At 66.8% G+C, this 56,314-nt stretch carries 52 protein-coding genes and 4 tRNA genes; 32 read left to right on the top strand and 24 right to left on the bottom strand.

Going from position 1 to position 56,314, the window contains the following annotated elements; translation table 11 throughout:
* Positions 1-7 precede the first annotated feature (7 nt).
* A tRNA-Arg gene (locus BDO18943_RS33010) sits at positions 8-84 on the top strand.
* 61 nt (positions 85-145) lie between these two features.
* Positions 146-222 (top strand) — tRNA-Arg (locus BDO18943_RS33015).
* Between the two features lie 194 nt (positions 223-416).
* Here the strand turns inward: BDO18943_RS33015 and BDO18943_RS33020 are convergent.
* The 4 genes from BDO18943_RS33020 to BDO18943_RS33035 all read right to left on the bottom strand — a co-directional run bounded on the left by BDO18943_RS33020 (position 417) and on the right by BDO18943_RS33035 (position 4,803).
* Positions 417-2,783: a RelA/SpoT family protein gene (locus BDO18943_RS33020; protein ID WP_043181772.1), complete on the bottom strand. Its 2,367-nt coding sequence runs from the start codon at positions 2,781-2,783 to the stop codon at positions 417-419.
* 63 nt (positions 2,784-2,846) lie between these two features.
* On the bottom strand, positions 2,847-3,050 hold the full coding sequence (rpoZ, locus tag BDO18943_RS33025; RefSeq protein ID WP_006025620.1) for a DNA-directed RNA polymerase subunit omega: 204 nt from the start codon (positions 3,048-3,050) through the stop codon (positions 2,847-2,849).
* Between the two features lie 58 nt (positions 3,051-3,108).
* Positions 3,109-3,792 carry a guanylate kinase gene (gene gmk / locus BDO18943_RS33030; RefSeq protein ID WP_175025598.1) on the bottom strand — a complete coding sequence of 228 codons (684 nt, stop codon included), beginning with the start codon at positions 3,790-3,792 and terminating at the stop codon, positions 3,109-3,111.
* Between the two features lie 87 nt (positions 3,793-3,879).
* A complete protein-coding gene (locus tag BDO18943_RS33035) occupies positions 3,880-4,803 on the bottom strand; it encodes a YicC/YloC family endoribonuclease (protein WP_043181767.1) in 924 nt (307 codons plus the stop codon).
* Between the two features lie 173 nt (positions 4,804-4,976).
* Between BDO18943_RS33035 and rph the strand changes: the two genes are divergently transcribed.
* The 4 genes from rph to BDO18943_RS33055 all read left to right on the top strand — a co-directional run bounded on the left by rph (position 4,977) and on the right by BDO18943_RS33055 (position 7,717).
* Positions 4,977-5,708, top strand: a complete 732-nt coding sequence (gene rph / locus BDO18943_RS33040) for a ribonuclease PH (protein WP_043181765.1) — start codon at positions 4,977-4,979, stop codon at positions 5,706-5,708.
* Position 5,709: 1 nt separating this feature from the next.
* Positions 5,710-6,336 (top strand): RdgB/HAM1 family non-canonical purine NTP pyrophosphatase, encoded by a 627-nt coding sequence (rdgB, locus tag BDO18943_RS33045; RefSeq protein ID WP_175025599.1) that lies wholly within the window; start codon positions 5,710-5,712, stop codon positions 6,334-6,336.
* Positions 6,337-6,370: 34 nt separating this feature from the next.
* Positions 6,371-7,585, top strand: coding sequence for a radical SAM family heme chaperone HemW (hemW, locus tag BDO18943_RS33050; RefSeq protein ID WP_043181762.1), 1,215 nt, complete (start codon positions 6,371-6,373; stop codon positions 7,583-7,585).
* A gap of 44 nt (positions 7,586-7,629) precedes the next feature.
* Positions 7,630-7,717, top strand: a tRNA-Ser gene (locus BDO18943_RS33055).
* 140 nt (positions 7,718-7,857) lie between these two features.
* Here BDO18943_RS33055 and BDO18943_RS33060 read toward each other — a convergent pair.
* From BDO18943_RS33060 to BDO18943_RS33070, 3 genes are read right to left on the bottom strand one after another with little or no spacing between them, the layout of a single operon-like run.
* The gene (locus BDO18943_RS33060; protein ID WP_235996255.1) at positions 7,858-8,166 is read right to left on the bottom strand and encodes a PAAR domain-containing protein; all 309 of its coding nucleotides are present in this window, start codon (positions 8,164-8,166) and stop codon (positions 7,858-7,860) included.
* A gap of 11 nt (positions 8,167-8,177) precedes the next feature.
* On the bottom strand, positions 8,178-9,062 hold the full coding sequence (locus tag BDO18943_RS33065) for a hypothetical protein (protein ID WP_175025600.1): 885 nt from the start codon (positions 9,060-9,062) through the stop codon (positions 8,178-8,180).
* Positions 9,062-9,415: a DUF2515 family protein gene (locus BDO18943_RS33070; RefSeq protein ID WP_175025601.1), complete on the bottom strand. Its 354-nt coding sequence runs from the start codon at positions 9,413-9,415 to the stop codon at positions 9,062-9,064. Before BDO18943_RS33070 ends, BDO18943_RS33065 begins: the two co-directional genes overlap by 1 nt.
* 250 nt (positions 9,416-9,665) lie before the next feature.
* Here BDO18943_RS33070 and BDO18943_RS33075 point away from each other — a divergent pair, with 250 nt between their 5' ends.
* The 5 genes from BDO18943_RS33075 (at position 9,666) to BDO18943_RS33095 (ending at position 13,301) form a co-directional block, all read left to right on the top strand.
* Positions 9,666-10,061, top strand: a complete 396-nt coding sequence (locus BDO18943_RS33075) for a hypothetical protein (protein WP_043181759.1) — start codon at positions 9,666-9,668, stop codon at positions 10,059-10,061.
* A gap of 232 nt (positions 10,062-10,293) precedes the next feature.
* Positions 10,294-10,587 carry a hypothetical protein gene (locus BDO18943_RS33080; RefSeq protein ID WP_175025602.1) on the top strand — a complete coding sequence of 98 codons (294 nt, stop codon included), beginning with the start codon at positions 10,294-10,296 and terminating at the stop codon, positions 10,585-10,587.
* 334 nt (positions 10,588-10,921) lie between these two features.
* Complete coding sequence (locus tag BDO18943_RS33085) at positions 10,922-11,413, top strand: energy transducer TonB family protein (protein ID WP_175025603.1); 492 nt, start codon at positions 10,922-10,924, stop codon at positions 11,411-11,413.
* Positions 11,414-11,706: 293 nt separating this feature from the next.
* Positions 11,707-13,017, top strand: coding sequence for an MFS transporter (locus BDO18943_RS33090; protein WP_089450099.1), 1,311 nt, complete (start codon positions 11,707-11,709; stop codon positions 13,015-13,017).
* A 104-nt stretch (positions 13,018-13,121) separates the two neighbouring features.
* A complete protein-coding gene (locus BDO18943_RS33095; RefSeq protein WP_043181750.1) occupies positions 13,122-13,301 on the top strand; it encodes a hypothetical protein in 180 nt (59 codons plus the stop codon).
* A 15-nt stretch (positions 13,302-13,316) separates the two neighbouring features.
* On the opposite strand, the gene waaC is transcribed toward BDO18943_RS33095, so the two are convergent.
* Positions 13,317-14,312 carry a lipopolysaccharide heptosyltransferase I gene (gene waaC / locus BDO18943_RS33100; protein WP_175025624.1) on the bottom strand — a complete coding sequence of 332 codons (996 nt, stop codon included), beginning with the start codon at positions 14,310-14,312 and terminating at the stop codon, positions 13,317-13,319.
* Between the two features lie 178 nt (positions 14,313-14,490).
* Here waaC and BDO18943_RS33105 point away from each other — a divergent pair, with 178 nt between their 5' ends.
* Positions 14,491-16,050, top strand: a complete 1,560-nt coding sequence (locus BDO18943_RS33105) for a chloride channel protein (RefSeq protein ID WP_175025604.1) — start codon at positions 14,491-14,493, stop codon at positions 16,048-16,050.
* Positions 16,051-16,166: 116 nt separating this feature from the next.
* Here the strand turns inward: BDO18943_RS33105 and BDO18943_RS33110 are convergent, their stop codons facing one another.
* The 5 genes from BDO18943_RS33110 to BDO18943_RS33130 form a co-directional block, all read right to left on the bottom strand.
* Entirely contained in the window at positions 16,167-16,568 is a 402-nt protein-coding gene (locus BDO18943_RS33110; protein WP_089450097.1) for a YXWGXW repeat-containing protein, read from the bottom strand.
* Between the two features lie 160 nt (positions 16,569-16,728).
* A complete protein-coding gene (gene minE, locus BDO18943_RS33115; RefSeq protein WP_006486661.1) occupies positions 16,729-16,983 on the bottom strand; it encodes a cell division topological specificity factor MinE in 255 nt (84 codons plus the stop codon).
* Between the two features lie 12 nt (positions 16,984-16,995).
* Positions 16,996-17,811: a septum site-determining protein MinD gene (gene minD, locus BDO18943_RS33120; RefSeq protein ID WP_043181745.1), complete on the bottom strand. Its 816-nt coding sequence runs from the start codon at positions 17,809-17,811 to the stop codon at positions 16,996-16,998.
* Between the two features lie 59 nt (positions 17,812-17,870).
* Positions 17,871-18,644 (bottom strand): septum site-determining protein MinC, encoded by a 774-nt coding sequence (gene minC / locus BDO18943_RS33125; RefSeq protein ID WP_175025605.1) that lies wholly within the window; start codon positions 18,642-18,644, stop codon positions 17,871-17,873.
* A gap of 168 nt (positions 18,645-18,812) precedes the next feature.
* Positions 18,813-19,454, bottom strand: a complete 642-nt coding sequence (locus tag BDO18943_RS33130) for a GNAT family N-acetyltransferase (RefSeq protein ID WP_235996256.1) — start codon at positions 19,452-19,454, stop codon at positions 18,813-18,815.
* A gap of 541 nt (positions 19,455-19,995) precedes the next feature.
* Between BDO18943_RS33130 and BDO18943_RS33135 the strand changes: the two genes are divergently transcribed.
* Positions 19,996-21,156, top strand: a complete 1,161-nt coding sequence (locus BDO18943_RS33135) for an alkane 1-monooxygenase (RefSeq protein ID WP_175025607.1) — start codon at positions 19,996-19,998, stop codon at positions 21,154-21,156.
* Positions 21,157-21,259: 103 nt separating this feature from the next.
* Here the strand turns inward: BDO18943_RS33135 and BDO18943_RS33140 are convergent, their stop codons facing one another.
* The 3 genes from BDO18943_RS33140 to serS all read right to left on the bottom strand — a co-directional run bounded on the left by BDO18943_RS33140 (position 21,260) and on the right by serS (position 24,797).
* A complete protein-coding gene (locus BDO18943_RS33140) occupies positions 21,260-22,795 on the bottom strand; it encodes a methyl-accepting chemotaxis protein (RefSeq protein ID WP_175025608.1) in 1,536 nt (511 codons plus the stop codon).
* A 481-nt stretch (positions 22,796-23,276) separates the two neighbouring features.
* Positions 23,277-23,367, bottom strand: a tRNA-Ser gene (locus BDO18943_RS33145).
* A 128-nt stretch (positions 23,368-23,495) separates the two neighbouring features.
* Positions 23,496-24,797: a serine--tRNA ligase gene (serS, locus tag BDO18943_RS33150; protein WP_175025609.1), complete on the bottom strand. Its 1,302-nt coding sequence runs from the start codon at positions 24,795-24,797 to the stop codon at positions 23,496-23,498.
* 263 nt (positions 24,798-25,060) lie between these two features.
* On the opposite strand from serS, the gene BDO18943_RS33155 reads away from it, so the two are divergent.
* Positions 25,061-25,327, top strand: coding sequence for a DUF2164 domain-containing protein (locus BDO18943_RS33155; RefSeq protein ID WP_011351259.1), 267 nt, complete (start codon positions 25,061-25,063; stop codon positions 25,325-25,327).
* A gap of 43 nt (positions 25,328-25,370) precedes the next feature.
* Here the strand turns inward: BDO18943_RS33155 and BDO18943_RS33160 are convergent, their stop codons facing one another.
* The 3 genes from BDO18943_RS33160 to BDO18943_RS33170 all read right to left on the bottom strand — a co-directional run bounded on the left by BDO18943_RS33160 (position 25,371) and on the right by BDO18943_RS33170 (position 29,901).
* Positions 25,371-26,681, bottom strand: coding sequence for a replication-associated recombination protein A (locus tag BDO18943_RS33160; protein ID WP_043181735.1), 1,311 nt, complete (start codon positions 26,679-26,681; stop codon positions 25,371-25,373).
* Between the two features lie 174 nt (positions 26,682-26,855).
* Positions 26,856-27,545 carry an outer membrane lipoprotein chaperone LolA gene (lolA, locus tag BDO18943_RS33165; protein WP_043181732.1) on the bottom strand — a complete coding sequence of 230 codons (690 nt, stop codon included), beginning with the start codon at positions 27,543-27,545 and terminating at the stop codon, positions 26,856-26,858.
* A gap of 46 nt (positions 27,546-27,591) precedes the next feature.
* Positions 27,592-29,901 (bottom strand): DNA translocase FtsK, encoded by a 2,310-nt coding sequence (locus tag BDO18943_RS33170; protein WP_175025610.1) that lies wholly within the window; start codon positions 29,899-29,901, stop codon positions 27,592-27,594.
* 439 nt (positions 29,902-30,340) lie between these two features.
* On the opposite strand from BDO18943_RS33170, the gene trxB reads away from it, so the two are divergent.
* The 3 genes from trxB to BDO18943_RS33185 all read left to right on the top strand — a co-directional run bounded on the left by trxB (position 30,341) and on the right by BDO18943_RS33185 (position 32,830).
* Complete coding sequence (gene trxB / locus BDO18943_RS33175; protein WP_041492769.1) at positions 30,341-31,303, top strand: thioredoxin-disulfide reductase; 963 nt, start codon at positions 30,341-30,343, stop codon at positions 31,301-31,303.
* A 137-nt stretch (positions 31,304-31,440) separates the two neighbouring features.
* On the top strand, positions 31,441-32,220 hold the full coding sequence (locus BDO18943_RS33180) for a Smr/MutS family protein (RefSeq protein ID WP_175025611.1): 780 nt from the start codon (positions 31,441-31,443) through the stop codon (positions 32,218-32,220).
* On the top strand, positions 32,207-32,830 hold the full coding sequence (locus BDO18943_RS33185) for a trimeric intracellular cation channel family protein (RefSeq protein ID WP_043183085.1): 624 nt from the start codon (positions 32,207-32,209) through the stop codon (positions 32,828-32,830). The genes BDO18943_RS33180 and BDO18943_RS33185 overlap by 14 nt, the downstream gene beginning before the upstream one ends.
* 87 nt (positions 32,831-32,917) lie before the next feature.
* On the opposite strand, the gene BDO18943_RS33190 is transcribed toward BDO18943_RS33185, so the two are convergent.
* The 4 genes from BDO18943_RS33190 to BDO18943_RS33205 form a co-directional block, all read right to left on the bottom strand.
* Complete coding sequence (locus BDO18943_RS33190) at positions 32,918-34,036, bottom strand: ABC transporter ATP-binding protein (protein ID WP_046545128.1); 1,119 nt, start codon at positions 34,034-34,036, stop codon at positions 32,918-32,920.
* A 112-nt stretch (positions 34,037-34,148) separates the two neighbouring features.
* A complete protein-coding gene (locus BDO18943_RS33195) occupies positions 34,149-35,006 on the bottom strand; it encodes a carbohydrate ABC transporter permease (protein ID WP_043181722.1) in 858 nt (285 codons plus the stop codon).
* Entirely contained in the window at positions 34,996-35,934 is a 939-nt protein-coding gene (locus BDO18943_RS33200) for a carbohydrate ABC transporter permease (protein ID WP_043181720.1), read from the bottom strand. The genes BDO18943_RS33195 and BDO18943_RS33200 overlap by 11 nt, the downstream gene beginning before the upstream one ends.
* 138 nt (positions 35,935-36,072) lie before the next feature.
* Positions 36,073-37,320: an ABC transporter substrate-binding protein gene (locus BDO18943_RS33205; protein WP_043181719.1), complete on the bottom strand. Its 1,248-nt coding sequence runs from the start codon at positions 37,318-37,320 to the stop codon at positions 36,073-36,075.
* A 430-nt stretch (positions 37,321-37,750) separates the two neighbouring features.
* Here BDO18943_RS33205 and zwf point away from each other — a divergent pair, with 430 nt between their 5' ends.
* The 3 genes from zwf to BDO18943_RS33220 all read left to right on the top strand — a co-directional run bounded on the left by zwf (position 37,751) and on the right by BDO18943_RS33220 (position 41,895).
* Complete coding sequence (gene zwf / locus BDO18943_RS33210; RefSeq protein WP_174941423.1) at positions 37,751-39,220, top strand: glucose-6-phosphate dehydrogenase; 1,470 nt, start codon at positions 37,751-37,753, stop codon at positions 39,218-39,220.
* 88 nt (positions 39,221-39,308) lie between these two features.
* A complete protein-coding gene (pgl, locus tag BDO18943_RS33215) occupies positions 39,309-39,989 on the top strand; it encodes a 6-phosphogluconolactonase (RefSeq protein WP_175025612.1) in 681 nt (226 codons plus the stop codon).
* On the top strand, positions 39,967-41,895 hold the full coding sequence (locus tag BDO18943_RS33220; RefSeq protein WP_175025613.1) for a bifunctional transcriptional regulator/glucokinase: 1,929 nt from the start codon (positions 39,967-39,969) through the stop codon (positions 41,893-41,895). Before pgl ends, BDO18943_RS33220 begins: the two co-directional genes overlap by 23 nt.
* Positions 41,896-41,991: 96 nt before the next feature.
* Here the strand turns inward: BDO18943_RS33220 and BDO18943_RS33225 are convergent, their stop codons facing one another.
* Positions 41,992-43,209, bottom strand: coding sequence for a Bcr/CflA family multidrug efflux MFS transporter (locus BDO18943_RS33225; RefSeq protein WP_175025614.1), 1,218 nt, complete (start codon positions 43,207-43,209; stop codon positions 41,992-41,994).
* A 248-nt stretch (positions 43,210-43,457) separates the two neighbouring features.
* Here BDO18943_RS33225 and BDO18943_RS33230 point away from each other — a divergent pair, with 248 nt between their 5' ends.
* The 12 genes from BDO18943_RS33230 (at position 43,458) to BDO18943_RS33285 (ending at position 56,181) form a co-directional block, all read left to right on the top strand.
* Entirely contained in the window at positions 43,458-43,922 is a 465-nt protein-coding gene (locus BDO18943_RS33230; protein WP_089430736.1) for a hypothetical protein, read from the top strand.
* 176 nt (positions 43,923-44,098) lie between these two features.
* Complete coding sequence (hemL, locus tag BDO18943_RS33235) at positions 44,099-45,382, top strand: glutamate-1-semialdehyde 2,1-aminomutase (RefSeq protein ID WP_175025615.1); 1,284 nt, start codon at positions 44,099-44,101, stop codon at positions 45,380-45,382.
* Positions 45,383-45,397: 15 nt separating this feature from the next.
* Positions 45,398-46,519: a bifunctional diaminohydroxyphosphoribosylaminopyrimidine deaminase/5-amino-6-(5-phosphoribosylamino)uracil reductase RibD gene (ribD, locus tag BDO18943_RS33240; protein WP_175025616.1), complete on the top strand. Its 1,122-nt coding sequence runs from the start codon at positions 45,398-45,400 to the stop codon at positions 46,517-46,519.
* 14 nt (positions 46,520-46,533) lie between these two features.
* Complete coding sequence (locus BDO18943_RS33245; protein WP_175025617.1) at positions 46,534-47,169, top strand: riboflavin synthase; 636 nt, start codon at positions 46,534-46,536, stop codon at positions 47,167-47,169.
* A 462-nt stretch (positions 47,170-47,631) separates the two neighbouring features.
* A complete protein-coding gene (locus BDO18943_RS33250; protein ID WP_175025618.1) occupies positions 47,632-48,738 on the top strand; it encodes a hypothetical protein in 1,107 nt (368 codons plus the stop codon).
* Between the two features lie 9 nt (positions 48,739-48,747).
* Complete coding sequence (locus BDO18943_RS33255) at positions 48,748-49,887, top strand: hypothetical protein (RefSeq protein WP_175025619.1); 1,140 nt, start codon at positions 48,748-48,750, stop codon at positions 49,885-49,887.
* A 229-nt stretch (positions 49,888-50,116) separates the two neighbouring features.
* Positions 50,117-51,886 carry a S9 family peptidase gene (locus tag BDO18943_RS33260; RefSeq protein ID WP_175025620.1) on the top strand — a complete coding sequence of 590 codons (1,770 nt, stop codon included), beginning with the start codon at positions 50,117-50,119 and terminating at the stop codon, positions 51,884-51,886.
* Between the two features lie 168 nt (positions 51,887-52,054).
* Positions 52,055-52,573 (top strand): DUF1993 domain-containing protein, encoded by a 519-nt coding sequence (locus BDO18943_RS33265; protein WP_085039677.1) that lies wholly within the window; start codon positions 52,055-52,057, stop codon positions 52,571-52,573.
* A 192-nt stretch (positions 52,574-52,765) separates the two neighbouring features.
* Complete coding sequence (ribBA, locus tag BDO18943_RS33270) at positions 52,766-53,908, top strand: bifunctional 3,4-dihydroxy-2-butanone-4-phosphate synthase/GTP cyclohydrolase II (RefSeq protein WP_043181701.1); 1,143 nt, start codon at positions 52,766-52,768, stop codon at positions 53,906-53,908.
* Positions 53,909-53,961: 53 nt separating this feature from the next.
* Positions 53,962-54,477: a 6,7-dimethyl-8-ribityllumazine synthase gene (gene ribH, locus BDO18943_RS33275; protein ID WP_089450082.1), complete on the top strand. Its 516-nt coding sequence runs from the start codon at positions 53,962-53,964 to the stop codon at positions 54,475-54,477.
* Positions 54,474-54,911 carry a transcription antitermination factor NusB gene (gene nusB, locus BDO18943_RS33280; RefSeq protein ID WP_175025621.1) on the top strand — a complete coding sequence of 146 codons (438 nt, stop codon included), beginning with the start codon at positions 54,474-54,476 and terminating at the stop codon, positions 54,909-54,911. The genes ribH and nusB overlap by 4 nt, the downstream gene beginning before the upstream one ends.
* 73 nt (positions 54,912-54,984) lie before the next feature.
* Positions 54,985-56,181, top strand: coding sequence for a pyridoxal phosphate-dependent aminotransferase (locus BDO18943_RS33285; protein ID WP_175025622.1), 1,197 nt, complete (start codon positions 54,985-54,987; stop codon positions 56,179-56,181).
* Positions 56,182-56,314: the final 133 nt, after the last annotated feature.

Here is a 56,314-nt window from a genome sequence, read left to right on the forward strand (position 1 = left end):
TTTGCGTGCGGCTGTAGCTCAGTTGGATAGAGTACTTGGCTACGAACCAAGGGGTCGTGGGTTCGAATCCTGCCAGCCGCGCCACCTTTTTGGGGGCCTTCCCACCGTAGAAGGCTCCGACAGTTGAAGTAGTACCGCTTTGCGTGCGGCTGTAGCTCAGTTGGATAGAGTACTTGGCTACGAACCAAGGGGTCGTGGGTTCGAATCCTGCCAGCCGCGCCACCTTAAAAGGGCTTTCCTCCGGGAAAGCCCTTTTTCTTTTCTGCCTCCCCTTCTCCCTCCATGAGCGGCACGACACCGCCCATCCGATCGGCTTCTGAAAGATGCCATCAGTCAGGCTCGCGCCATCACACCGCAGGCACCAATGAAAACGGCGGCCCATGGCCGCCGTCGCATCGCTCGTCACGCAGGACGCGTCAGTAATCCTGCCGTTCGCGCTCGATGCGCATACCGCCGTCGTGACGCGCATGCGCGCCGTCGTCGGTCGAACGCTCGCGCATGATCCGCATCACGTCCGGATTGGTGCGCACGCGCCGCATCACGTTCGCGAGGTGCACGCGGTCGCTGACCTGAATCACGAAGCGCAGCACCGTCGATTCGTGCGTCAGATCCTCGTCCATCGCGATATGCACGATGTTCGCATCGGCCGACGTGATGTCTGCCGCCACGCGCGCAAAGATGCCCTTCGTGTTCTTCACGAGCGCCTTCACCGCGACGTCGAACAGGCGGCCCGGCTGCGGCGCCCATTCGACATCGATCCAGCGGCCCGGATCGCGGCGATGAATCCGCTGCGCCACGCGGCAATCGGTCGTATGAATCGCCATCCCCAGGCCGATGCCGATGTAGCCCATGATCGCGTCGCCCGGAATCGGCCGGCAGCATGCGGACAACTGCACCGACATCCCTTCGGTGCCGGTAATCACGACCGGCGGCGCATGGTGCGCGGGATGGCGCTCGGACTTCGGCAGATCGTCGTCCGCATCGCGGCCGCTCATCAGCACCTCGATGCGCTTGGCCATCACCGCGGCCACGCGACGGCCGAGGCCGATGTCCGCGAAGATTTCCTGACGGCTCTTGTTGCCCGTCCACTGTACGAGCTTCTCCCACACTTCCGGCGTGACGTCGGCGAGCGCGAGACCGTAGCCCTTCAAACTCTGGTCGACGAGACGCTCGCCGAGTTGCACCGACTCGTTCAGGCGCATAGTCTTCAGATAGTGACGGATCGCCGAACGCGCCTTGCCCGTGCGCACGAACCCGAGCCACGCGGGGTTCGGTTTCGAGTACGGCGCGGTGATCACCTCGACGATGTCGCCGCTCTTCAGCTCGGTGCGCAGCGGCAGCAGCTCGTTGTTGATCTTCACGGCCACGCACTGGTTGCCGAGATCGCTGTGGATCGAATACGCGAAATCGAGTGCCGTCGCGCCGCGCGGCAGCGCCATGATCTTCGACTTCGGCGTGAACACGTAGACCGCATCCGGGAACAGGTCGATCTTCACGTGCTCGAGGAATTCGCTCGAATCGCCGGCTTCGCTCTGGATGTCGAGCAGCGACTTCAGCCACTGGTGCGCGCGCTTCTGCACGTCGCTGAGATCCGCGCTGCCGTTCTTGTACAGCCAGTGCGCGGCCACGCCCGCCTCGGCGATCTCGTGCATCTTGCGCGTGCGCACCTGGAACTCGATCGGCGCGCCGAACGGGCCGACCAGCGTGGTGTGCAGCGACTGGTAGCCGTTGATCTTCGGGATCGCGATGTAGTCCTTGAACTTGCCAGGGACGGGCTTGTACAGCGCGTGCAGCGCGCCGATGCACGTGTAGCAGTCGAGCGGGCTGTCGACGACGACGCGAAAACCGTACACGTCGAGCACCTGCGAGAACGACAGCTGCTTGTCGCGCATCTTGCGGTAGACGCTGTAGATGGTCTTTTCGCGGCCGGTGATCTCGGCGTCGATCTTCGCGTCGGCCATCGCGCGCTGCGCGGCCTCGAGGATCTTGCTGATCACTTCGCGGCGGTTGCCGCGCGCGGCCTTCACGGCCTTCTCGAGCGTCGCGTAGCGATGCGGGTTGAAGTTCGCGAAGCTCATGTCCTGCAGCTCGCGATACGTATTGTTCAACCCGAGGCGGTGCGCGATCGGCGCGTAGATGTCGAGCGTTTCCCGCGCGACGCGGCGGCGCTTTTCCATCGGTACCGCGCCGAGCGTGCGCATGTTGTGCAGGCGGTCGGCGAGCTTGACGAGGATGACGCGCACGTCGCGTGCCATCGCGAGCAGCATCTTGCGGAAGTTTTCCGCCTGCGCTTCTTCGCGGCTGCGGAACTCCATCTTGTCGAGCTTCGACAGGCCGTCGACCAGTTCGGCGACCTTCGGGCCGAACCGTTCGGCCAGCTCGCTCTTGGTCACGCCCTGATCTTCCATCACGTCGTGCAGGAGCGCCGCCATGACAGCCTGCGCGTCGAGCTTCCAGCCGGCGCAGATTTCCGCGACGGCGACAGGATGGGTGATATAGGGTTCGCCGCTCTGGCGATATTGACCGAGGTGGGCTTCGTCGCTGAAGTGGAACGCCGCCTTGACCTCTTTGATTTCTTCCGGAGGAAGATACTCGGCAAGCGCGGCCGTCAGTTTCGCGATCGAAACGACGCCGTGCTTGCGAGGCTGCTCCGGTGTGGCGGTCGGCCCGAACAGATGCCGGAAGGACTGTTCGAGAACCGCGTCGATGTACTGGCGCGCAGGCGACTGGGCCGTGGCTTCGGTGGTCGAATCCGCGGAGGCGGACGATGGGGTGGTGCTCATATTCGCCTCCAGGTCGAGTCGTTGCGCGCGTGGATTACATGGCTGGAACGGGCCGGATGCGCGTTACACCGGCACCTTCTTCAGCATCTCGACGCCGACCTGGCCGGCAGCGATTTCGCGCAGCGCGACGACGGTCGGCTTGTCGCGGCTTTCGATCTTCGGCGTATGGCCTTGCGCGAGCTGCCGCGCGCGATAGGTGGCGGCGAGCGCCAGTTCGAAGCGGTTCGGGATTTGCTTCAGGCAGTCTTCGACGGTAATGCGAGCCATGTTGGTAATTCCTTCTGAATATAGTCCTTATTCTACCTTATGTCCCTCGTCCCCCGCGTCATTCCGCGTGGGGCAGATGGATGCCGAGCTCGATGAACAGCTCCGTGTGTCGCGCGTACTGCGAAGCAAAGCGCAGGCGCGTGGCCGCAACGATGCATTCGAGCTCGGCAAGCGCACGCTCGAAATTCTCGTTGATCACCACGTATTCCGCTTCAGACGCGTGCGCGATCTCGCTGCCAGCGGCAAGCAGGCGGCGCGTGATCACGTTCGGTTCGTCCTGGCCGCGCTTCTTCAGACGCTCTTCGAGCGCGTCGAGCGACGGCGGCAGGATGAAGATGCCGACCGCGTTGCGGAACTGCTTCTTCACCTGCAGCGCGCCCTGCCAGTCGATCTCGAGCAGCACGTCGTGGCCGTTCTTCATCTGCTCTTCGATCCAGACGCGCGACGTGCCGTAGTAGTTGCCGTGCACTTCCGCGCTCTCGAGGAATTCGTGCGTCGCGTGACGCGCGCGGAAATCCTCGACCGTCGTGAAGTGATAGTGCCGGCCGTCCTGCTCGCCCGGGCGCGGCTTGCGCGTCGTGTACGAGATCGACAGGCAGATGTCGTTGTCCTTCGACAGCAGCGCATTCACGAGCGTCGACTTGCCGGCACCCGACGGCGCGACGACCATGAACAGGTTGCCGGGATAGACGCCGCCGTGCAGCGAATGCGACGCGTGGGCGTCGTGGGTGGATTGGGTCATGTCAGCCTCCGCCAGGCCGCCCCAAGGAGGCTGACCGCCCCCTCGGGGGGCAGTGAACGTAGTGAGCGTGGGGGTTGTTTCATCTTTTTACTCCAGGTTTTGCACTTGCTCACGCATCTGCTCGATCAACAGCTTGAGCGCCATCGATGCGTCGGCCAGTTCCTTTGCCGCCGCTTTCGAGCCGAGCGTGTTTGCTTCTCGATTCAGTTCCTGCATCATGAAGTCGAGACGCTTGCCGACACGGCCGCCCTTCTCGATCACATGGCGCGTTTCGTTCAGGTGCGCGGTGAGCCGCGACAGCTCTTCCGCGATGTCGATCCGGATCCCGTACATCGTCACTTCCTGACGAATGCGCTCCGCGGCTTCCTCGCGCGTGACGATCGTCGAGCTGCCTTCGGGCGCCGCGATGCCGAGCGCCTCCTGCAGCCGTTCGACGATCTTCTGCTGGTGCTTCGCGATCAGCTCCGGCACGAGCGGCGTGATGCGCGCGACGATCGCTTCCATCTCGGTGACGTTCGACAGCAGCATCGTCGCCAGTTGCGCGCCTTCGCGCGAACGCACGACGACGAGCTCGCCGATCGCTTCCTTGCCGCACGCGAGCACCGCCTCGCGGATCGCGTCCGCCGACACGCCGCTCTCGGCGATCACGCCGGGCCAGCGCAGGATCTCGCCCGCGCGCAGGCGGCCGACGCCCGGGAACGTGTCGAGCACCGAGCGCTCGAGCTCGGCGAGCTGGCCGAGCGCCGACTGGTTCAGCGCGCCCGCGCCGATGCTCTGCTCGCCGCGCTGCAGGTTGATGCGGATGTCGACCTTGCCGCGCGACAGCTTGTTCATCAGCATTTCGCGCAGCGCGGGTTCGCACGCGCGCACGTCGTCCGGCATCCGGAAATTGAGGTCGAGGAAGCGCGAGTTCACGGTGCGCAGTTCGACCGACACGCTGGTGCCGCCGTTGCCGGTGGCCGTCGCGAGTTCGCGCGTTGCGCTCGCGTAGCCCGTCATGCTGTAGATCATGGTTCGTCTCGCCGTCTGGGTGCCCTCGCGGGCGGGGATATGTCGAGGCGCCCGGCGCATCGGAAAGCGCGGGGCGGGAAGCGCGCATTATCCCATTTTTGCGGACCACCCCGCCGGGCAAGCCCGCCGTTCAGCGCTAAAATCGGGGTTTCCTCCCGTTCCGCGAATCCCACATGACGTCCTCCGTTTCCCGCCCGAGCGGCCGCCGCGCCGACGAACTGCGCAAGGTCGCCCTCACTCGCCACTACACGAAACATGCCGAAGGCTCGGTACTGGTCGAATTCGGCGACACCAAGGTGCTCTGCACCGCCAGCGTGTCCGAACGCGTGCCCGACTTCCTGCGCGACCGCGGGCAAGGCTGGCTGACCGCCGAGTACGGGATGCTGCCCCGCGCGACGCACACACGCAGCGACCGCGAAGCCGCGCGCGGCAAGCAGACCGGCCGCACGCAGGAAATTCAGCGCCTGATCGGCCGCGCGCTGCGCGCGGTGTTCGACCTCGAGGCGCTCGGCCCGCGCACGATCCACATCGACTGCGACGTGATCCAGGCCGACGGCGGCACGCGCACGGCCAGCATCACCGGCGCGTTCGTCGCCGCACACGACGCCGTGTCGAAGCTGCTCGCGGCCGGCAAGCTCACGCGCTCGCCGATCACCGACCACGTCGCCGCGATCTCGGTCGGCGTGTACGAAGGCGCGCCGGTGCTCGACCTCGATTACGCGGAAGATTCGCAGTGCGACACCGACATGAACGTCGTGATGACGGGCGCCGGCGGCTTCGTCGAAGTCCAGGGCACGGCCGAAGGCGCGCCGTTCTCGCGCGCCGAGATGAACGCGCTGCTCGACCTCGCGCAAGGCGGGATCGCCGAGCTCGTGCAGCTCCAGAAAGACGTGCTGGGCGCCTGACATGCCGGACGATCACACCATCGCGCCGCTGTCGCGCATCGTTCTCGCGTCGAACAACGCCGGCAAGCTGCGCGAATTCACCGCGCTGTTCTCGACGGTCGGTATCGAGATCGTCCCGCAGGGCGACCTTGCGGTGCCCGAGGCGGAAGAGCCGTTCGGCACCTTCATCGAGAATGCGCTGACGAAAGCGCGCCACGCATCGCGGCTCACCGGGCTACCGGCGATCGCCGACGATTCGGGCCTGTGCGTGCGCGTGCTGCGCGGTGCGCCGGGCGTCTATTCGGCGCGCTACGCGCAGCGCGCGGGCCGCGACAAGGGTGACGCAGCGAACAACGCATATCTCGTCGAGCAGTTGCGTGGCGTCGACGACCGGCGCGCATACTACTGCTGCGTGCTCGCGCTCGTGCGCCATGCGGACGACCCCGAGCCGCTGTTCGCCGAAGGGCGCTGGGTGGGCGAGATCGTCGACACGCCGCGCGGCGAGCACGGATTCGGCTACGACCCGTATTTCTACCTGCCGTCGCTCGGCGCGACGGCTGCCGAACTCGAGCCGGCCGTAAAGAACACGCACAGCCATCGCGCGCTGGCGCTGAAGGCGCTGCTGGCGCGGCTCGCGGAGGAAGCATGAGCACGCCCGATACCCGTTCGCCCACGGAGGCAGCATGAGCCAGGCCGCGGAAACCGGCGCGCGCGTCGTCGCGACCTTCACGTCGCCCGGCCAGGTGCGGCTCACGTCGTTGCCGCCGCTCGCGCTGTACGTGCATTTCCCGTGGTGCGTGCGCAAGTGCCCGTACTGCGATTTCAACTCGCACGAGTGGAAGGGCGAACGGTTTCCGGAAACCGAGTATCTCGATGCGCTGCGCGCCGATCTCGAGCAGGCGCTGCCGCTCGTGTGGGGCCGGCAGGTGCATACGGTGTTCATCGGCGGCGGCACGCCGAGCCTGCTGTCGGCAGCCGGCCTCGACCGGATGCTGTCCGACGTGCGCGCGCTGCTGCCGCTCGACGCCGATGCCGAGATCACGCTCGAGGCGAATCCCGGCACGTTCGAGGCCGCGAAGTTCGCGCAGTTCCGCGCGAGCGGCGTGAATCGCCTGTCGGTCGGCATCCAGAGCTTCAACGAAACGCACCTGAAGGCGCTCGGCCGGATTCACGACACCACGCAGGCACGCGCCGCTGTCGAGATCGCCGCGAAGAACTTCGACAACTTCAACCTCGACCTGATGTTCGCGCTGCCGAACCAGACGCTCGACGAATGCCGTACCGACATCGAGACTGCGCTGTCGTACGCGCCGCCGCATCTGTCGCTGTATCACCTGACGCTCGAGCCGAATACGCTGTTCGCGAAGTTCCCGCCGGTCGTGCCGGACGACGACGCATCGGCCGACATGCAGGAATGGATCCACGCGCGCACGGCCGAGGCCGGTTACGGGCGCTACGAAGTGTCCGCGTATGCGAAGCCGAATCACCAGTGCAAGCACAACCTGAACTACTGGCGCTTCGGCGACTATCTCGGGATCGGTGCGGGCGCACACACGAAGCTGTCGTTCCCGAACCGGATCCTGCGGCAGGCACGCTACAAGCATCCGGCCACGTTCATCGAGCAGGCGATGGCCGGCACGGCCGTGCAGGAAGAGCGCGAAGTCGGTGCGCGCGACTTGCCGTTCGAGTTCATGCTGAACACGCTGCGGCTCGTCGAGGGCTTCCCCGTGCACAGCTTCGCCGAACGCACGGGCCTGCCGATGAGCACGATCGAGCCGGCACTGCAGGAAGCGGAACGGCGCGGGCTGATCGCGCGCGATTTCGCGCAGATCGCGCCGACGCCGCTCGGCCAGCGTTTCCTCAACGACCTGCAGGAATTGTTCCTGCGCGACGATTGAAGGAATGAACCTGGCGGCATTTCGGTTACAATGCCGCCTCGTGTGGAAGCGTGGCCGAGCGGTTTAAGGCACCGGTCTTGAAAACCGGCGACGGGAAACTGTCCGTGAGTTCGAATCTCACCGCTTCCGCCAGAGCTTCAAAGAAAACGGGCCGCTCGGCCCGTTTTTCATTTCCGACAGCGATCAGGCGCTCGCGGACATCCGCCTGCGCTGCTCACCGCGCATCGTCGACACGCTTCGTGTGCGTGGTCACGCGCAATCGACGGTGCCGCTCACGACTCGGCACTGCCGGGCTGGGCCAGCAGCACCACGCCGCACGTCGTCGTGTGCCCTTCCAGCGCAACCGGCGCACCGAAATCCAGACTGTTCGCACAACCCTCCGCGATCTCGAAGACATGAGGTGCGCAAATCGGACAGGTCACCTTGTCGCCTTTGCGCGCGATCGGACTCGCCTCGCGCCCCCATGTCGAAGAAGGGCTGCCGGAAATCACCCGCCCGCCATGACTGGTCGTGTCGCCCACCACGATCTGCGCCTTCCCGCCTACTGTTGCTCGCATCACCTGCATCACCTCGTCACGCATGGGCGGACACGTCACTTCAACGCCTGGATGGGCGGATCCTGATAGGCCGTGTCGATCGTATAGCCCTGCCCCTTCAGGGCAGCCTCGGTAGCGATGCGCTTCGCGTGGTACTTCTGCAGTTCCGCGGGCAACAGCGTCTTCCAGTTGCGAATTTTTTCGGCGTTCCCGGGGAAATACCCCAGCCCGTAGAACGCATACTCGTTCCTGATGCGAGCCGTCAGAAGATAGGTCGTCTTCCCGACAAAGCCGCCCATGTTCTTCTCCGACAGCGAAATCTCCAGATAGGCGCCATCTGCATAAAACACCCATCTCGGCATTTCCTTCACGGCGGCCTTCCACTCCTCGATCGTCGGTGTGTAACCGGAATCGAGGGAATAAATCGAATACGTCTTCATGTAGTCCCACGCCTGCTTGCCGGTCAGGCGCGGATTGCTGACGTCGATGTACCGGACCCAGCCGTTCGCGCGCAGATCCTGAAACAGTTTCGTCATGCGCGCCAATGCGGCCTCGTGCGTGTCGGCCTGCTCGGGGCTGACGCCAAAATTGATATTCCACGTGTAGATGCCGCCCGGCACATCCTTGTCCGCTGAACCCACCGCGGACAGCACGTTGTCCAGCACGAAGCCATGCGTCCCCTGCATGAACTTCACCGCGCCGAGATTGCCGCGCATCCAGTCATGCTGATAAAAGCTCGTACCTGACGGATGATTGTCGACGGACGCGCCCGGACCGTTGAGATCGGAGTCCTTGGGATCGCCGAGCCGGATCACGGTAAGTGATGAATTCATGCCGTTGCGGTTGTCGAGGGTTGGGCGGGCATTCCCATCGTGCGACGCGAGTACGACGCCAAGCAGGAGCGCCCCGAGGATCAGTACAAAGCAATGAGTCTTTTTCATCAGGTATCGGGTCTGTCGCCCCAGCTTTTGATCGTTCCGAGATAATCGAGCATGACTTGCTTCCTGGGCCCCTGCATCAACCCGTCGTACTTCGTTGCTGCCGTCTGGATCCAGCCCATGCGCTTCTGATAGTCCTCCAGAACCAGGCGGTCCGGCGCATCCGACCTGAATTCGACGCTGTCCGTCTTGTCATCGGACGTGAGCACGAGTTGAAGGCTGGGAACCAGCGCGCGAATGACCGGTGCCAGCGCAATCCCGGAACCGTCCGACAGGCCGTGCTGCATCGACTGGACCGAGTTGTTGATCGCCGTATCGTCCGAAGACGCCAGTTGCCGCACTGCACGCGAAGCCATCGCTCGAACTTCTTGTTTTCGTAGATCGGCCCCCTTGAAGCGCCCGCACGATATCCTGCGCACTCGTTCCATTCCCTTTATTGCTTCTTTTGCCGTCGTTTTTTCACCAGAGGGTGGCTGGCGCTCTCAGGCCGCGATTCTATAGTCAACTCGTCGACCACTCTCGTGGCCGTGCCCTCACTTCCGGACGCGCCTCGCCGGATGCCGTTACAATCCGGCGCTCCGATTCGCGAAACGGGAAACCCACGTCATGAAGCCCTTCATCGTCTCGTCGCTCGCCGCGCTGCTGGTTGCCGTCAGCACGCAGGCGACGGCCGACACCGCCTCCGGCAGCGACGCGCAAGCGTCGTGCGCGATCGCCTACGTGACCGGCGTCGGCGGCTCGCCGCGCGGCCTGAGCGAATACCTCGCGAGCCCGTCGCCGTACAACTACCTGAAGGACAACGACCTCCAGTGCAAGGTGGGCGACGACGGACGCACGTCGAACTGCACCGGCGTGACGTACCTCCGGAACGAACAGGTCAGCGTGTACGACGATTCCGATCCGGCGACGCTGACCGTCGTGGCACGCGTGGAACTCGACCACGGCCAGAAATATCCGGTGATCATCGTCGTGCAGCGCAAGGACGCCCGCTGCAAACAATGATGCAGCGCCGCACGCGACGCCATCCATCGAAACGGCACGTGCGGTCGCGCCGGGCCTCGTGCGCCCACTGAGCCGCGGGCACGGGCAGCCGCCCGTCGTCACGTGGCACCGCGCCGGCAGCCTCCCGGCCGGCCGCTCGATCACCTAGAATTCGATCAACACGGCGACACGACCGCCGCCGCGTACTCGATACCGCGCGCGCCACCCCTGCGTGCGGTACACGGAGATCGCCATGACCGAACTGTCGATACCGACGGAACCCGTCGATTACGAAGGCTTCGAGATCTATGTCGTGCCGGCCGCCGTGCCCGGCAGCGACACGCGCTACACCTACACCGGCTACGTATGCCATCCGGGCGCGAATCCTGCGTTGCCCGGCCACGCGGTGCCGTTCCACGCGGACGGCGAGGAAAGCTTCGCGAGCCTCGACGAAGCCGTCCACGAAGCCGTGCACATCGGCAAGAGCATCATCGACGGCACGCACCCCGACCTGTCGATCCTGTCACTCGTCACGCACGGCTTCTGAAGCGGACGGCACGCGTCGCTGAAGATTGCGCGGGCGTCGGCAGCGGTGTTGCCTGCGGCGATCGCTGCGCCCTGCCGGATCATCGCGCAATGTGTGCGTGCCACTCGCGCGCCGTGCCTTTCTTTCAACCTTGCAACACGCACGCCGGGATGCACACGTGCGGCAGCCGCGCGGGCGCGCTGTCACATGTCACGTCACATCGCGATGCACGGGCGCCCGCTCGCTCGTCATCAGCGATCGCATCATCCGGCATCGCCCGTTATGCGTTTCTCCCGATATCGGCTCGCGTCCGTGCGCCTATCATTTTTTTATAGTCACTTCTGGCTAGCCCCCCATGCGCCTCCTTCCCCGTCCACGCGTCGACCGGCTGCGTGCAGTTGCGCTGGCCGTCGTCGCGATGCTCGCGGCGTGCACGATCACGCCGCCTCCGTCGCTGCACTCCATCCTGACGATTCCGTCGATCACCCGCAGTGGCAGCCTCGACCAGTATCGTGTCGAAGTCGCGCAGCGTGTCGCCGAACGCAACCCGTCCGGCATGCTGCACGGCACGCCGCAGGCGATGCTCCGCTCGCTCGTCGTCGTGGCCTTCACCGTCGATGGCAGCGGCCGGCTCGTCAACGCGTCCGTCTATCGCAGCAACGGCGACAGCGAGGCGGAAGCGCTCGCGCTCGCGTCGCTGCGCCGCTCGGCACCGCTGCCGCCGCCACCGTCGCGGCTGCTCGACGGCAACGGCCGGCTCGAATTGATGGAAGGCTGGCTCTTCAACGACGACGGCCACTTCCAGTTGCAAAGCACCGCGTCGGCGCAGGCGCAATCGATCGACTGATCGGCTGCCGCCCCGCGATTGCCGGTGCGCGGCGGCGCTGGCTATAATTTTCCGCAATCGCGCGGCCATCACGCCGTGCGCGCGTTCGCGCGCCCCACCCGGCATGCGAGCCGACCACGCCGGCACCGGGCGGCGGCGACATACCCGTCTCCATCGTCGACCGGCGGGTGACGTCCGCGCCACGGCGCGCGTCCACGCCGCCACCGCATCATCCGCTCGGCTGCCGCCGGCAGGCGTCCGCCTGCCCGACCGCATGCTCAGCCGACCGCCCCAACGACAAAACGGAGACATCCATGTCCGCATCCCCCCCGACCGTTGCACACGCAACCGGTTCGGCCGGCGCCGTCAGCCACCGGCGCATCGTGTTCGCGAGCTTCATCGGCACCGCGATCGAGTTCTACGATTTCTACGTGTACGCAACGGCCGCCGCGCTCGTCATCGGCCCCGTCTTCTTCCCGCACGGCTCCGCAACCGCACAGGCGCTGTCCGCGTTCGTGACGTTCGGCATCGCGTTCATCGCACGCCCGATCGGCTCGTTCCTGTTCGGGCACTTCGGCGACCGCATCGGCCGCAAGTCGACGCTCGTCGCGTCGCTGCTCGTGATGGGTGTGTCGACCACAGCCATCGGCTTCGTGCCGGGCTACGACTCAATCGGCGCGCTCGCGCCGGTGCTGCTGTGCGTGCTGCGCTTCGGCCAGGGGATCGGCCTCGGCGGCGAATGGGGCGGCGCCGCGCTGCTCGCGACCGAGCACGCGCCGCAGGGCAAGCGCGGCTGGTTCGGGATGTTCCCGCAGCTCGGGCCGTCGGTCGGCTTCCTGATGTCGAACGGCCTGTTCTTCGCGCTCGCGCTATCGCTGTCGGACGAGCAGTTCCGCAGCTGGGGCTGGCGCATCCCGTTCCTGGTCAGCGCGGTGCTCGTCGCGCTCGGTCTGTACGTGCGGCTCAAGATCACCGAAACGCCCGCGTTCCAGGCTGCGCTCGATCGCAACGAGCGCGTGCGCGTGCCGGTCGCGACACTGATCACGCAACACTGGCAGCCGACGCTGCTCGGCGCGCTCGCGATGGTCGTCTGCTACACGCTGTTCTACATCTCGACGGTGTTCTCGCTGTCGTACGGCGTGTCGGCGCTGCATATTCCGCGCCAGAGTTTCCTCGGCCTGCTGTGCTTCGCGGTCGTGTTCATGGGGCTCGCGACACCGCTGTCCGCGTGGGCATCCGACCGCTTCGGCCGCAAGCCGGTGCTCGTCGTGGGCGCGATCGCCGCGCTGCTGTCGGGTTTCGCGATGGAGCCGCTGCTCGGCAGCGGCTCGATGCCGCTCGTCGCGCTGTTCCTGACGATCGAGCTGTTCCTGATGGGCGTGACGTTCGCGCCGATGGGTGCGCTGTTGCCGGAACTGTTCCCGACCAACGTCCGCTATACGGGCGCGGGCGTCGCGTACAACCTCGGCGGGATTCTCGGCGCGTCGATCGCGCCGTACATCGCGCAACTGCTGGCGGCGCGCGGCGGGCTGTCGTGGGTCGGCGGTTATGTGTCGGTTGCGGCGGCAATCAGCCTGATCGGCGTGCTGCTGATGCGCGAAACGCGCGACGCATCGCTCGTCTGAGACTCCGGGGCGACCCGGGTTGTGCGGTGACCGGCGCTGCCTATACTCGATCCTGGGTGCGCCGCTGCGCGCCCCCGGGATCCCGCCCCGAAGGAGCCCCCGCCATGAACATTCGCCTCGGTAATGCCGATCTCGTCCTGATCCTCGCGCTCGCGCTGGGTGGCGCGCTGCTGCTCGCGCTGCGCTTCCGGCCGAAGACGTGGCGCGGCCTCGTGTTCGAGGCACTGCTCGCGAATCTGGCGGCCATCGCCGCCGTGCTCACCATCGAAGCGATCCTGGCGTAAGCCCGCCGGCAACCGTCAGGCGGCGGCGTGCACCGGCAACACGTCGCAGACCGGCGCCACGGCATCGATGGCAGCGAGTGCATCGGCCAGGCTCGGCGGCGCGCCGGCGGCGCCGATCGACAGCGAATGCGGCGCGCCGCCGATACCGAAGTGGGCACGCGACGTGGCCACGAACATCATCACCGTCGGGCGCTGCAGCGCGTGCGCCAGGTGCACCAGCCCCGTGTCGACCCCGACGACCAGCGCAGCCCGGCTGATCGTCGCGGCGAGTTCGCCCAGCGACATGGCCGGCAGCACGACCGCACCAGGCGCGCGCGCGGCGATGTCCTGCGCATCGCCATGCTCGGCGGGCGAGCCCCACGGCAGCAGCACGCGCAAGCCACGCGCCATCATTCGGGTCGCGAGTTCGGCCCAATGATCGGCCGGCCATTTCTTGTCGGCATTCGACGTGGCGTGGAACATCAGCACGAACGGCGCGCCTTCCGTAACGATCGGCGGCAACGATACGTCTGGCGCAACGATCCCGTACGACGCAATGCCTTCGGGCGTGTAGCCAAGCGCCTCGCCGGCGCTGACACGCATGCCGTGCCACGCGTCGCAGGCCGGCTTCGGGCCGAAGCGATGCGAATACGCAAAGCGTGCACCTGTTTCGCCGAGATCCGGCGTACGGTAACCGACTCGACGCCGGGCACGTGCCAGCGCCGCAATGATCGCGCTCTTGTAGACGCCGTGCAGGTCGATCACCGCATCGTAGCGATGCCGGCGCAACGCGCCGATCGACGCCGAGATCGCCTTCAGGTCGCCGGTATTTCTCATCTTCTTGAAACGGCGCAGCGGCGCGCACAGCACGGCGCTGACGCCCGGATGCCAGCGCACGATCTCGGCACACGACTCGTCCACCGCCCAGTCGACCTCGACGCCCGGAAAGGCACGGTGGAGATCCGCAACGACGGGTAGCGTCTGGATGACATCGCCGAGCGACGTCACTTTCACGATCAGAATGCGTTTCACGTTTGCGGGGGAGTACATGGAGCGGTGCATTTCGGCATGCTAATAAGATCGGGGACGCTTTAGAATTACGGCTGAATTACATTTGTAACAAAGCGTTTGGATATGTCGAGAATTGTAGAGCTTATTGTCGCCCGGGTTCTTTTTTTATAATCGTGTCTTTGCCTTCCGGCCCGCGCCAATGCCACGCCCTGCCCTTCCCGCCCTGTTTCCCGCCCTCACCCGACGCTCGGTGAGAATCTGGCGCCAGTACGGCGTTTTCTGGCTCGGCGCGATCGTCGTCGGTCTCGCGGCCGTGCTTTACGCGCGCCTGATCGACTGGGGCTACGAGACCTTCCGCACGATGCGCGATCACGCCGCGTGGCTGCCGCTGCTGCTGACGCCAGCCATCGCCGCGTTGTCGGTATGGATCACGCGCCGCTTCTTCCGCGGCGCCGAGGGCAGCGGCATCCCGCAGGTGATCGCGACGCTGCACGCGCGCCCGAGCGCGTTCGGCTCCCGGCTGCTGACGCTGCGCATCCTGTTCGGCAAGGTGCTGGTCTCGTTCCTCGGCATCCTGGGCGGCTTCACGATCGGCCGCGAAGGGCCGACCGTGCAGGTCGGCGCGGCGCTGATGTTCAACCTGCGGCGCTTCTATCCGCGTTCGAACGCGCAGATCGAACGCCAGCTGGTACTGGCCGGCGCGGCGGCCGGGCTGTCGGCCGCGTTCAATACGCCGCTCGCCGGGATCGTGTTCGCGATCGAGGAGCTGACGCGCAGCTTCTCCGCGCGCGCCAGCGGCGTGCTGATCACCGCGATCATCCTCGCCGGCGTCGTCGCACTCGGCCTGAACGGCAACTACACGTATTTCGGCACGATCGATGCCGGCCCCCATTTCCCGAAACTGCTGGCGCTCGCCGTGCTGGTCACCGCGATCGTGACGGGAATCGCAGGCGGCCTGTTCTGCTGGCTGCTGCTCAACACGGGACGCTGGCTGCCCGCGCAGCTGCTGGGCCTGTATCGCGAGCGGCCGATCACGTTCGCCGCGCTGTGCGGCTTCGCGATCGCTGTCGTCGGCCTTGTATCGGGCGGCACGACCTTCGGCAGCGGCTATGCCGAAGCGCGCGGCCTGCTCGACGGCAGCCAGCATCTGTCGGTGTTCTACCCGTTCCTGAAGATGATATCGATGGTCGCGTCGTACCTGCCGGGCATCCCGGGCGGGATCTTCGCGCCGTCGCTGTCGATCGGCGCCGGGTTCGGCAACCTGCTGCACGTCGTGTTCAGCAACATGAGCCTGCCGATGCTGATCGCGCTCGCGATGGTCGGCTACATGGCGGCCGTCACGCAGTCGCCGATCACGTCGTTCGTGATCGTGATGGAGATGATCAACGGTCATGCACTCGTGATTTCGCTGATGGCCACTGCGTTGGTGTCGAGCCGCGTATCGCGCTTTTTCGCGCCGCCGCTCTACGAAACGCTCGCCCAGCGCTATCTCGCGCCGCCCGTCGCGGCCGCGGAACCGGCTGCGGCAGCCGCTGCCACCGCCGCGAGCGCGACGGTGGCAACCGGCGTCACCGAGCCGCAGGACGCGACCGCCGCGCCCGCCGATCCGCTCGACACGCTGCGCGACGAAGGCGGCGACGAGCCGTCCGCCGCCGCGCCGGCCGAACATGCAGCACATGCGCCGGCGCCGCACGAAGACGAGGCGGCTGCGGCCGGGACGAACGGCCCGGCGCAGCCCGGCCCGCGAGACGCTCAGTAGATCACGACGGGTGCCGGCCGGTAGTACACGGGCCGTGCCGGCACGACGATGCATCCGGCCAGCGTGATCGCGACGAGCGCGATGGCGATTGCGGTTCGTTTCATCGCTCGCCTCCATCATGCCCAGTGACCACGGGTCCAGAACCAGTTCGGACCGCGCTGGTCCCAATGGCCCGGCACCCATTGCATGCCGACGCGCTCGGCTTCCCAGTGGCCGCCGATCCACACGTAGCGGCCATGATCCCAGTGCCAGTGCCCGCGATCCCATACGTAGCCCACGCGCGTGGCCGGCACGACCTCGTAGCGCACCGGCGGCGGCGCATTCGGCGCGACCACGACGATTTCCTCGGTGCGCACGGCGACCGGCTCGGCGACGACCACGCGGCCCTGCGGCGCGATCACGGGCGTGCCGACGAGAATCTCGTCCGCACGTGCGGCAAGCGGCGCGACGACGGCTGACAGGCTCGCGGCAAGCAGTGCGAGCGAAACGATACGACGTTGAACGATAGAGACAGCCATCACAACCTCCTGGTTGAACAAGTTACGCGAGCGTATTCGTTCAATGCGGGAGGCGCGGTTACGGCCGACAGACGCCTTGTTACGGCGTGCCCGAAAGTGCAACAGGGCGTAAGACGCGCACGGCGGCGAGTGCCGCCGTGCGGAGGGATACCGGCAAGCGTCAGGCTTGCGGGATCTCGATCTTCACTTCGAGGACTTCGAGATCGTCCTGGCGCTCGAGGCTCACGCGGATGTCATCGTTCGAAATATGGACGTACTTCGAGATGACCGCGACCAGCTCCTTCTGCAGCGCCGGCAGGTAATCGGCCGGCGGCCGGCCGCCGACGCGCTCGTGCGCGATGATGAGCTGCAGGCGCTCCTTCGCGACCGATGCGGACTTCTTCTTCTCGCCGAGGAGAAACGAAAGGATGGACATGGTCGGCCTCCGTTACTTGCTGCCGAAGAGGCGCTGCAGCAGGCCCGGCTTCTGGTAGTCGGTGAAACGCAGCGGCTTGTCTTCGCCGAGGAAGCGCGCGACGACGTCCTTGTACGCTTCCGCCACGTCGGTGCCATCGATATGCACGGCCGGCAGGCCCTGGTTCGATGCATGCAGCACGGCTTCCGACTCGGGCACCACGCCGATCAGCTTGATGCGCAGGATCTCGCTGATGTCCTCGAGCGACAGCATCTCGCCTTCGCTGACGCGCTTCGGGCTGTAACGCGTGATCAGCAGGTGTTCCTTGATCGGATCCTTGCCTTCGGTCGCGCGCTTCGTCTTCGACGACAGGATGCCGAGAATGCGGTCCGAGTCGCGCACCGACGACACTTCCGGGTTCGTGACGATCAACGCTTCGTCCGCGAAGTACATCGCGTGCAGCGCGCCTGCCTCGATACCGGCCGGCGAATCGCAGACGATGTAGTCGAAGTCCATCGCGACAAGGTCGTTCAGCACCTTCTCGACGCCGTCACGCGTCAGCGCATCCTTGTCGCGGGTTTGCGACGCCGGCAGGATGAACAGGTTCTCGCACTTCTTGTCCTTGATCAGCGCCTGGTTCAGGTTCGCTTCGCCCTGGATCACGTTCACGAGGTCGTACACGACACGGCGCTCGCAGCCCATGATGAGATCGAGGTTGCGCAGGCCGACGTCGAAGTCGATCACGGCCGTCTTGTGGCCGCGCAGCGCGAGACCGGACGCAAAGCTCGCGCTCGTCGTCGTCTTGCCCACGCCGCCCTTGCCCGAGGTCACCACGATGATTTTTGCCATTTACCCAATACCCTGTGTTCGTCAATGAGAGCCGATCGATCCGGAGCGCACCGCGTGGATTACGTCAGGCGCAGCGGTTCGATCATCAGTTTTTCCTCTTCGAGCCGGATCTGCACCGATTTGCCCAGTACTTCGGCGGGCAGCGGGTTCTCGGTTGTTCGATAGATACCCGCGATCGAAATCAGTTCCGGCTCCAGACACGTGCAGAAAATGCGCGCGTCGTGATTGCCGTGCACGCCCGCGAGTGCGCGGCCACGCAACGGCGCGTAGATGTGGATGTTGCCTTCCGCGATGATCTCCGCACCGTGACTGACCGGCGCGAGCACCACGAGGTCTCCTTTCGCGTAAATCTGCTGCCCCGAACGCAACGGCCGGTCGATCACGAGCGTCTGGCCGCCCGCCTGCAACAACGTCGGCGCGGGCTCCTGCGCCAGTTCGGCTGCCCGAGCGGCGGCGGCTTCGACGACGGGCACCGGCGCCGGTTCCGCTTCGTCGGCGTGCTTTGCGGCCGGCGCGCGGCGATCGCGCGCCTCGAGCAACGGCAGGCCGGCTTCCCCCGCCCAGCCCTGCGTTGCCAGCGCGACGACACCCACCGGGCGCATCCGCACGTCGTTCAGCATCTGGCGGATGTCCGCCAGCGCCACGCGTTCGCCGTCAGCCAGGCGGCGGACGTCGATCGCGACGACATCGTCGGCGAAAAACTCGGGAGTCGCTTCGAAGCGCTTGACCAGTTCGGTACGCAACGCGTCGAGATCGGTCGTCTTCACGGTGAACAGCAACGTATCGACCGATCCGCTGCGCAGCTCGAAGAATGGCGATTTTTTAAGCGACATGGACACTCTGCAAAAATTTTTTGCGTATTTTACAGGCGTCCACGCGCGCGGCCATTATTTTTGGGGAGCCGGGTGGTGGTGGCCCGGGCGGGCGCACAACCGGCAGGCGGGCAGGCAGCGGGCGACCGGACCTTCATCGCGCCGTGCGGCCCGCGTTCTGACGTCGCGTCAGTGCTTCACCTGCGACACGTACAGCGATTTCATCGCGCCCGGCATCCGCGCAATCGGCGCGTGTTCGCCGGTGTTGCCGAAACCGGCGCGCTCGTAGAAGCGAATCGCATTGCGGTTCGCATCGGCAATCCATGCGTAGACATCCTGGGCGCCGCGCTCGGCGAGCCAGGCGGTGGCCGTCTCCAGCAGCAGCACGCCGCCGCGCAGATGACGCACGGCGTGCGCGACCCACAGCTCGCTGACGAACGCGCGCCGATCGGGCGTATTGTCGAAATACGCGCCGATCATGCCGGCCGGATGGCCTTCGGTATACAGCAGGAAAGTCGTCGATTCGTCGGACACGGCACGCTGCGCGGCAATCGCCGACGCTGCGTCCGCTTCGACGTTCAGCAATTCGGCCTCCGGCGCTTCGCCGGGCGCGTAGGGCTCGCGCAGCGATGCGGCGCGGAGTTCGCGATACACGCCGCCCTGGTCGGCAACGATACGACGAACGGTCAAGGTCGAACTCATGCAGGCACAGCCCCCTTCGGACAGCAAGCTATTAGCTTCAACCGAAAGCGGGGCATGAGTCAAATCGTTATTTTCAAATGGCAGCGCGAATTGAAAGGCGGCGGGGGCCGCCAGCTGTCTTGCGACCAGCCAATGTGCAGGTGCAGCATCGCCACGTCGATGCGTGCGTCAGGACGACAACCCTGACCGCTTCGTTCGACGCATGCCGCCAGTCGCCTTATGGCATGAGGCAGTCGCCTGCCGGAGCCTGCGTACTTCATCGCGGGCGCCGTAATGATCCGTAATACTTGTAACCCAGAAAGCAGGCGTCGCGGGTACTCGCCGCGTTCCGCATATTGCATCGCAACATTTGTTGTGAACCTGCAGCGTCGACACCCGAACGCGTCACGGTACCCGATCCGTCTGACAAATCTGCCGCCCGCGCGGGTCGATCCGGCGTTCCCCGCATGTTTCAATCAGCGTGCGCGGCCCCTTCCCTGCCTGCGCCGTATGCCCCCCCTCCGTTTGGAGCCACGCGCCTAGCGCTGGAGTTTGGCAAGCGTGCGCATGGGTCGTATAACAGGCAGAACCGGGTGACGATCCGGTAGAACCGCGCGTGCGTCGCGGACCAACGAGAATTCGAACAACCGGACAGGCGGCCGCCCCCGGGCCGGCCGGCAGGAGGGAGACAATGGCAATGACCGACGGATCGGCTTCGGGCTGGTCGGATGGCAAGCGTTACCTGTGGCTGCTCGGCGCGCTGACGATCACGCTGCCGATTCTCGCCGCCCAGCTCGCGCTGTCGACGGGCCTGCACGTGTTCTGGTGGTTCGGCCCGCTGTTCGCGTTCGGCGTGATTCCGATCCTCGACACGCTGATCGGCGACGATCGCGACAACCCGCCCGAGGCGGTCGTGCCGCACCTCGAACGGGAGCGCTACTACCGGCTGATCGTCTATCTCGCGACCTTCGTCGAATACGTCGCGTTCTTCGTGTGCGTCTGGATCGTCGGCACCCACGCGCTCGCATGGTACGACTACGTCGGCTTCGCGCTGTCGCTCGGCGCCGCGACGGGCATCTCGATCAATACCGCGCACGAGCTCGGGCACAAGACCAACCGCTTCGAGCGCTGGCTCGCGAAGATCACGCTCGCGCCGGTCGCCTACGGCCACTTCTACGTCGAGCACAACCGCGGCCACCACGTGCGTGTCGCGACGGCCGAGGACCCGGCGAGCGCGCGCTACGGCGAATCGTTCTGGGCGTTCCTGCCGCGCACCGTGACCGGCAGCATCCGCTCGGCGTGGCAGCTCGAGAAGGCCCGCCTCGAACGGCTCGGGCATTCGCCGTGGACCTGGCGCAACGAGGTGCTGCACGCATGGGCGATGACCGTCGTCGTGTGGGGCATCGCGATCGCGATGGCCGGCAAGGTCGTGATTCCGTTTCTCGTGATCCAGGCCGTCTACGGGGCGTCGCTGCTCGAAGTCGTGAACTACGTCGAGCACTACGGGCTCGGCCGCCGCAAGCTGCCGAGCGGCCGCTACGAACGCTGCACGCCGCAGCATTCGTGGAACAGCAATCACGTCGTCACCAACCTGTTCCTGTACCAGTTGCAGCGGCACGCCGACCATCACGCGAATCCGACACGCTCGTACCAGGCGCTGCGCCACTTCGACGATTCGCCGCAACTGCCGGCCGGCTACGCGACGATGATCCTGTTCGCGTACGTGCCGCCGCTCTGGTATCGCGTGATGAATCCGCGTGTCGTTGCGCACTACGGCGGCGACATGGCGCAATCGAACATCAAGCCGTCGATCCGCGCCCGGGTGCTCGCGCAATATCCGGCCGCGGCGTGATCGCGGGGGACGGGCCGGTGTTAGCCGGCGCCGGCGCGCGGCCCAAGGCCAACGCCACGCCGCCCCCCCGGTTCCGTTTCAGTCCGGCGCGACGGCGCCGCCGTCAGGCCATTTCCGGCAGCCTGAACACGGCCACCGCGTGCCGCAACGCGCTCGCCTGCTCGGCCAGCGCCTGCGTCGCGGCCGACGCCTGCTCGACGAGCGCCGCGTTGCGCTGTGTCGCTTCGTCCATCTGCGTCACCGCGATGTTCACCTGCTGGATGCCGCCGCTCTGCTCCTGCGACGCGGACGAAATCTCGCCGACGATCGTCGTGACACGCTGCACCGCGCCGACGATCTCGTGAATCGATTCGCCCGCACGGCCGATCAGCAACGCGCCCTCGTCGACCCGCCGCGTCGACTGCTCGATGAGCCCCTTGATCTCCTTCGCGGCGGCTGCGCTGCGCTGCGCAAGCGTCCGCACTTCCGCCGCGACTACCGCGAAGCCGCGCCCCTGTTCGCCCGCACGCGCGGCCTCGACCGCTGCGTTCAGCGCGAGGATGTTGGTCTGGAACGCGATGCCGTCGATCACCGCGATGATTTCGCCGACCTTCGCCGAGCTGTCGGCGATACCGTTCATCGTGCCGACGGCATCCGTCATCACGCCGCCGCCTGCCGCCGCGATGTTCGACGCGTCACGTGCCAGTTGCGCCGCGTGCTGCGCGTGCTCGGCCGACTGGCGGACGATGCCCGTGAGTTCGGTCATGCTGGCGGCCGTCTCCTCGAGCGACGCGGCCTGCGCCTCGGTACGCGCCGACAGGTCATGATTGCCCGACGCGATCTGGGCGCTCGCCGTCGCGACAGCTTCGGCGTGCGTACGCACCTCGAGCACGACGCCCGACAGGCTCGCCTGCATCGTCTGCAACGCGCGCAGCAGGTCCGCGATCTCGTCGCGGCCGGCCGCGTCGACGTCGCGCGTCAGGTCGCCTTCGGCGACGGCCTGCGCGCACGCCACCGCGCGGTCGAGCGGACGCAGGATCGCGCGGCTGAACAGGAACACGCCCACCATCGCGACACCGAGCACGACCAGCATCAGCACGAGGCTCGCAGTGGTGGCGTGCTGCGCGTCGCGGCTCGCCTGCGCCGATACGGCGGCACTCTCGTCGGCGATCGACTTCGCGGCCCGCTCCAGCAGCGCCGCGGGTTCGCGGTCGACGCCCGCCACAGCGGCATCGCCGGCCGACGGCTCGAATCCGGCAGCCTTGAACGCGTCGAACCCGCGCCGGTAGCCCTCGCCCATCGCCGTGTGCGCGCGCATGAACTGCTCGACGAGCGAGCGGCTCTCACCGGGCGGCAACTGGTGAACGAGCTGCGCGGCGAGCGTATCGACCGTCCGCTCGCGCGTCTGGAACGCCTGCCAGTACCGGTCGAGCTTGTCGGGCTGCTTGCCGCGCAGCAGCGTGTCCTTCCATTCCTGCACCTGCAGCTTGAATTGCACGAGCGTGGCCGACACGAGCCGTTCGTCGCCGACGTTCGTCTGCACGTCTTCGGCAAACGTATCGATCGACCGATTGAGAATGTGGATACCGTACAGCGCGCCACCGAACATCAGCAGCAGCGCGATAGCGAATGCGAGGGGAATCTTGTAGCTCAGCTTCATGGAACCTTGAATCGACGGGGAACGATGTGGTCCGGCACGGGCGCCGGCCGCCGCCTCGTGTTAACGGCGCCGGAAGCGCGGGCTTAAAGCTGAAGAAAGTGGTGAAGACTGGATACGCACGACAAGACCGGCCAGTCCGATCAGGTCGGATGCGTCGCGCGGCCCGGCGGTCGCGGCCCTGCGCGGGCTCGCCACTCAGCGGCGCACGACGACGAACAACGCGGATGCGAGTACGAACAGCCCCATGCCCATCAGGACTTTCGACACACGGTTCGTCATGGGGACGCTGTGTGCGCCGTTCAGCGCGACTGTATCAATGACGCGGCAGGATCATGTACGCGGTGGGCGCCGCGGCATCAGCACGATCCGGATTGCCGACGGTCAAGCTGTTGACACTGCAACGGCTTGCGATACGACACACGCGCCGCGCGCCCAAAACGAAAAACCCCTTGATCCTTCCGGATCAAGGGGCTTCGTATTTTGGCGGAGAGGGTGGGATTCGAACCCACGGTACGGGGAAACCGTACGCCTGATTTCGAGTCAGGTACATTCGACCACTCTGCCACCTCTCCTTCCTTACTGCATTTCGCGGTTGGTCGTTTCCGCGAAAGAAAAGATTATAGAACGATCTCTTCGAAACCCACAAGCCCTTTTTGCAAAAAATCTTACGAGAGCACCAAGGGCTTGCAGGCGCGCGATCTTACGACGCCTTCACGGGCGCGTCGATGCGCTCGATGCCACCCGTGTACGGACGCAGCACTTCCGGCACCGTGACCGAGCCGTCCGCGTTCTGGTAGTTCTCCAGCACCGCGACGAGCGTACGGCCGACGGCGAGACCCGAACCGTTCAGCGTATGCACGAGCTCGGGCTTGCCCTGCGCGTTGCGGAAACGCGCCTGCATCCGTCGCGCCTGGAACGCTTCGGTGTTCGAGCAGCTCGAGATCTCGCGGTAGGTGTTCTGCGCAGGCAGCCACACCTCGAGATCGAACGTCTTCGCGGCCGAGAAGCCCATGTCGCCCGTGCACAACGTGATCACGCGGTACGGCAGGCCGAGCTTCTGCAGGATCGCTTCCGCATGACCGACCATCTCGTCGAGCGCCGCGTACGACGCTTCCGGCGCGACGACCTGCACCATCTCGACCTTGTCGAACTGGTGCTGGCGGATCATCCCGCGCGTGTCGCGGCCGTACGAACCGGCTTCCGAGCGGAAGCACGGGGAATGCGCGGTCAGCTTGATCGGCAGTGCGGATGCATCGACGATCGACTCGCGCACGGTGTTCGTCAACGAGATTTCCGACGTGGAGATCAGGTATTGCGTGACCTTGTTCTCCTCGCCGCCCTTCTCGACGCGAAACATGTCGTCCGCGAACTTCGGCAGCTGGCCCGTGCCGTACAGGATCTCGGGGTTCACGATGTACGGCGTATACGTTTCGGTATAGCCGTGCTGCAGCGTGTGCGTGTCGATCATGAACTGCGCAAGCGCGCGGTGCAGGCGCGCGATCGAGCCGCGCAGCATCGTGAAACGCGCGCCGGCGAGCTTCGCGCCGGTCTCGAAATCGAGGCCGAGCGGCGTGCCGACGTCGACGTGATCCTTCACCTCGAAATCGAACTGGCGCGGCGTGCCCCAGCGGCGCACTTCGACGTTGTCGGCTTCGTCCTTGCCGACCGGCACGCTTTCATGCGCGATATTCGGCATGCCCAGCATCAGGTCGGACAGGCGCGTCTGGATTTCGCCGAGCTTGGCTTCTCCCGCCTTCATTTCGTCACCGATCCCGCCGACCTCGGCCATCACGGCCGACGTGTCCTCGCCCTTCCCCTTCATCGCGCCGATCTGCTTCGACAGGCTGTTACGGCGCGCCTGGAGCTCTTCTGTGCGGGTCTGGATCGCGCGGCGCTCCGCTTCGAGGGCGGAGAACGCGGCGATGTCGAGGGTGTAGCCGCGATCGGCGAGGCGCTGGGCGACGCCGTCGAGGTCTTTGCGCAGCAACTGGATGTCGAGCATGGGAGGACTTGGAGAATCGTTGTGTAAGACGGGAATTCTAACGCACCGCGGGGCCGCCACGGCACTGGCCGGACGGACAATGCTGCAAACGGGCGATGACCGGGGTGCGACGGCCATGGCAGTATCGCATTGCCGGTCCGCCCGTCGGCACCCGCCGAATCGCGCGGCATCGACGCGCGGCGGATCGCGAAACATCCGTGTGCGCCTGCCGCAGTGCATCGAGCAAGGCACCCGCCACCCGTCACAGCTACTCAAGGAACCCGATGGCCATCGAACTGGACAAGGACGTACGCGACCGCGCGATCGCGTCGCTGCAACGCTATTTCACGGAAAACATGGACGAGCCGATCGGCAATATCCAGGCCGGCGCACTGCTGCACTTCTTCGTCGAGGAAATCGCACCCGCGATCTACAACCTCGCGATCGCCGATGCGCAGCAGAGCCTGCACGCCCGCGTCACCGAGCTCGACATCGAGTGCCATCAGGAGCCGTTCGGCTACTGGAAGAAGCAGCCGGCCCGCAAGCGCTGACACACTCGCGGCGGCGCCGGCCTCATCGGGCCGCGCGCGCCCGTCAGTCCTTCTTGCCGGCCTCGCGGTCGAGTTCGCGCAGCCACGCAAGCTTGTCGGCGATCTTCGATTCGAGCCCGCGCGGCACCGGCTTGTACCAGCGCGGCTCGCGTATCCCGTCCGGCAGGTACGTCTCGCCGGCCGCATACGCATTCGGCTCGTCGTGCGCGTAACGGTAGGCATGACCGTAGCCGAGTTCCTTCATCAGCTTGGTCGGCGCGTTGCGCAGATGCACGGGCACCTCGCGCGACTTGTCCTGCTTCACGAACGCCATCGCCTGGTTGAACGCGTTGTAGCCCGCATTGCTCTTCGCTGCGCACGCGAGATAGATCACCGCCTGCCCGAGCGCGAGTTCACCTTCCGGCGAGCCGAGCCGCTCGTAGGTTTCGGCCGCGTCGTTCGCCATCTGCAGCGCACGCGGATCGGCGAGGCCGATGTCTTCCCACGCCATCCGCACGATCCGCCGCGCGAGGTATTTCGGATCCGCGCCGCCGTCGATCATCCGGCAGAACCAGTACAGCGCACCGTCCGGGCTCGAACCGCGCACCGACTTGTGCAGCGCCGAAATCTGATCGTAGAAGTTGTCGCCGCCCTTGTCGAAGCGCCGTGCGTTCAGCGTCATCGCGCTGCTGACGAACTCGGCATCGATCGTCGCGACGCCGGCCGACGTGGCGGCTGTCTGCGCCTGCTCGAGCAGGTTCAGGAAGCGCCGCGCATCGCCGTCCGCATAGCCGACCAGCGTATCGATCGCCTTGTCGTCGAACGCAAGGCCGTCGAGCGCGATTTCCTGTGCGCGCTTCAGCAACTGGCGCATCTCATCGTCGTTCAGCGACTTCAGCACGTACACCTGCGCACGCGACAGCAGTGCCGAATTGACCTCGAAGCTCGGGTTCTCGGTCGTCGCGCCGATGAAGGTCACGAGCCCCGACTCGACGAACGGCAGCAACGCGTCCTGCTGCCCCTTGTTGAAGCGGTGGATTTCGTCGACGAACAGGATCGTGTGGCGGCCGGTGCGGTTCAGCGTGTCCTTCGCCTGCTCCATCGACTCGCGGATGTCCTTCACGCCGCCGAGCACCGCCGACAGCGCGATGAACTCGCAGTCGAACGCGAGCGCGGTGAGCCGCGCGAGCGTCGTCTTGCCGACGCCGGGCGGCCCCCACAGGATCATCGAATGCGGCTTGCCCGATTCGAACGCGAGCCGCAGCGGCTTGCCTTCGCCCAGCAAATGCGTCTGGCCGATCACCTCGGCGAGCGTCTTCGGCCGCAGCGACTCGGCGAGCGGCCGGCGCGGCTCGACTTGAAACAGGTCGGACATGAACCCTCGCTCCACTTCAAACGGTAGCGGCCGAACGCGGCCGCCGGACCCGACATTATGACAGCCGCGCGAAAGCCCCGCCGCACCCGGTGCCGCCTGGTGCCCGCGCCCAGAAACGAAACGGGCCTGCCGTCGCCGGCAGGCCCGTTGCGGGAGCGTGGCGCGCGGCGCCGGTCAGCCGGTAATCACGTCCGCGCCCTTCGGCACGACGAACTTGAACGTATCGCCCTTCAGCGGCGGATTGGTCTGGATGTTCGTAAACGTCAGCAGCGTGACGTTGCCGAACACGTCGTGCAACTCCATCGCGGCGAGCGTGCCGTTCTTGAAGCCGATGCCGATCCGCTGGAACTGCGTGTCCTGCGCCTTCGGCAGCATCTCGAGCCACTCGATGCCGCCCTTCTCGCCGGCATCGCGCAGCGTGTAGTTCTTCTCGAGATCGTTGCTGCCGAACAGGATCGCGGCCGGGCTCGCGCCCAGCGCGCCGTTCAGCTTGCGCTCGGTGACCTGGTTCAGGTCGCGGTCGTACACGTAGAGCTTCTCGCCGTCGGCCTGCAGCACCTGCTGGTACGGCTTCTGGTACGTCCAGATGAACTTGCCCGGGCGCGCGAACACGAACGTGCCGCTCGAATTGTCGGTGGGCTTCGGCACGGCCTGCACGGCGCTCGCGCCCTTCGACGGTGCCTTGACGATCTGCTGCGTGAAGTCGCCCTTCGCCGAACGCACCTGCGACACGAACGCCTTCAGTTGCTCGGTGCCGCCCGCGAACGCGTGCGTCGCCGCGAGCATCAGCGATGCGCCGGCGAGCGCCGCGCCGAGCCAGCGCCGCGTCGAACGAAGGGACATTGCGAACGAATGTTGCTGCATATTGCGGTTTTCTCCCTGGGTGGCCGGCGCTGCGAGCGCCGCGGACTCATTCCGCGTCGCGCGCCGGCACAAGAATTTCGCGGTTGCCGCTCGACGACATCGCCGACACGAGCCCCGACTGCTCCATCTGCTCGAGCAGCCGCGCCGCGCGGTTATAGCCGATCCGCAGGTGGCGCTGCACGAGCGAGATCGACGCGCGGCGGTTCTTGATGACGATCTCGACCGCCTGGTCGTACAGCGGATCAGACTCGTCGCCGCCTTCGCCGGTTCCCGCGCCGGCCGAGCCCTCGTCGCCGTCGGCGGTGCCGCCTTCGAGCAGGCCCTCGACGTAGTTCGGCTCGCCCTGCTCCTTGAGCTTCTCGACGACGCGATGCACTTCGTCGTCCGCGACGAACGCGCCGTGCACCCGCACCGGCAGCCCGGTGCCCGGCGCCAGGTACAGCATGTCGCCCATCCCGAGCAGCGATTCGGCGCCCATCTGGTCGAGAATCGTGCGCGAGTCGATCTTCGACGACACCTGGAACGCGATCCGGGTCGGCACGTTGGCCTTGATGAGGCCGGTGATCACGTCGACCGACGGACGCTGCGTGGCAAGGATCAGGTGGATACCGGCCGCACGCGCCTTCTGCGCGATCCGCGCGATCAGTTCCTCGACCTTCTTGCCGACGACCATCATCAGGTCGGCCAGCTCGTCGATCACGACGACGATGTTCGGCAGGCGGCCAAGCGGCTCCGGATCTTCCGGCGTCAGGCTGAACGGATTCGGCAGCTTCTCTTCGCGCTTCGCGGCCTCGTCGATCTTGTTGTTGTAGCCGGCCAGGTTGCGCACGCCTAGCTTGCTCATCAGCTTGTAGCGGCGCTCCATCTCCGCGACCGTCCAGTTCAGCGCGTGGCCGGCCTGGCGCATGTCGGTGACGACCGGGCACAGCAGGTGCGGAATGCCTTCGTAGACACTCATTTCGAGCATCTTCGGATCGATCAGGATCAGGCGCACCTGGTCGGCGGTCGCTTTATACAGCAGCGACAGGATCATCGCGTTGATCCCGACCGACTTGCCCGAACCGGTCGTGCCGGCGACCAGCAGGTGAGGCATCTTCCCGAGATCGGCGCACACCGGCTTGCCGCCGATGTCCTTGCCGAGGCTCAGCGTCAGCGCCGACGACGCGGCCGCATAGACTTCGGAGCCGATGATCTCGGACAGGTGCACCGTCTGGCGGCGCTGGTTCGGCAGTTCGAGCGCCATGTAGTTCTTGCCGGGGATCGTCTCGACGACGCGGATCGACACGAGCGACAGCGAACGCGCGAGATCCTTCGCGAGGTTGACGATCTGGCTGCCCTTCACGCCGGTGGCCGGCTCGATCTCGTAGCGCGTGACGACCGGGCCCGGATATGCTGCGACGACGCTCGCCTCGACGCCGAAGTCCTTCAGCTTCTTCTCGATCAGGCGCGACGTGAATTCGAGCGTATCGGCGGAAATCGCCTCCTGCGCCTTCGGCGCGGGATCGAGCAGCGACACCGCCGGCAGCGTCGAATCGCCCGGCAGGTCGGTGAAGAGCGGCACCTGGCGCTCGCGCTCGACGCGCTCGGACTTCACCGGCGTGACGACCGGCGGCACGATCGTCACGGGCTCGTGATCCTCGATGCGCACGCGCTCCTCCTCGACCTTGCCCTCGCGGCGCACGGCCGCGGCCTCGCCGAGCTTGCGGTCGCGCTCGGCCTCGCGGCGCAGCTTCGCGACGTTGACGGCGGACAGGATCGCGCCGCCGACGCGCTCGGCGACCGACAGCCACGAGAAGCGGAAATACAGCGACAGGCCGATCGCCAGCGCGATCAGCAGCAGCAGCGTGCCGCCCGTGAAGCCGAACGCATGCGACATCGCACCCGCGACGGCCTCGCCGACGACACCGCCCGGCGCGCGCGGCAGCTGCACCTTCAGCGACCACATGCGCAGCGCCTCGATGCCGTCGCACGCCAGCACGACGAGCACGAACGCGAGGATTTCGGTGAGCCAGCCAATCGGCCGCTCGGGTTCGTCCGCGACCGCCTCGTGGCGCGTGATGCGGCGATAGTTGACGGCGATGCGCCGCGCGAGCGGCACGATCAGCCAGTAGGCCGACAGGCCGAACAGCAGCAGGATGATGTCGGCCGTCCACGCGCCGACGCGGCCGGCCCAGTTCGAGATGTGGTCCACCTGGGCGGCGTGCGTCCAGCTCGGATCGCGCCGGCTGTAGCTCAGCAGGGCCATCACCAGAAATGCGCAGAGCGCGACCTGGAGAATCCAGCGGATCTCCGTGAGGAGCTTCGACATCCGGTGCGGCAACGCCTGTGCCTGGGCGGAATAAGGAGCTTTTGCCATGAATCCGTATAAAGAGGACGGGCCGTGCGCCCGCCTGTCGTTCGATCCCGCTTATTGTAAACGCTGCACCGGGCCGCCAAGTGTAAATGACGGTTACATAAGAGGGCCGGGGCACGGCCGGCCCCGCGGACGCGCTCCGCAGCGGCCCTTCCCCCCCAGTCCGGCCAGGCGTCGGGCGCCGCTTCTGCGCAGCCCCGAACCAGCGCCCCGCCCTGCCGCACCCGTGCGGCAACGCGTCGCCGCGCGCCCCGCCCGCCCCGCGTGCGCGGCCGTTGCGCCGCCCGACACTATCGCCGCGATTGAAACTCTCGTTCGGCAACGCAGCAACGGGGCCTTTATAATGCGCGTCTGATACCCATCTATGACGGCATCCCGGTCAACCCGGATCGTACGGCGAGCCCCACCCCGCCCGCCGCGGCCGCCTTTTACGGATTCGCACATGTCCACGCCCAAACACGCCAAAGTCCTGATTCTCGGTTCCGGCCCCGCCGGCTACACGGCTGCCGTCTACGCAGCACGCGCCAACCTGTCCCCGGTGCTGATCACCGGCATCGCGCAGGGCGGCCAGCTGATGACCACGACCGACGTCGAAAACTGGCCGGCTGACGCGAAAGGCGTGCAGGGTCCGGAGCTGATGGCGCGCTTCCTCGAGCACGCCGAGCGCTTCAACACCGAAATCATCTTCGACCATATCCACACCGCGAAGCTGCACGAGCAGCCGATCCGCCTGATCGGCGACTCGGGCGAATACACGTGCGACTCGCTGATCATCGCAACCGGCGCGTCCGCGCAGTATCTCGGCCTGCCGTCCGAAGAATTGTTCATGGGCAAGGGCGTGTCGGCCTGCGCGACCTGCGACGGCTTCTTCTATCGCGGCCAGGAAGTCGCCGTGATCGGCGGCGGCAACACGGCCGTCGAGGAAGCGCTCTACCTGACGGGCATCGCGAAGAAGGTCACGGTGATCCACCGCCGCGACAAGTTCCGCGCGGAACCGATCCTGATCGACCGCCTGCTGGAGAAGGAAAAGGAAGGCGCCGTCGTGATCAAGTGGGATCACGTGCTCGACGAAGTGACGGGCGAAGATTCGGGCGTCACGGGCCTGCGCATCAAGAACGTGAAGACCGGCGCGACGGAAGATCTCGCCGTGCAGGGCGTGTTCGTCGCGATCGGCCACAAGCCGAACACGGACCTGTTCCAGGGCCAGCTCGAGATGAAGGACGGCTACATCCTGACGAAGAGCGGCCTGCACGGTAACGCGACGTCGACGAGCGTCGCGGGCGTGTTCGCCGCGGGCGACGTGCAGGACAACGTGTACCGCCAGGCGATCACCAGCGCCGGCACGGGCTGCATGGCCGCGCTCGACGCGCAGCGCTACCTCGAAAGCCTGCACGACAAGAAGTAAGCCGCGAGACCTGCCGCGCCGGGCGCTACAATGGCGTCCGCTGCCGCGAAGCGGGTCTGGCCGGACAAGCCGCTGCCGCCGTGCAGCGGCTTTTTTTTGCCCGCGCGCCCGAACGCGCCTGCCCTGCGTACCGAATCATGGCGAAGAACCAGCCCCATCCGAGCGATCCCGCGAAGCGGCAGATCGCCGCCCGTCCCGCGAACCCCGCGCCCGCCGCGCCGGCGCCCGCACCCGATCCCGCCACGTTGCGCGGCCAGGGGCTCGCGGGCCTCGGCGCGCTGCGCAAGTCGCTGCAAGGCGAAGCCGATCGCCGCGACCGCGAGCGCATCGAATCGGCGAAGGCCGAGCGCAAGGCGGAAGCCGACGCGAACCTGTTCCGCAACGAGATCGGCGCGATCCAGCCGCTCAATGCGCCGCCGCGCGCGGCGGCCGGCCGCACGCCGCCGGACCCGGTGCCGAAGCAGACGCAGCGCGACGAGGAAGCCGTGCTGAACGCGACGTTGTCCGACGAATTCGATCCCGAGACGCTGCTCGACAGCGACGACTCGCTGTACTACCACCGCCCCGGCATCAGCCGCGACGTGGTACGCAAGCTGCGCAGCGGCGCGTGGATCGTGCAGGCGCAGATCGACCTGCACGGGATGCGGCGCGACGAGGCGCGCGATGCACTCGCCGAATTCATCCGCGAAGCCGGCAAGAAGGGGCTGCGCTGCCTGCGCGTGATCCACGGCAAGGGGCTCGGCTCGATCGGCAAGGAACCCGTGCTGAAAGGCAAGGTGCGCGCGTGGCTCGTGCAGAAGGAAGAAGTGATCGCGTTCTGCGAGGCGCGCGGCAACGATGGCGGCGCCGGCGCGGTGCTGGTGCTGCTGCAGCCGTTCGCGGCGCCGGGCGACCGGGGGCCGCGTGCCGCATCCTAGGCTGACGCTCGCGATCGCGATACTGGAGGCGATCGCCACGCTGGCCTTTGCGATCTCGGGTTTCATCGAGGCGCGCAAGAACCGTCTCGACTCGGTCGGCACGTTCGTGGTGGCGCTCGCCACCGCGTTCGGCGGCGGCACGCTGCGCGACATCCTGCTCGAGCGCCGGCCGTTCTACTGGGTCGTGCACGACGACTACGTGATCGTGATCTTCGTGCTCGCATTGTTCGCGCCGTTCGTGCTGCGGATGCTGTCGCGGCTGTCGGCCGAGCGATTGCTGCTCGTCGCCGATGCGATCGGGCTCGGGATCTTCAGCATTTCGGGCACGGCGATCGCACTCGATGCCGAGATGCCGCGTTTCATCGCGGTGATGATGGGCGTGATCACGGGCGTGGTCGGCGGGATCATCCGCGACGTGCTGTGCAACGACATCCCGCTGATCCTGCGCGATTCGCGGCCGTACGCGACCTGCGCGTTCGTCGGCTGCTGGTTCTACCTGCTGCTCGTGTGGCTGCAGTTCGATTCCGTCTACAGCGTGCTGCTCGCGACCGGCTTCATCCTCGTCGCGCGGCTCGCGACGTTCAAGTTCGACGTACGGCTGCCGCACTGACTGTCGCCGCAACATCGACTGTCGCGCCGAAACAAAGGGGCCGTCCGAAGACGGCCCCTTTTTGCTTCATTCAGCGCTCTCGCGACATCACGCGATCCGCTCTTCCGACGCCGGATCGAACAGCACCGCCTTCGACACGTCGAACAGCAGCGACAACGTCTGGTCAGGCTGCGGGTTCGCGGCCGGATGCACGCGGCTCACGATGCGCTTGCCGTTCACCTGCGCGAACACGTGCGTATCCGGCCCGGTCGGTTCGGTCACGTCGACACGCACGTCGAACGGCTGCAGGTGCGACGCGTCGCCGTTGTGCGCGTGGCGCACGTCGGTGATGCGCTCCGGACGCAGGCCGAGGATCACCTCGCGGCCGACGTGCGACTTCAGCTTCGCCGCGTCGAACGGCAGGTTCAGCGCGCCGCGCTTGACGCCCGTGTCGACTTCGAGCGCGATCCCGCTGCCCTGCTCGACCAGCTTGCCGTTGATGAAGTTCATCGGCGGCGCGCCGATGAAACCCGCGACGAACAGGTTCGACGGCGAGTCGTAGATCTCCTGCGGCGCGCCGAACTGCTGGACCACGCCGTCCTTCATCACCGCGATCCGGTCGCCGAGCGTCATCGCCTCGATCTGGTCGTGCGTCACGTAGACGATCGTCGTGCCGAGGCGCTGGTGCAGCAGCTTGATTTCCGCGCGCATCTCGATGCGCAGCTTCGCGTCGAGGTTCGACAACGGCTCGTCGAACAGGAACAGCGACGGATCGCGCGCGAGCGCACGGCCCATCGCGACGCGCTGGCGCTGGCCGCCCGACAGTTGACCCGGCTTGCGGTCGAGCAGGTGCTGGATCTGCAGCATCTGCGACACGCGGTCGACGATCTGCTGCTGCTCGCTCTTCGGCACCTTGCGGATGTTCAGGCCGAACGAGATGTTCTCGCGCACCGTCATCGACGGATACAGCGCGTACGACTGGAACACCATCGCGATGTCGCGATCCTTCGGCGACAGGTCGTTGACGACCTTGCCGTCGATGCAGATCTCGCCGCTCGTCACGGTCTCGAGCCCGGCGATCATGTTGAGCAGCGTCGACTTCCCGCAGCCCGACCCGCCGACCAGGATCAGGAACTGTCCGTCCTCGATCTCGATGTCGACACCCTTCAGGACCGGCACCCCGTTCGGGTAGGTCTTGTACACGTCACGGATGGAAAGGCTTGCCATGCTGTGAATCCTCTGTCTCGTCTCGCGCGGCGCACTCGGGCGCCGCGTCGGGTTCGTTTCGATGCGCCGCGCGCGAGGCGCGGCCGGTTCGTCGTATCGGATGAAGCCGCGCTTACCCCTTCACCGCGCCCGCCGTCAGCCCGCGCACGAAGTATCGGCCGGCGACGATGTAGACGAGCAGCGTCGGCAGCGCGGCGATGATCGCGCCGGCCATGTCGACGTTGTATTCCTTCACGCCCGTCGACGTGTTGACGAGGTTGTTCAGCGCAACCGTGATCGGCATCGAATCGACGCCGGAGAACACGATCCCGAACAGGAAGTCGTTCCAGATCTGCGTGAACTGCCAGATCAGGCACACCATGAAGATCGGCAGCGACACCGGCAGCAGGATCTTCGTGAAGATCGTGAAGAAGCCCGCGCCGTCGATGCGCGCGGCCTTCACGAGCTCGGCCGGCACGCTCACGTAGAAGTTGCGGAAGAACATCGTCGTGAACGCGATGCCGTACACGACGTGCACGAACACGAGGCCGGGAATCGTGTTGGCGAGGCCGAGCATCCCCTGCAGGCGCGCCATCGGCAGCAGGATTACCTGGAACGGGATGAAGCAGCCGACCAGCATCATCGTGAACAGCGCGTCGGCGCCGCGAAAGCGCCAGTGCGTGAGCACGTAGCCGTTGAACGCGCCGATCAGCGACGAGATCAGCACGGCCGGGATCACCATCTGCAGCGAGTTCAGGAAGAACGGCTTCATGCCGTCGCAGCGCACGCCGGTACAGGCGCCGCTCCAGGCCTTCACCCACGGATCGATGGTCCACGTGGTGGGCGGCGTCAGCAGGTTGCCGGTGCGCAGCTGGTCGAGATCCTTGAACGACGTCGACAGCATCACGTAGATCGGGAACAGGAAATACAGCGCGAACAGGATCAGTGCCGCATAGATCACTGCCCGGCTGATCGTCATCTTAGGCTGCATTGCGGGTGCTCCTCGATTCCATATACATCAGCGGCACCAGCACCGCGACCACGGTCGCGAGCATCATCACCGAGGACGCCGCGCCGAGCCCGAGCTGGCCGCGGTTGAACGAAAACGTGTACATGAACATGGCCGGCAGCGACGACGACGTGCCCGGGCCGCCCGCCGTCAGCGCGACGACCAGGTCGAAGGTCTTGATCGTGATGTGGCAGAGGATCAGCAGCACCGAGAAGAACACCGGGCGCATGCTCGGGATCACGATCTTGCGGTAGATGGTCGGCAGCGTCGCGCCGTCCACCTGCGCGGCCTTGAAGATCTCCGCATCGACACCGCGCAGCCCCGCGAGGAACAGCGCCATCACGAAGCCGGTCGATTGCCACACGGCCGCGATCACCACGCAGAAGATCGCCTTGTCCGGATCGTCGAGCCAGCCGAACGAGAAGCTCGTCCAGCCCCAGTCGTGCATCACCTTCTCGAGGCCGAGGCCCGGGTTCAGGATCCACTGCCACGCGGTGCCGGTGACGATGAACGACAGCGCCATCGGGTACAGGAAGACCGCGCGCAGCGCGCCTTCGTTGCGGATCCGCTGGTCGAGCAGAATCGCGAGGAACAGCCCGAGCGCGACGCAGACCACGATGAACGGAATCCCGAACCAGCCGAGGTTCGCGGCGGAGGTCCACCACACGTCGTTCTGGAACAGGTCCGAGTAACGGCCGAAGCCGTCGAATTCGTAGTTCGGCAACAGCCGCGAATTGGTCAGCGACAGATAGCCGGTAATCAGGATGAAGCCGTAGATGAACACCACGGCGATCGCGACGCTCGGCGCAAGCACGAGCTTCGGGATCCAGCGATCGGCGAAGGCCGACATCGGCGACGTACGCCGTGCGGCGGCAGCGCCGGATCCATTTCCGCTAAGAGGGGCAGCCACTTGATTCGACTCCTGGAACGAGGGCGACGCAGGCCGGGCCGGCGCCAGGTACGGCACGAGCCCGCGGGCGAGCCCGTTTGCTGCACATGCAAAAACGCCCGGCCGATGAAGCGCTTCCGGCCGGGCGCCTGTCGCGCGTTACTTGACCTTCGCGGCCTTCGCGAGCGCGGCGACCGCGCTCTTCGAATCCTGCTGCGAGTTCATGAACTTCGTCACGACGTCCGTGATCGCGCCGGCGGTCGCATCGCTCTGCGCCATCCCGTGCGCGAGCGACGGCACGAAGCCGCCCGACTTGATCGCGGTCTGCTCGTCGGCATACGACTTCTTCGCGCAGTCGTCGAACTTGTCCATCTTCACGCCGAGGCGTACCGGCACCGAACCCTTCAGCAGGCTGAACTGCTCCTGGAAGTCCGGCGTCATGATCGTCTTCGCGAGCGCGAGCTGGCCCGGCGTTGCCGCCTTGTCGCCCTTCTGCTGGAAGAACACGAACGAATCGACGTTGAACGTGTAAGCATTCGCCGTGCCCGGCACCGGTGCGCAGATGTAGTCCTTGCCCGACTTCTTGCCGGCGTTCTCGAACTCGCCCTTCGCCCAGTCGCCCATGAACTGCATGCCGGCCTTGCCGTTGATTACCATCGCGGTCGCGAGGTTCCAGTCGCGGCCGTTACGGCCGGTATCGAAGTAGCCCTGGATCTTGCGCACCGTGTCGAACACGGACAGCATCTGCGGCGAGGTCAGCGTCGCCTGGTCGAGGTCGACCAGCGCCTTCTTGTAGAACGCCGGGCCCTGCGACAGCACGACGTCTTCCCACAGCGTCAGGTCCTGCCACGGCTGGCCGCCCATCGCGACCGGCTGGATGCCCGCGGCCTTCAGCTTGTCGGCCACCGCGAAGAATTCAGGCCAGGTGGTCGGCACCTTCGCGCCGACCTTGTCGAGCGCGGCCTTGTTGATGTACAGCCAGTTCACGCGGTGCACCGAGAACGGCGCCGCGACGGTGTGGCCCTTGTACTTGATGATCTTGTCGATTTCCGGCGGCAGGTTCTGCTTCCAGTCGCCGGCCGCGGAATCGATGTTGACGAGCACGCCCTGGTCGGCCCAGTCCTGGATCAGCGGGCCCTTGATCTGCGCGGCCGACGGTGCGTCGCCGCTGATCACCTTGGTCTTCAGCGCGGTCATCGCCGCGGCACCCGCGCCGCCCGCGACCGCGAAGTCCTTCCACACGTAGCCCTGCTTCTGCACGTCGTCCTTCAGCACGCCGACGGCCTTCGACTCGCCGCCCGAGGTCCACCAGTGCAGCACCGTCACGTTTTCGGCTGCCTGCGCCGCCACGGCGCCAGCCATCAGACCTGCGGCGCAGAGCGCGCCCATGATCGAGCGAACTTTCATTACTTATCTCCTCCAGACTGAATCAACTCGTGAGGTTCCCCGACGGGGAACCGGCTTCTTGATAACGACGGGGAAATCGAGCCGCGGGACGCATGCAGCGTACGGGGCCGATGACCGGCCGGGCTCTTACAGAAAGCGTGAATCGAGATTCAACGGCGTGTCTCCTCTTTGTGTTTCTGGCCCGCCGCGATGCTGCGGCGCGAGCCCGGGGCCGACGTCGCGCTGACGATGCGCGCCGTCAATGTCCGATAACATTCGGCACAAGGCGTTCCCGAAGGCGAAGCTCGCGCAGTTCATCGACCGCACTTCTTTTTTTCTTCACCCAGGTGCTACCCCTTGCGGCGGATTGTAGTTAAACTACAATTCAGTGTCAAAAATATTTTTATCGCACTACGGATCGCTTCCCAGCACCCCAACCCGGCGGAGACACATGCATACCGATTCCAGCTTTACCTTCGTACTTTTCGGCGGCACCGGCGATCTGTCGATGCGCAAGATCCTGCCCGCGCTGTTCGAAGCGCACCGTGCGAACATGCTGGCGGAGAGCGGCCGGATCGTCGCTGTGGCGCGTCATGAATCGGATCGGGCGTCCTATCTCGAGTGGGTCGACACCCACGTGAAGCCGCACGCGGCCAAGGCCGCCGGCAAAGCGTTCGACGAAGCTGCGTGGAAGTCCTTCCTCGATCGCATCGAGTATGTGCACCTCGATCTCGGCCGCGCGGAAGACTACGTCGTGCTGCGCGACGCGGTGGCATCGCTGCCCGGCATCCGCGTGTTCTATCTTGCGACGGGCCCGTCGCTGTTCGTGCCGATCTGCAAGGCGCTCGCGTCGGTCGGCCTGAACGAAGGCTCGCGCATCGTGCTCGAGAAGCCGCTCGGCTACGACCTGAAGTCGTCGAACGCGATCAACGACGCGGTCGGCGAGATCTTCGCGGAAGGCCAGATCTACCGGATCGACCACTACCTCGGCAAGGAACCCGTGCAGAACCTGCTCGCGCTGCGCTTCGGCAATGCGCTGTTCGAGCCGTTGTGGCGCCGCGAATGGGTCGAGAGCATCCAGATCACGATCGCCGAGGAGCTCGGCGTCGAGGCGCGCGGCGATTTCTACGACAATACGGGCGCGCTGCGCGACATGGTGCAGAACCACCTGCTGCAGCTGCTGTCGATCGTCGCGATGGAACCGCCGCACTCGATGGATTCTGATTCGGTACGCGACGAGAAGCTGCGCGTGCTGCGCGCGCTGAAGCCGGTCGATCCGCGCGACATCGGCAAGGTGGCCGTGCGCGGCCAGTATCATGCGGGCGTGATCAAGGGCGCGCAGGTGCCGGCCTACGCGACCGAGCCGGGCGTGAAGCCCGACAGCCAGACCGAAACCTTCGTCGCGCTGAAGGTCGAGATCGAGAACTGGCGCTGGGCCGGCGTGCCGTTCTTCCTGCGCACCGGCAAGCGTCTTGCCGATCGCGTCGCGGAGATCGTCGTCAATTTCCGCCCGGTGCCGCACTCGGCGCTCGGGCCCACCGCGCTGCGTCCCGGCTCGAACCGCCTCGTGATCCGGCTGCAGCCGAACGAAACGATCCGCCTGTACTGCCTCGCGAAACAGCCGGGCGAAGGGATGAACCTCGCGAGCGTGCACCTCGACCTCGCGTTCGACCAGTTCTTCAAGGAAGGGCAGATGGAGGCGTACCAGCGCCTGCTGCTCGACGTGATCAACGGCCGGCTCGCCCTCTTCGTGCGCCGCGACGAACAGGAAGCCGCATGGCGCTGGGTCGAGCCTATCCTGAACGAATGGGCACGCACGCTGAAGCCGCCGAAGCCGTACGCGGCGGGCACGTGGGGGCCGGCCGCGGCGAGCGCGATGCTCGCGCAGCACGACACCTGCTGGCTCGAAGAAGAGAACTGATGCAAACCGTTGCCGCGCACGCCACCGTACGCGGCAACGTGCCCCACGATTCGTACGATTTGAACAGACAAAGCAGTCCGGAGGAGATGTGATCGAGATCCACGCTTTCGACACCCAGGAAGCGCAAAGCGACGCGCTCGCGCGCGCCGTCGGCGATGCGCTGCGCGCCGCGCTCGCCGGCCCCGCGCGCCCAACGCTCGCGGTGTCCGGCGGCACCAGCCCGCGCCCGTTCCTGCAAACGCTGTCGCACGCGGCGCTCGACTGGGCCGGCGTCGACGTGACGCTGGTCGACGACCGCTGGGTGCCGGAGGACGACGCAGCCAGCAACGCGCACCTCGTGCGCGATACGCTGCTGCAACACGCAGCGGCCCCTGCCCGCTTCCTGCCGCTCGTCGACACGCGCGCCGCGCTCGACGCGCACGTCGCCGCGCTGAACACGAACGCCGACTACCGCGTGCCGACCGTCGCGGTGCTCGGCATGGGCGAGGACGGCCACACCGCGTCGATCTTCGCCGATGCGCCCGAATGGGAGCACGCGATCACGACGTCCGAGCGTTTCGTCGCCGTCCATCCCGGCGCCGCGCCGCATGCGCGCGTGAGCTTCTCGCTCGATGCGCTCAAGCGCGTCGACCGGCTGTTCCTGCTGATCGCGGGCGAACGCAAGCGCGCGGTGCTCGACGCCGCAGCCGCATCGCTGCAGAAGAACGCGATTTCCCAACTGGCCAACGACAAGGGGACCCAGCTCGATGTCTACTGGTGCGCAAAGTAAGGCGGCCGTCGCGGGCCAGCATGCCGACGGCCCGCGCCTGCTCGCGGACGTCGGCGGCACCAACGCGCGCTTCGCGCTGGAAACCGGCCCGGGCGACATCACGCAGATCCGCGTGTATCCCGGCGCAGACTATCCGACGCTCACCGACGCGATCCGCAAATACCTGAAGGACGTGAAGATCAGCCGCGTGAATCACGCGGCGATCGCGATCGCCAATCCGGTCGACGGCGACCAGGTCACGATGACCAACCACGACTGGAGCTTCTCGATCGAGGCGACGCGCCGCGCGCTCGGCTTCGACACGCTGCTCGTCGTCAACGATTTCACCGCGCTCGCCATGGCGCTGCCGGGCCTGACCGACGCGCAGCGCGTGCAGATCGGCGGCGGCACGCGCCGCCAGAACAGCGTGATCGGGCTGCTTGGGCCCGGCACCGGGCTCGGCGTGTCGGGGCTGATTCCGGCCGACGACCGCTGGATCGCGCTCGGCAGCGAAGGCGGCCATGCGTCGTTCGCGCCGCAGGACGAGCGTGAGGATCTGGTGCTGCAGTACGCGCGCAAGAAGTTTCCGCACGTGTCGTTCGAACGCGTATGCGCGGGCCCCGGCATGGAGATCGTCTATCGCGCGCTCGCCGCGCGCGACAAGAAGCGCGTCGCCGCGACCGTCGACACGGTCGAGATCGTCGAGCGCGCGCATGCGGGCGACGCCCTCGCGCTCGAGACGGTCGAATGCTTCTGCGGCATTCTCGGCGCGTTCGCGGGCAGCGTCGCGCTGACGCTCGGCGCGCTCGGCGGCGTGTACATCGGCGGCGGCGTCGCGCTGAAGCTCGGCGAACTGTTCACGCGCTCGTCGTTCCGTGCGCGCTTCGAGGCGAAGGGCCGTTTCACGCACTACCTCGAAAACATCCCGACCTACCTGATCACCGCCGAATACCCGGCGTTCCTCGGCGTGTCGGCGATCCTCGCGGAGCAACTGTCGAACCGCTCGGGCGGCGCGTCGTCGGCCGTGTTCGAACGGATCCGCCAGATGCGCGACGCGCTGACGCCAGCCGAGCGCCGCGTGGCCGATCTCGCGCTGAACCATCCGCGCTCGATCATCAACGATCCGATCGTCGACATCGCGCGCAAGGCCGACGTGAGCCAGCCGACGGTGATCCGCTTCTGCCGCTCGCTCGGCTGCCAGGGGCTGTCCGACTTCAAGCTGAAGCTCGCCACCGGCCTCACCGGCACGATCCCGATGAGCCACAGCCAGGTGCATCTCGGCGACACGGCCACCGACTTCGGCGCGAAGGTGCTCGACAACACGGTGTCGGCGATCCTGCAGTTGCGCGAACACCTGAATTTCGAGCACGTCGAGAACGCGATCGAGATCCTGAACGGCGCACGGCGCATCGAGTTCTACGGGCTCGGCAACTCGAACATCGTCGCGCAGGACGCGCATTACAAGTTCTTCCGCTTCGGGATCCCGACGATCGCGTACGGCGACCTGTACATGCAGGCCGCGTCGGCCGCGCTGCTCGGCAAGGGCGACGTGATCGTCGCGGTGTCAAAGTCGGGACGCGCGCCCGAGCTGCTGCGCGTGCTCGACGTCGCGATGCAGGCAGGCGCGAAGGTGATCGCGATCACGTCGAGCAACACGCCGCTCGCGAAGCGCGCAACCGTCGCACTCGAAACCGACCACATCGAGATGCGCGAGTCGCAGCTGTCGATGATCTCGCGGATCCTGCATCTGCTGATGATCGACATCCTCGCGGTCGGCGTCGCGATCCGCCGTGCGTCGACGAACGGCGAACTGCCCGAGGCCGTCGCCCAGGCGAAGGCACGCGCGAGCGACGACGAAACGGCCGACGTGCTCGACTGGCTGAGCCACGGCGCGTCGCCGGCGGCGAAGGACGTCGCGCGGGACTGACGCGGCGCGGCGGCCGCCGCTCCCCGCGTTCGAAACAAAAACGCCACCGGCGCAGCGCGCACGGTGGCGTTTTTCATTCTGCCGTCAGGCCGCGGCTCAGGCGCCCGCCTTGACGGGCCGCCCGTGCCAGCGCAGCACGAGGTAGCGGCCAGCGAAACACAGCACGCCCGAGATGCCGATCGTCACGCCCATCGCGAACGGCGTGCCGTCGGCCAGTGCGCCGATCGCGACGCTCGCGATCGCGCCGAGCGCCAGCTGCATCGCGCCGAACACCGCCGCCGACGCGCCCGCGTTGTGCGGATAGCGATGCATGAGGTCGGTCGTGCAGTTCGCGGACAGGATCCCGACCACGCCGACGACGAAGAACAGGCACACGACGATCGACCACAGCCCGCCCCACCCCGTCAGCGCGACGAGCGCGACCGCGAGCGATGCGATGCAGCTCACGAGCGACGCGGCCGCGATGATGCGCAGCGAGCCGATGCGGCCGACGAGCCGTGTGTTCGCGAAGTTGCCGATCATGATGCCGACGACGTTCAGGCCGAACAGCAGCCCGTAGTGCTGCGGCGACACGTGGAAATACTCGATGTACACGAACGGTGTGGCGGTGATGTACGAGAACATCGACGCGAACGCCATGCCGCCGCACAGCATGTGCCCCCATGCAACGGGATCGGACAGGATGCGCCCGTACGACGCGAACGACGCGAGCACGGCCGCGCTCTTGCGCCGCTCCTTCGGCCAGGTTTCGGGTACGCGCAGGTACGCGGTCGCCGCGCACACCGCGCCGAACACGGCCAGCACGACGAACACGCCGCGCCAGCCCGAGAAACGCAGGATCTGCCCGCCGATCAGTGGCGCGAGCAACGGCCCGACCGCAGTGACGATCGCGACCATCGACAGCACCTTCGCCGCGTCGGTCGGCTCGTGCGCGTCGCGCGCGATCGCGCGCGACAGCACCGACGCCGCGCCGGCGCCAAGCGCCTGCAGGAAGCGCACGAGGATCAGCATGTCGATCGACGTCGACACGAAGCAGCCGATGCTCGCGAGCGTGAACAGCGCGATGCCGCCGAGCAGCACGGGGCGTCGGCCCCATGTGTCGGACAGCGGGCCGTACAGCAGCATGCCGACCGAGAAGCCTGCCATGAAGCTCGTCAGCGTGCGCTGTGCGGCGCCAGGGCTGACGGCGAAGCCGTCGGCGATCGACGGCAGGCTCGGCAGGTACATGTCGGTAGCGATCGGCCCGCAGGCGGCGAGCGCACCGAGCAACAGGATCAGCCGGGCATCGGGCCGGCGCCGGACGACGTGGGACATGGGTATCCGGAATGGAGCCCGCACGCATCGGGGCGCGCGTGGCGATGAAGACGGGAGGCCGCGCCGCGAACGGCGCGCTCAGGCCCATGATTGTACGCGCAACTTTTTTACGTGCCGCCGGTGCGCGTGCGCGGCCGGCCTGAAAGCAGCTGTGCGGTGCCCGCCGCGCAGGATCGCGAGCGGGGATTCGATTAAGCTTGCAGCTCCTTGCCTCTCTCGTCTGACCAATTCGACGCACGACCGAACCGATGACCGCTTTCCTGCTGATCTGGAGCCCCAAGAAATGGCCGTGGCCCGACCTGCCCGACGTCGCCGCGCGCGTGAAGGCCGGCGAGGCCGTGCATGACGTGTGGGGCTGCGGCTTCGCGCGCGGCATCCTGCCGGGCGACCGCGTGTTCCTGCACCGCGTCGCGAAGGAGCCCAAGGGCGTGTTCGGCTCCGGCTACGTGACGCGCGCACCGTACGAGGTGCCCGATGCGGCGACGAAACGCGGCTACCGGCTGTGCATCGACTTCGTATACGACTGGCTGGTCGACGCGCACCAGGACGTCGTGATCGCCCGCGACGCGCTGCGCGTCCATCCGTATTCGGTGCAGACCTGGGATGCGCAGAGCTCCGGCACGGTGATCAAGCCGATGGTCGAAGGCCCGCTCGAGAAGCGCTGGGCCGAGCTGACCGGCAAGCGCAAGCCGCCACCCTTGCCGGATCGATAACGGGGCCGAATCGCCCCCCCCTCCCTCCCGGCCCGAGCAATCCTTCACGTGCCGAAAGGCCGCAGACCGCGCCGCAGGCCCGCCGCGCGCGTCTCCGGTACAATCGGACGATCGTTCCGCCCAGGCGCCGCGGCCCGTGCACAGGCCCCCGCGCCCTTCTCTCGCAGGTTTCGCCCATGTCCAACAATCAGATCCTCTTCGAACGCGCCCAGAAGACCATTCCCGGCGGCGTCAACTCGCCGGTGCGCGCATTCCGTTCGGTCGGCGGCACGCCGCGCTTCGTCGCGCGTGCGCAAGGCCCGTATTTCTGGGATGCCGACGGCAAGCAGTACATCGACTACATCGGCTCCTGGGGCCCGATGATCGTCGGCCACGTCCATCCGGAAGTCCTGTCGGCCGTGCAGAACGTGCTCGCCGACGGCTTCTCGTTCGGCGCGCCGACCGAAGCCGAGATCGAGATCGCCGAGGAAATCTGCAAGCTCGTGCCGTCGATCGAGCAGGTGCGGATGGTGTCGAGCGGCACCGAGGCCACGATGAGCGCGCTGCGTCTCGCGCGCGGCTTCACGGGCCGCAGCCGCATCGTCAAGTTCGAGGGCTGCTACCACGGCCACGCGGACAGCCTGCTCGTGAAGGCCGGCTCCGGCCTGCTGACGTTCGGCAACCCGACGTCGGCCGGCGTGCCCGCCGACATCGCGAAACACACGACCGTCCTCGAATACAACAACGTCGCCGCGCTCGATGAAGCGTTCGGCGCGTTCGGCGACGAGATCGCCGCCGTGATCATCGAGCCGGTCGCGGGCAACATGAACCTCGTGCGCGGCACGCCCGAATTCCTGAACGCGCTGCGCGCGCTGTGCACGAAGCACGGCGCCGTGCTGATCTTCGACGAAGTGATGTGCGGGTTCCGCGTCGCACTCGGCGGCGCACAGGCCTACTACGGGATCACGCCCGACCTCACCTGCCTCGGCAAGGTGATCGGCGGCGGGATGCCGGCTGCCGCGTTCGGCGGCCGCCGCGACATCATGGCCCACCTCGCGCCGCTCGGCGGCGTCTACCAGGCCGGCACGCTGTCGGGCAACCCGATCGCGGTCGCCGCGGGCCTGAAGACGCTGCAGCTGATCCAGGCGCCCGGCTTCTACGACGCGCTCACCGCGCAGACGAAGCGCCTCGCCGACGGCCTCGCGGCCGAAGCGCGCGCGGCCGGCGTGCCGTTCGCGGCCGACTCGATCGGCGCGATGTTCGGCCTCTACTTCGCCGAACGCGTGCCGACCAGCTTCGCGGAAGTGACGAAGAGCGACACCGAGCGCTTCAACCGCTTCTTCCACCTGATGCTCGACGAAGGCGTGTATTTCGCGCCGTCCGCGTACGAGGCCGGCTTCGTGTCGAGCACGCACGACGACGCGGTGATCGACGCGACGCTCGCGGCCGCGCGCCGCGCCTTCGCGGCACTCGCTGCCTGACCCGGGTCCGCGCGCATGTTCTCGGATATCGATTTCGCCCACATGCAGCGTGCGCTCGCGCTCGCCGCGCGCGGCATGTATACGACGGCGCCGAACCCGCGTGTCGGTTGCGTGATCGTCAAGGACGGCGACGTGATCGGCGAAGGCTTCACGCAGCCGGCCGGCCAGGATCACGCGGAGGTGCAGGCGCTGAAGGACGCACGCGCGCGCGGCTACGACGTCGCGGGCTCGACCGTCTATGTCACGCTCGAACCGTGCAGCCATTTCGGCCGCACGCCGCCGTGCGCGAATGCGCTGATCGACGCACGCGTCGCGAAGGTCGTCGCGGCGATGGAAGACCCGAACCCGCAGGTATCGGGGCGCGGCCTCGGGATGCTGCGCGACGCGGGCATCGACGTGCGCTGCGGGCTGCTCGCCCATGAAGCCGGCGAGCTGAACATCGGCTTCGTGTCGCGGATGACGCGCGGCCGCCCGTGGGTACGGATGAAGACCGCCGCCTCGCTCGACGGCCGCACCGCGCTGCCGTCCGGCGAAAGCCAGTGGATCACCGGCGAGGCCGCGCGCCTCGACGGGCACGCATGGCGTGCGCGCGCCTGCGCGATCCTCACCGGCATCGGCACCGTCCGCGAAGACAACCCGCTGCTGACCGTGCGCGGCATCGACACGCCGCGCCAGCCGCAGCGCATCCTGGTGGACAGCCGCCTCGACCTGCCGCTCGACGCGCGGCTGCTCGAGGGCGCGCCGCTGCTGATCTTCTGCGGCCGGCTCGACGCCGCCGGCGAGGTACGCGCGAACGTGCTGAAAGCGCGCGGCGCGGAAATCGTGCCGCTCGCGAATGCGCACGGCAAGGTCGACCTGCCCGCGATGCTGGCGGCGCTCGGCGCGCGCGGCGTCAACGAACTGCACGTCGAGGCGGGCCACAAGCTGAACGGCTCGCTGCTGCGCGAACAGTGCGTCGACGAACTGCTCATCTACCTCGCGCCGAGCCTGCTGGGCGCCGATGCGGCTGGCATGTTCGATCTCGCGGCGCCGGCGAGCCTCGAGGCGCGCACGCGGCTGTCGTTCCACGGGTTCGAGCGGGTCGGCGACGATCTGCGGATCCTCGCGCGCTTCACGCCGTCCGACGCCTCTCACTGAACGGAATCGCCACCATGTTTACCGGCATTGTCGCGGCCGTCGGCCGTATCGAATCGATCCAGCCGCTCGGCGCGTCGGCCGATGCGGGCGTGCGCCTGACCGTGCTGGCCGGCGGGCTCGACCTCGCCGATGTCGCACTGGGCGACAGCATCGCGATCCAGGGTGCGTGCATGACGGTAATCGAAAAGACCGACGCGTCGTTCGACGTCGACGTGTCGCGCGAAAGCCTGAACCGCACGGTCGGCCTCGCGGAGCCCGGCGAGGTGAATCTCGAGAAGGCGTTGCGCGCGCACGACCGCCTCGGCGGGCATATCGTGTCGGGCCATGTGGACGGCCTCGGCACTGTGTCGCGCTTCGCGCCGGTCGGCGAGTCGCACGAACTGCGCATCGTCGCACCGCGCGAGCTCGGTCGCTATCTCGCGTACAAGGGGTCGATCACGGTCAACGGCGTGAGCCTGACCGTCAACACGGTCGACGATCGCGCGGACGGCTGCGAGTTCTCGATCAACCTGATTCCGCACACGGTCGAGGTCACGACGCTGCGTCACGTGAAGACCGGTGACAAGGTCAATCTCGAAGTCGACATGATCGCGCGGTACGTGGAGCGGATGCTCAGCACGGCCCGGGACGAGCATCAAGCATCGAAGTAATTCGGCTTGGCGCGAATCGCGCGAATCGACCGCCTGCCTTCGCGCCCCACCGCTCGCCAATTGGCGTTTTCCGAATGGTCTTTCGTGGGTCAGGCATTTTCTGCGTGACCCAACATGAGTCACGGCAGGTGAAACGAATACCCGGAACGTTTCCAAATAATTGTAAATCGTTCAAGCATTTTGAACGGCCAGCCGGTTGATCGCCGGCGCTCACCTCGGGAACTGCGGCTTGCCGTCACGGCCAGCGGCTCGCACGCCCGACGACCGCCCATTTCGAGACGCCGGCACCGCGCTCATTTCATTAACGGCAGCGATTATTCGCGTCTGTCATGAGCGCTGCGTGCGCAATAAACAGTAATACTGTCTTGCCGGATATGTAACCTGTGTAACGAGATCAAATTGTAAGCTGGCGCTTTACCATGTCGCGAAGCCTCAGGCTTCGTTTCGTTGCAAGGCTCAGCGATGATCTCCGAAGGCAATGCGATCCGCTCGCTGCGCACCGGCGTCAAAGCGGAACAAGGTGCGCGTGCATCCGCTTCGTCGGTCCGGCGGGCAGTCAATACTTTTTTCAAGCTGCTTTACCGCTATACGCATTCGCGCGCGTGGCGACACAACGAGCGCCTCGCGCACGGGGTCGCACTCGAACGCGATGAAGCCGGGCGACTCGTCGGCATGTGCATCCGCGGACGCCGCATCGCGTGCGCCAACACCCAGATGGCATCCGCGCCCGCCCTGCGCCACGCTGGGCAGGCATGTCATCTCATCGCCACCGGCCCGTCCGTCAACACCATCGATTACCGCGCGCTGCACATGACGCACGTGCTGGGCGTGAACGGTGCCATCGCACTCACCGAGCGTCAGGGTGTCAGTTTCGACTACTACTGCATCGTCGATACCGGCTTCGTACGCAATCGGCCCGATCTCGTCGAGCGCGTGATCGGCGAGCCGCTCACGCTGTTTGCCACGCCCCACGTGCTCTGGCACATCGCCGAGCGCATCGGCGTCGAGCGCATCCGCTGCCGTGTGTTTCTCCTCGACGACATGCTCTTTCCCGCCGGCCGCCGCGCGCCGCGTGCGCGCGAGCTGCGCACGACGTACGACACACAGGCGCTCGCACTGTTCGACACGCCGAAGCCGCTCGGCTTCAGCCTCGACCTGCGGTGCGGTGTCTTCGACGGCCGAACGGTCGCCTATACTGGCCTGCAAGTACTCGCCGCGCTCGGCTTCACACGCCTCTATCTGCACGGTGTCGACCTCACTGACGCGAAGCGCACGCCCCGTTTTTACGAGGAATCGGCGTCGACCATGCAGCCCAGCCATCTCGACGAAAATTTCCCCGGCTTCATCGAGCCGTCGTTCCGTCATGCATCGGCGCTGCTGACACGCCGCGGCGTCGACGTACGCAATCTGTCGATGGAAAGCGCGCTCGGCGAGGACATCTTCCCGAAGCTGCGCTGGCAGATGCTCGCGCAAGCGGGCATGGGCGACGCGATGCCCGCAGCGATGCCGACTTTCACCCCTGCACCGCCCCCCGAATCCGCGCGCGCCCCAGCGTCACGCACGCGCTGACGAACGAGCATGCGCGTCGTCCATATCTCGAATACGCCGGTGGCGGGCAGCCCCGGCAACATCGTCGCCGCGCTTAACCGGCACACCGACATCGAGGCGCGCCACATAGTGTTCAACGCGTCGGCCTACGGCGCGCGCACGTTTACGGTCGATATCGACTGGCACACGCAGCGCGACATCGCGCTGGCAGCCATCGACGCCGCCGACGTCATTCATCTGCACCAGCACTTCTCGTTCGACGAGACGTTCGGCGCCGATTTGCCGCAGCGCTTCGGTGCACGCAAGCTCATTCGCCAATACCACTCCGCGCCGTCGCTTTGGGCAGGGCAGGATGCCGACCGGCTCGCGCGCATCGTCAACGAGCCGATCCCGCAACTCGTGATCGCGCAGGGGCCGGAGCGCTACTATCCGTTCGCGCGCGTGGTGCCGAATCTGGTGCCCATTCACGACGCACGCTACCTGCCCGGGCCCGAATCCGAGGACGGGCCGCCCGTGGTCGTCTACTCGCCGAGCGGCAGCCGCAGCGCGTGGAAGACGCGCTGGGAAACCAAGGGCGCGCCGCAAACGCTGGCATTGCTGCGTCGGCTCGAGCGCAAGGGCCTGTGCCGCGTGCGGACGATCGTCGACACGCCGCACGACGCGTGCTTGCGTCTGAAACAGTGCGCCGCGCTGGCCGTCGACGAATGCGTGACCGGCAACTATCACCTGAGCGGACTCGAATCGCTGTCGCAGGGCAAGCCCACCCTCGGGCATCTCGACGCACGCGTGCAGGCACAGTTACGCGCGATGACCGGGGCGACGGAGCTGCCGTGGGTGGACGTGCGGCTCGAGGAGGCGGAGCCGGTGCTGCGCGCGCTACTCGCCGACAAGCGCCTGCGCGACGAGGTCGGGCAGGCGTCGCGCCGCTGGATGGAAACGCACTATGACGATCGCACGCTCGTCGAGCACTATAGACGCGCGTATCTCGACCTGTTCGACGCGCCCGAGCGCTTCGGCGTGCCGCGTTTTCGCACGCACGCCGAGCAGTGGACGGCGGTGGCGCTGCACGACCATGCGTGGCGCGAACGGCGGCGCGTCGGCATGTCATGGTGGCAGCATGCCGCCGACTCGGCCAAACGATTCGTGAAAGGCCGAGCCGTCTTGCGTTGAGCGGCGAACCGAAACCCGCTACGCCCTTCCCGCTGCGCGCCCGCTCAAACCGCCAAGAGGCTGCACCGTCGGCAGCGAGGTCGACATGTGAATCGCACTGCCAGCGGCGACGATTCCCGCCCGCGCCCAGACCTTCGTGCCGTCGCCTCCCGCGCGCGGTCGACAGCGCCGGAACTCATCTCCGGCCAGGCCTGTCTATCCGCTTCCGCCGACCCGACAAGGAGCTTGCGTGACGGCCGTCCCTTCCGATCCGCTGCAACGGCGCCGCTTCACGGTCGACGATCTGCTGTCGCTCGACACCTTCCAGCGCGACTACGGTCGCACCTGCGCGTTATCGCCCGACTGCGGCTCGATCTGCTTCGCCGTCGTCCGCCCGATGGCCGACGCGCTCCGCTTCGACCGCGCCTACCTCGGCGGGCTCGATCGGGCCGAACTCTACCTGTTCGAATTCGCCGGCCGCACGCTGCGCCGGCTGGCCGGCGACGGACGGGCCGGCCGGGCGTGCGGCTCGCCGTCGTGGTCGCCCGACGGGAAGCGGATCGCGGCCGTCACGCTGTCGGCCGACGACGACGCCGTACACGCCGTGCTGATCGACCCGGCGACCGGGGCTGTGACGCCGATCACGACTTCGCGCAACCTCGACCTGTCTCCGTGCGACCGCGACGGGCCGTTCACCTGGCTCGCCGATGGCCGTGTCGCGCTGCCCCTGCTGGCCGAACGCGCGACGCCCACGATGGCGAACCTGCACCGCCGACTGTTCGGGAACGCACGCCGCGCCTGGGAGGCCAATGCCGCCGGCCGGCGACCGACGGCCGATGTGCTCGACAGTGCGTCGTTCGGCGACGAACCCGTCGAGCCCGTGCGCGACTGGTGGGCGTTCGATCCCGCCACCGGCACGCTGTCCGCGCTGTCGCCGGAAGCATGTGCTGCGGCCGGACTGGCACATGGGGCGGTTGCGGACACGCCGCCGGCCGCGCCTGACACGCACGACGCCGACGCGCCGCCGGACCACGGCGGCGGGCGCCGCGAACGCGTATCGGCGGAGACGGGGCGCCCGTATGCCGCCTTCATCGAACACGGCCGCGACGCGACCCGCCTGACGGTCCGGCTGGCGGACTCGCGCGATTCGACGCTGGCATTCGAGACGAATCGCCAGTTGGCCGGCATCGCGACCGGTACGACGCACCGGCTTGCCTGCCGTGGCGCGGAACCGGGCCGGCAGCGCTTCGTGGACGTCCTGCTGCCGCCGGATTTCGCGGGCGCGCCGGTGCCCGCGGTCGTCTGGGTCTATCCGCACGAAAAAGTCGCGCCCCATCCGCACCTGTTTCATGAGCCGGACTGCCCGTTGCCGTTCAATTTCCAGCCATTCGCCGCGCATGGCTTCGCCGTCATCGACGTCAACATGCGGGACGTGCTCGGCGAAGCACCGGCGACGATGGCGGACAGGATGCTCGACGACGTCCTGGCGGCCGTCGACGCCGCGGCCGATGCCGGATACGTCGACCGCGACCGGCTGCATCTGTATGGCCAGAGCCTGGGGGGCTGGGCGACGATGATGCTGCTCGCCCGCACGCCGATGTTCCGCTCGGGCGTGTCCAGCGCCGGCATCAGCGACGCGGCGGCGCTCTACGCGTCGCTCGACGCGCGCCTGCGCTACGACACGGGCCACGACACCCGCCCCGAGCGTTTCTCGCTGATCGGCAAGCTGCTGGCCGACAACAGCTGGAACATCGACGCGCCGCCGTGGCTCCGCCCGGACGCCTACCACGCGATCAGCCCGATCCTGCATGCGGCGCACATCACGACGCCGCTGCTGCTCATCCACGGCGACGCCGACTACGTGCCGCTCGAACAAAGCGAACGGATGTTCGCGGCACTGACGCAGCTCAAGCGCGACGTGCGGCTCGTCCGCTACTGGGGCGACGACCACGTGCCGCAATCGCCCGCCAATATCGCCGATCGGTATCGGCAGATGATTGGCTGGATGCAGCGTGCTTGACCGGATCCGGCGGTGGGCACCCCGGCCGGCCCGCCGGCACCATCGGCCGATTGGCCAACGACGCGCACGGGTCATGCCGTCGCGCTAAGATGCGTCGACAGCGGTTTCAACGCCGCAACGCACGACGTGCCGCATACCGGCCGCCCTCTTCTTCAAGGAGTCGTCCCCATGTCCATCTCGATGTACCAGGCTTCCCTGCCCGTGCTGATCCGTGGCCTGACCAACCTGCAGCACATCCTCGGCAAGGCGCAGGCGCATGCAGCCGAAAAGCAGATCGACCCGTCGGTGTTCGTCGGCGCCCGCCTGTACCCGGACATGCTGCCGCTCGTCCGCCAGGTCTACATCGCGACCGACACGGCCAAGGGCTGCGCCGCGCGTCTCGCCGATGTCGAGATCCCGAGCTACCCGGACGTCGAGCAGACCTTCGACGAGCTGCACGCACGCATCCAGAAGACGATCGACTACCTGAAAAGCTTCGACGCCGCGCAGATCGACGGCAGCGAGGCGCGCCAGATCGTGCTGAAGATGCGCGTCGGCCCGATCGAGTTCACCGGCCAGTCGTACCTGTTGAATTTCGTGCTGCCCAATTTCTTCTTCCACGTGACGACCGCGTACGACATCCTGCGTCACAGCGGTGTCGAACTCGGCAAGCTCGACTACCTGGGCGGGCGCGACCAGCACGCCTGACGCACGGCCCGGGCAAAGCCCGGCCCACCGCCCCGCACCCGCGTGCAGGCACCGCGCGGCGGCCCCGTCAGGCCTGCCGCGCAGGCCGGCCGGGGCGCTTTCCGGAGCGCTCGCCGGCCGCGCGCGGCCCATGCCAGCCGAAAGGTCGTCCGGCTGGCGTAAAATACGCACTTTCCTCTTTCTCGCCCCCTTATGACGCTCGCCTCCACGCTCGACATCATCGCCGAGCTGAAAGCCGGCCGGATGGTGATCCTGGTCGACGAAGAAGACCGCGAAAACGAGGGCGACCTCGTGATCGCCGCCGAATTCGTCACGCCGGAAGCGATCAACTTCATGGCCAAGTACGGCCGCGGCCTGGTTTGTCTGACGTTGACGCAGGAACGCTGCAAGCAGTTGCACCTGCCGCTGATGACCTACCGCAACGGTACGCAGTACGGCACCGCCTTCACGGTCAGCATCGAAGCGGCCGAAGGCGTGACGACCGGCATCTCGGCCGCCGACCGTGCGCACACGATCGCCACGGCGGTCGCGCACGACGTGCGCCCCGAGCACATCGTGCAGCCGGGTCACGTGTTCCCGATCATGGCGCAGCCGGGCGGCGTGCTCGTTCGTGCGGGCCACACCGAGGCCGGTTGCGACTTCACCGCGCTCGCGGGCCTCACGCCGGCCGCGGTGATCTGCGAGATCATCAAGGACGACGGCACGATGGCGCGCCTGCCCGACCTGATCGAGTTCGCGCAGGAGCACAACCTGAAGATCGGCACGATCGCCGACCTGATCCAGTACCGCAGCCGCACCGAATCGATCATCGAGCGCATCGCCGAGCGCACGATGCAGACCGCGCACGGCACGTTCCGCGCGGTGCTGTACCGCGACCAGCCGAGCGGCTCGCCGCACATCGCGCTGGTGCGCGGCGAACCGTCGCCCGACGTCGATACGCCGGTGCGCGTGCACGAGCCGCTGTCGGTGCTCGACCTGCTCGAAACGGGCGTGTCGACGCACTCGTGGACGCTCGATGCCGCGATGCGCGAAATCGCGGAGCGCGACCTCGGCGTGATCGTGCTGCTCAATTGCGGCGACACGAAGGAACACCTGATCGACGTCTTCAAGGCGTTCGACGAGGAAGAAAAGGCCGCTGCGCTCAAGCGCCGGCCGGTTGATTTCAAGACGTTCGGCATCGGCGCGCAGATCCTGCGCGATGTCGGCGTCGGCAAGATGCAGGTGCTGTCGAATCCGCGCAAGCTGGGCAGCATGTCCGGCTACGGCCTGGAAGTCACGGGCTTCATTCCGATGCCCGGCGGCGAAGCCAAGTCCTGCCCGGCGTCCAACGCGTAACCCGCCACGACGCTTTCGCCCTATAACCGTTCATCCACACCACGGACAAGATCATGGAAATCGGACAATACCAACCGAATCTCGAAGGCGACGGCCTGCGTATCGGCATCGTGCAATCGCGCTTCAACGAGCCCGTGTGCAACGGCCTCGCCGACGCGTGCGTCGAGGAACTGGAACGCCTCGGCGTCACCGGTGAAGACGTGCTGCTCGTGTCGGTGCCCGGCGCGCTGGAAATCCCGCTCGCGCTGCAAAAGCTCGCGGAAAGCGGCCAGTTCGACGCGCTGATCGCGCTCGGCGCGGTGATCCGCGGCGAGACCTACCACTTCGAACTCGTGTCGAACGAGAGCGGCGCGGGCATCACCCGCATCGGCCTCGACTTCAACCTGCCGATCGCGAATGCGGTCCTGACGACCGAAAACGACGAGCAGGCCGTCGCGCGCATGACCGAAAAGGGTCGTGACGCCGCACGCGTCGCCGTCGAGATGGCCAACCTGACGATGGCGCTCGACCAGCTCGGCGATGACGACGAGGAAGAAGAAGACGAAGACGACGAAGAGGAGCGCGCATGAAGAAGAGCGCCCGCCGACAATCGCGCGAGCTGGCGACGCAGGGGCTGTACCAGTGGCTGCTGTCGAACGCGTCCTCCGGTGAGATCGACGCGCAACTGCGCGGCGCGCTCGGTTACGACAAGGCTGACAAGGATCTGCTCGAAGCCATCCTGCACGGCGTGATCCGCGAGCACGCCACGCTCGTCGAAGCGCTGACGCCGTCGCTGGACCGCCCGATCGACCAGTTGTCGCCGGTCGAACGCGCCGTGCTGCTGATCGCGACGTTCGAGCTCACGCACCACGTCGAAACGCCGTACCGCGTGATCATCAACGAAGCTGTCGAACTCGCGAAGACGTTCGGCGGCTCCGACGGCTACAAGTACGTGAACGGCGTGCTCGACAAGCTCGCCGCGAAGCTGCGCCCCGCCGAAACGCAGGCGCGCCGCAACGGCTGATTCCGTTGGTCCTGAACGGGCGCGCATGCGCCCGTTTTTTCTTTTGTCTCGCCTCCCTCGCCCTGCCCGCCCGATGAATACCGCCACCGATTCGCTCGTCAAACTCGCCGCACGCGTCGACGCGATCCAGCCCTTCTACGTGATGGAATTGATGAAGGAGGCACAGCGTCTGGAGTCTTCCGGGCGCGATGTTATCCACATGGGCATCGGCGAGCCGGATTTCACCGCGCCGGAGCCGGTCGTCGAAGCCGCCGCGGCCGCGCTGCGCCGCGGCGTCACGCAATATACGAGCGCACTCGGCATTGCGCCGCTGCGCGAGGCGATCGCCGCGCACTACGCGCGCGCCTACGGCCTCACGATCAGCCCGGAACGGATCGTCGTGACGGCCGGCGCGTCGGCCGCGCTGCTGCTCGCTTGCCTCGCGCTCGTCGGGCGCGACGACGAGGTGCTGATGCCCGACCCGTCGTATCCGTGCAACCGGCACTTCGTTGCCGCGGCCGAAGGCCGCGCGGTGCTCGTGCCGAGCGGCCCCGACGCGCGCTTCCAGCTCACCGAGGACGACGTCCGCACGCGCTGGGGCGACCGCACACGCGGCGTGCTGCTGGCCTCGCCGTCGAACCCGACCGGCACGTCGCTCGAGCCGGACGAACTGAAGCGGATCGTCGAAGCCGTGCGCGCACGCGGCGGCTTCACGATCGTCGACGAGATCTACCAGGGGCTCAGCTACGACGCGGCGCCGGTGTCGGCGCTGTCGTTCGGCGACGACGTCGTCACCGTGAACAGCTTCTCCAAGTATTTCAGCATGACGGGCTGGCGGCTCGGCTGGCTGGTCGTGCCGCCCGCACTGGTCGGCACGTTCGAAAAGCTGGCGCAGAACCTGTTCATCTGCCCGTCCGCGCTTGCGCAGCACGCGGCACTCGCGTGCTTCGAGCCGGCCGCACTCGACATCTATGAAGCGCGCCGGCTCGAATTCAAGCGCCGCCGCGACTTCATCGCCCCGGCGCTCGAACGGCTCGGCTTCACGGTGCCCGTGATGCCGGACGGCGCGTTCTACGTGTATGCGCACTGCGGCGGCGTCGCCCACCCGGCGGCAGGCGACAGCGCGGCGCTCACGACGGCGATGCTGCACGACGCGGGCGTCGTGCTGGTGCCCGGCATGGATTTCGGTGTCCATGCGCCGCGCGACTATATCCGCCTGTCCTACGCGACCGCCTACTCGCGGCTCGAGGAAGCGGTCGATCGGCTCGCGACGCTGTTCGGGCAGCACTGACACGCGGCCGGTGCGGCGGCTTCTCCGCGCACCGTGTCAAGTCCTGGAATAGGTTAACAGTATCCAGACGCTAGAACGCCCGATGCACCGCATCGGGCGTTTTGTATTTCAGGGCGGCATGTGGCCGCTCGTG

This window comes from Burkholderia aenigmatica, assembly GCF_902499175.1.
Classification (GTDB): Bacteria; Pseudomonadota; Gammaproteobacteria; order Burkholderiales; family Burkholderiaceae; genus Burkholderia; species Burkholderia aenigmatica.

Excerpts from the sequence above, each read along its gene's own strand:
- BDO18943_RS33020 (WP_043181772.1), bottom strand. The coding sequence starts at position 2,783 with ATGAGCACCACCCCATCGTCCGCCTCCGCGGATTCGACCACCGAAGCC.
- rpoZ (WP_006025620.1), bottom strand. The coding sequence starts at position 3,050 with ATGGCTCGCATTACCGTCGAAGACTGCCTGAAGCAAATCCCGAACCGC.
- gmk (WP_175025598.1), bottom strand. The coding sequence starts at position 3,792 with ATGACCCAATCCACCCACGACGCCCACGCGTCGCATTCGCTGCACGGC.
- BDO18943_RS33035 (WP_043181767.1), bottom strand. The coding sequence starts at position 4,803 with ATGATCTACAGCATGACGGGCTACGCGAGCGCAACGCGCGAACTCGCG.
- rph (WP_043181765.1), top strand. The coding sequence starts at position 4,977 with ATGACGTCCTCCGTTTCCCGCCCGAGCGGCCGCCGCGCCGACGAACTG.
- rdgB (WP_175025599.1), top strand. The coding sequence starts at position 5,710 with ATGCCGGACGATCACACCATCGCGCCGCTGTCGCGCATCGTTCTCGCG.
- hemW (WP_043181762.1), top strand. The coding sequence starts at position 6,371 with ATGAGCCAGGCCGCGGAAACCGGCGCGCGCGTCGTCGCGACCTTCACG.
- BDO18943_RS33060 (WP_235996255.1), bottom strand. The coding sequence starts at position 8,166 with ATGCGTGACGAGGTGATGCAGGTGATGCGAGCAACAGTAGGCGGGAAG.
- BDO18943_RS33065 (WP_175025600.1), bottom strand. The coding sequence starts at position 9,062 with ATGAAAAAGACTCATTGCTTTGTACTGATCCTCGGGGCGCTCCTGCTT.
- BDO18943_RS33070 (WP_175025601.1), bottom strand. The coding sequence starts at position 9,415 with ATGGCTTCGCGTGCAGTGCGGCAACTGGCGTCTTCGGACGATACGGCG.
- BDO18943_RS33075 (WP_043181759.1), top strand. The coding sequence starts at position 9,666 with ATGAAGCCCTTCATCGTCTCGTCGCTCGCCGCGCTGCTGGTTGCCGTC.
- BDO18943_RS33080 (WP_175025602.1), top strand. The coding sequence starts at position 10,294 with ATGACCGAACTGTCGATACCGACGGAACCCGTCGATTACGAAGGCTTC.
- BDO18943_RS33085 (WP_175025603.1), top strand. The coding sequence starts at position 10,922 with ATGCGCCTCCTTCCCCGTCCACGCGTCGACCGGCTGCGTGCAGTTGCG.
- BDO18943_RS33090 (WP_089450099.1), top strand. The coding sequence starts at position 11,707 with ATGTCCGCATCCCCCCCGACCGTTGCACACGCAACCGGTTCGGCCGGC.
- BDO18943_RS33095 (WP_043181750.1), top strand. The coding sequence starts at position 13,122 with ATGAACATTCGCCTCGGTAATGCCGATCTCGTCCTGATCCTCGCGCTC.
- BDO18943_RS33105 (WP_175025604.1), top strand. The coding sequence starts at position 14,491 with ATGCCACGCCCTGCCCTTCCCGCCCTGTTTCCCGCCCTCACCCGACGC.
- BDO18943_RS33110 (WP_089450097.1), bottom strand. The coding sequence starts at position 16,568 with ATGGCTGTCTCTATCGTTCAACGTCGTATCGTTTCGCTCGCACTGCTT.
- minE (WP_006486661.1), bottom strand. The coding sequence starts at position 16,983 with ATGTCCATCCTTTCGTTTCTCCTCGGCGAGAAGAAGAAGTCCGCATCG.
- minD (WP_043181745.1), bottom strand. The coding sequence starts at position 17,811 with ATGGCAAAAATCATCGTGGTGACCTCGGGCAAGGGCGGCGTGGGCAAG.
- minC (WP_175025605.1), bottom strand. The coding sequence starts at position 18,644 with ATGTCGCTTAAAAAATCGCCATTCTTCGAGCTGCGCAGCGGATCGGTC.
- BDO18943_RS33135 (WP_175025607.1), top strand. The coding sequence starts at position 19,996 with ATGGCAATGACCGACGGATCGGCTTCGGGCTGGTCGGATGGCAAGCGT.
- BDO18943_RS33140 (WP_175025608.1), bottom strand. The coding sequence starts at position 22,795 with ATGAAGCTGAGCTACAAGATTCCCCTCGCATTCGCTATCGCGCTGCTG.
- serS (WP_175025609.1), bottom strand. The coding sequence starts at position 24,797 with ATGCTCGACATCCAGTTGCTGCGCAAAGACCTCGACGGCGTCGCCCAG.
- BDO18943_RS33155 (WP_011351259.1), top strand. The coding sequence starts at position 25,061 with ATGGCCATCGAACTGGACAAGGACGTACGCGACCGCGCGATCGCGTCG.
- BDO18943_RS33160 (WP_043181735.1), bottom strand. The coding sequence starts at position 26,681 with ATGTCCGACCTGTTTCAAGTCGAGCCGCGCCGGCCGCTCGCCGAGTCG.
- lolA (WP_043181732.1), bottom strand. The coding sequence starts at position 27,545 with ATGCAGCAACATTCGTTCGCAATGTCCCTTCGTTCGACGCGGCGCTGG.
- BDO18943_RS33170 (WP_175025610.1), bottom strand. The coding sequence starts at position 29,901 with ATGGCAAAAGCTCCTTATTCCGCCCAGGCACAGGCGTTGCCGCACCGG.
- trxB (WP_041492769.1), top strand. The coding sequence starts at position 30,341 with ATGTCCACGCCCAAACACGCCAAAGTCCTGATTCTCGGTTCCGGCCCC.
- BDO18943_RS33180 (WP_175025611.1), top strand. The coding sequence starts at position 31,441 with ATGGCGAAGAACCAGCCCCATCCGAGCGATCCCGCGAAGCGGCAGATC.
- BDO18943_RS33190 (WP_046545128.1), bottom strand. The coding sequence starts at position 34,036 with ATGGCAAGCCTTTCCATCCGTGACGTGTACAAGACCTACCCGAACGGG.
- BDO18943_RS33195 (WP_043181722.1), bottom strand. The coding sequence starts at position 35,006 with ATGCAGCCTAAGATGACGATCAGCCGGGCAGTGATCTATGCGGCACTG.
- BDO18943_RS33205 (WP_043181719.1), bottom strand. The coding sequence starts at position 37,320 with ATGAAAGTTCGCTCGATCATGGGCGCGCTCTGCGCCGCAGGTCTGATG.
- zwf (WP_174941423.1), top strand. The coding sequence starts at position 37,751 with ATGCATACCGATTCCAGCTTTACCTTCGTACTTTTCGGCGGCACCGGC.
- BDO18943_RS33220 (WP_175025613.1), top strand. The coding sequence starts at position 39,967 with ATGTCTACTGGTGCGCAAAGTAAGGCGGCCGTCGCGGGCCAGCATGCC.
- BDO18943_RS33225 (WP_175025614.1), bottom strand. The coding sequence starts at position 43,209 with ATGTCCCACGTCGTCCGGCGCCGGCCCGATGCCCGGCTGATCCTGTTG.
- BDO18943_RS33230 (WP_089430736.1), top strand. The coding sequence starts at position 43,458 with ATGACCGCTTTCCTGCTGATCTGGAGCCCCAAGAAATGGCCGTGGCCC.
- hemL (WP_175025615.1), top strand. The coding sequence starts at position 44,099 with ATGTCCAACAATCAGATCCTCTTCGAACGCGCCCAGAAGACCATTCCC.
- ribD (WP_175025616.1), top strand. The coding sequence starts at position 45,398 with ATGTTCTCGGATATCGATTTCGCCCACATGCAGCGTGCGCTCGCGCTC.
- BDO18943_RS33245 (WP_175025617.1), top strand. The coding sequence starts at position 46,534 with ATGTTTACCGGCATTGTCGCGGCCGTCGGCCGTATCGAATCGATCCAG.
- BDO18943_RS33250 (WP_175025618.1), top strand. The coding sequence starts at position 47,632 with ATGATCTCCGAAGGCAATGCGATCCGCTCGCTGCGCACCGGCGTCAAA.
- BDO18943_RS33255 (WP_175025619.1), top strand. The coding sequence starts at position 48,748 with ATGCGCGTCGTCCATATCTCGAATACGCCGGTGGCGGGCAGCCCCGGC.
- BDO18943_RS33265 (WP_085039677.1), top strand. The coding sequence starts at position 52,055 with ATGTCCATCTCGATGTACCAGGCTTCCCTGCCCGTGCTGATCCGTGGC.
- ribBA (WP_043181701.1), top strand. The coding sequence starts at position 52,766 with ATGACGCTCGCCTCCACGCTCGACATCATCGCCGAGCTGAAAGCCGGC.
- ribH (WP_089450082.1), top strand. The coding sequence starts at position 53,962 with ATGGAAATCGGACAATACCAACCGAATCTCGAAGGCGACGGCCTGCGT.
- nusB (WP_175025621.1), top strand. The coding sequence starts at position 54,474 with ATGAAGAAGAGCGCCCGCCGACAATCGCGCGAGCTGGCGACGCAGGGG.
- BDO18943_RS33285 (WP_175025622.1), top strand. The coding sequence starts at position 54,985 with ATGAATACCGCCACCGATTCGCTCGTCAAACTCGCCGCACGCGTCGAC.